We start from the raw sequence: 57671 nt of genomic DNA, 5'->3' as shown, positions 1-57671 counted from the left end.
TGATCTTCTTGCGACGGTTCATTTTCACTCGACCTGTCATTCTGGTTTGGCTGAACACATCATACCTTGCCTGGGCCAGCGTCTCGTTGACGTTATTTTCACACCCGGCAGATTAGCGTCACGCCCTTTCCGGCCACGGGAACATCCGCTGGCCGCCAAGCTACGACGAGGCATACGTGTCACACACTATCCCCCCCTCCTCGCCCAAGCGCGTGGACTGGGCCGGCCTGGGCTGGCTGCTGCTGTTCTTCTGGTACTTCTCGGGCGTGACCCAGGCGTTGCTGCTGTTCAGTGGTACCACCGGGTTCGCCGGTTTTCGCGATGCATTCTTCCTCAGCAGCCTGTGGCTGGCCCCGGTACTGCTGCTGCCACGCTTCACCCGCGCCACGGCGGCGATCATCGGCCTGGTACTGTGGGCCGCTTCGTTGGTGGGCCTGAGCTACTTCGGCATCTATCGCCAGGAGTTCTCGCAAAGCGTCATCTTCGTGATGTTCGAGTCCAACACCGCCGAGGCCGGTGAGTACTTCAGCCAGTACTTCAGCGTCTGGCTGGGCCTGGCGTTGCTGTTGTACACGCTGGTGGCTGTGCTGCTGTGGAAGCGTGTACGCCCGGTCAGCCTGCCGCTGCGCAGCCGCCTGCCGGTGGTCGCACTGCTGTTGTTGGCCAACCTGGTGTACCCGTTCTACAAGCAGATGGTCACCCAGGAACGCAACTTCGCCGATGCGGCCGAAAAGGTGCAGCAACGCATGGAGCCCGCGGTGCCCTGGCAACTGCTGGTCGGCTACCGCCAGTACCGCCAGCAGCTGGACAACATGCAAAAGCTGCTGGCCCAGAACGCCGCGCTGCCACCCCTGCAGAACCTGCATGACAGCAGCGGTGCAGCGCCACGCACACTGGTGTTGGTGCTGGGCGAATCCACCACCCGCGAGCACATGCACCTTTACGGCTACAACCGCGACACCACGCCCAACCTCGACGCGCTGGCCGCCAGCGACAAGCGTCTGACGGTGTTCCGCAACGTGGTGTCGCCACGCCCGTACACCATCGAAGTGATGCAGCAGATCCTCACCTTCGGCGACGAGCAGAACCCGGACCGCTTCCTCACCGACCCGTCGCTGATCAACCTGATGAAACAGGCCGGCTACAAGACCTTCTGGATCACCAACCAGCAGACCATGACCAAGCGCAACACCATGCTGACCACCTTCTCGCAGCAAACGGACGCGCCGGTGTACCTGAACAACCAGCGCAACCAGAATGCCAGTCAGTACGACGACGTGGTGTTGGCGCCGTTCGAGAAGGCCCTGCAGGACCCGGCGCCAAACAAGTTCATCATCGTGCACCTGCTGGGTACGCACATGGACTATCGCTACCGCTACCCGAACGACTACGCACACTTCAACGACCGCCAGGGCGTGCCCGGCAAGCTGACGGCCGACCAGGTGGAAACCTACAACTTCTACGACAACGCGGTGCGCTACAACGACTATGTGGTGTCGAGCCTGATCAAACGTTACTCGGCCAGTACCCCCAATGGTTTCCTGCTGTACCTGTCCGACCACGGCGAAGATGTGTACAGCTCTGGCAACAACGACCGCCTGGGGCGCAACGAAGGCGCGCCAACCCGGCCGATGTACACCATTCCGTTCCTGCTGTGGACTTCGCCCAGCTGGCAGGCCGCGCACCCGCGCGACTTGCAGGCGATGGCCGACCGCCCCTACAGCAGCTCGCACCTGATCCATACACTGTCCGACCTGGCCGGGCTGAGCTATGACCGTTATGAACCGGCCAAGAGCCTGGTGAGCCCGCAGTTCGTGGTGGCACCACGCTGGATTGGCGACCCGTACCGCAAGGGTGGCCTGCGCGAGTTCGACCACCTGCCGCTGGACAAGGCCGAGCGGGTGCGGGAGACGGTCAGTAGTGGCAAGACACAGAACGCTGGGCGCCTGAACTGATTGTTTTGTGTTGAAATTGCCGGGGGCGCTTTGCGCCCCTTTCGCGACACAAGGCCGCTCCCACAAGTGCCCATCAGGCAGGTCGGGCACAGCTGCCCTGCCTTGCACCCTCCCGCACCGCCTCGGCCAGTTTGCGCAGGTTGGCCTGGTGGGCATTGACCAGGCTGGCGATGCTGTTGTCCGCGGGCGTCTGCAGCGAGGTACGGCAGGTGAGTTCGGCCGCATTCGAGCGTGTCAGACGCCATACTGCCTCCAGGGATGCGTAGCGTCCCGGCACGCTATCGAAGCGCTGCACATCCACCCGCAGCAACGCCTTGCCGCCACCCACAGGCCCGCCCAGCTGGTCCTGCAAGGCACTTCGGAATTCATCCACCAGGTTGGCCCCCCACCACTCCGTCTCGAGTATGGCCAGGCCGCTCTGCCCTTGCCGCACCACCAACTGCGGGCGGTCCACCTGGGGCGGCACGACCACCCTCGCCACCTGGATGCGCTGGCCGCCGTCACGTACCGGCTCGCTCGGTACCAGCGTGTGGTAGTTGTTCGGGGTACTGCTGCAGCCCCACAGCACTGCCAGCAGGCCGGCGCTACATACATTGCGCAGTCGATGCATCGGCTGTCTCCTCAGGGTTCAAGGTCTTCGGCACCGGCCGCTTTCGGCCGACCGCGAATCAGCGACTCGGGGTGCCGCCCCAGGTAATCGGCCAGGTCACGCAGCGAACGCGACATGCGCTCCAGCTCATCCAGGGTTTCGCCCATCCGCTCGCGCTGCGGCGAGTCCTCGGAGATGGCCGAATTGGCCGTGCGCAGGGTCTTGTGCACTTCGTCCAGCGCCACTTTCACGTCCGGCAGCGTCTGGCCATTGAACTGTTTGAGGCTGGCGCGCAACTCACGCAGGCTGCCGTCCAGATTGTTGGCGATGCTCTCCAGCGGCAGTTTGCTGATGCGCTCCACCACCCGCTGCAGCTGTTCCTGCAACTGCTCCAGGCTGCCCGGCAATGTGGGGATGGTGATGGGGTCGGCGGTCTTGTCGAAGGTCACCTTGGGGGCATCCGGGTAGAAATCCAAGGAAATGAACATCTGCCCGGTGATCAGGTTGCCGCTACGCGCCTGGGCCCGCAGCCCGTGCTCGACGAAAGTGCCGATCAGCCGCCGTGCGCCGTCCATGTCGCCTTCGGCATGCTTGAACACGGCCAGCATCTTGCGGTGTACCGGCCCCAGCCGCTGCGGATAGATCACCGCATCGACCACTACGGGGAAGGTCTGCCGGGTGGCATCGTAGTCGAGCTGGACCGAGGTGACCCGGCCAAACTCCACCCCCTTGAACTCCACCGGGGCGCCCACCGACAGGCCACGCATGGCCTGCTCGAAACGCAACTGCAGGTACTGTGCCTGGCCGCTGGGCGGTGCCAGGGCGGTATCGCGGTCGGCAAACAGCTGGAAGCGCGCCTGGTCGGCAGCGGGCTCGGTTTGCGGGGCGAAGTCGGGCGAGCCAAAGGCCAGCCCGCCCACCAGGATCGACGACAGTGATTCGGTATCGATCTTCAGGCCGTTGGCGCCGATCTGCATGTCGACGCCACTGGCGTTCCAGAAGCGGGTATCGGCAGTGACGAAGCTGTCGTAGGGGGCCTGCACGAAGACGCCAATCTCCACGCCCTTGCCATCGTCCTGCAGGGCAAAGGACACCACCTCACCTACCGGGATCTTGCGGTAGTAGATCGATGAGCCAATATCCAGCGACCCCAGATTGCTGGCGGTAAGGACAAAGCGCTTGCCCTTTTCGTCGTAGGTGATCGGCGGTGGCAGCTCCAGGCCGACAAAGGACTTCTCCGGCACTTTCGATTCGCCGGAATCCGCGCCGATGAAACTGCCCGACAGCAACGTGTCCACGCCGGACACGCCGCCCACCCCAATGCGTGGCCGCACCACCCAGAAACGCGCGCCCTGGGTGGCGAACGCGCGGGCGTCGTTGGACAGCTGGACCTTGGCAACCACGCTCTTCTTGTCCTCGGCCAGGTCCACCGTAGTGACTTCGCCAATCACCACGCTGCGGTACTTGACCTGGGTCTTGTGCGCCACCAGCCCTTCCCCGGTGTGGAAGGAAATGGCGATGACCGGACCTTGCTGCATCCAGTTGCGCACCACCAGCGAAGCGCCGATCAGGATCGCCAATATCGGCACGATCCATACCAGCGACACACTCCAGCGCCGGGTACGCACTTCAACCTGGCCCGCGCCCTCGGGCTTGTCAGTCTGTTGCACCATCAGTACGGCCTCCCTCGTTGGCACGGCTATCCCAGATCAGGCGTGGGTCGAAGCTCATCGCAGAAAACATGGTCAGTACCACCACCATGCCGAAAAACAGGATGCCCACCCGCGGCTCGATGGTACCCAGCCCGTGCAGTTGCACCAGCGCCGCCACCAGTGCCACCACCATCACATCGAGCATCGACCAGTAACCGATCAGCTCGACGAAGCGGTACAACTGCGAGCGCTGCCGGCAGGCCCAGGCGGAACCGCGCTGGGCGGTGAAGAGCAACAGGCCGAGCGAGAAGAACTTGATGGCCGGCACGCCCACACTGGCGATGAAAATGATCAGCGCAATGTCCCAGGCGCCGGCCTCCCAGAACTCCAGCACACCACCGCCAATGGTGCTTGCGCTGCCGCTGCCGAGCATTTCGGTGTGCATCACCGGTAGCAGGTTGGCGGGGATGTAGAAAATCAGCGCCGCCAGCAGAAACGCCCAGCCGCGGCTGATGGCATTGGCCTTGCGCCGGTGAATGGCAGCACCACAGCGGTCGCAGGTGCGCGCGCCGCTGCCCAGTTCGCAGGCCTGACCGCAACCATGGCACAGGCACAGGCCCAGGTCGTCGGCCTTGGCCGGGGTATTCATACCTGCTCCCACAAGTCGCGGATGTCCTTGCCGGCGATATGGATGATCAGCATGCTCAGCGCGGCCAGGGCCAACAGGCCGATGCCGGGGATCACATCGAGCAACCCCGCCAGCTTGATCACCGCCACCATCGCCCCCAGCAGGCACACCTCCAGCATGCTCCACGGCCGCAGGCTCTCCAGGCTGCGCATGCACAGGGCAAACCCGGGAGCGCGCTGGCCAGCCAGAGCGAAACTCAATAGCCAGCACAACACGGTAATCTGCAGCACTGGCGCAAAGATGATCGCCAAGGCCATGACCAGGGCGATGAAGGTGATACTGCCGTGGCTGAGAATCTGTACCGAGTCCCATAATGTCGCCGAGTGGGTCAGCCCTTGCATGCCGATGGTCATCACCGGGTAGAAGTTGGCGAAAACCAGCAGGATGCCCCCCGTCACACTCAGGGCCAGCCGCTGCTGCACGGTCAACGATGTGTGCCGGTACAGCACGCCGCCACAGCGCGGGCAAAGGGCGCGCTGGTGCTTGAGCAACGGCGCACGGTGGTACACCGTGTCACAGTACTCACAGATGATCAGCTGCTGGGTCTGGCTCATGGGGTTTCCACAGGTAGCCCGGATTCACGCCGTGATACGCAGGCGAACCACGTTTGATATCCGGTTTAGACCATCCCGGCAAAACTGCCATCATCGACAGCAAAGAGAACTATCCTGTGAAACGGGATCCCCACCCGCTGGAGGTTTGCCATGCGTACGTTCACGTGGAGTTACCTGCTGGTGCTGCTGTGCGCGGCATCGGCGGCCCAGGCGCAGTCGGTGGTACCGCTCAAGGGCCAGAGCAGCCAGCAGATGCAAATGGATATCAATGATTGCAATACCGTCGCGACCAATGCCGCGAACAGTGCCGCGACCTCCAGCGACCCACATGTCGGTGGCCGCGTACGCGGTGCCGCCGCTGGCGCGGTTGCCGGTGCGGCAGGCGCGCAGGTGCGCGGCAACCAGCACGACGAGCTGTATGACCGGGTCGGTGACGATGCCAAGGAGCAATACCGGCAGAACCGCGCCGGCGAAGTGGCCGCTGCCGGTGCTGCGGTCGGTGGCATGCGCCAGCGTCAGGATCGCCGTCAGGACCGGCGCGGCCAGGACGAAGCGAAAGCACAGGCCCATGCCAGTGCCTACGCCGGCTGCCTGCAAGGTCGCGGCTACCAGGTCAACCCCTGATCAGCAGGCACGCCATGCCTCGGCAGGAGAATGCATGGCGTGCCCGTTTCAGAACTTGGCCAGTTCTTCCCGGCAAAACTCGACGAACAACTGCGCCGGCTTGGTCAGTTGCACCCGTTTCAACCACGCCGCCGCCAACCCTGACAGCGCCACTGGCTCGGCGATATCCAGCATGGCCAGGCGTTGCCCGTCGTAGGTGTACTCCGAATGCGGCCGCGTCACCAGCAGCGAAAAGCCGAAGCCCTGCCCGACCATGCCGCGCACCATCTCGATCGACGGCGAGCTGAAGACGATGTTGGGCGTCAGGCCCATTTCGTTGAACAGGCTGACGAAGTAGGTACGGCTGGGGGCCACGTCCAGCAGGATCATCGGCTCCGGGCACAGGTCGCGCAGCGATACCTGGGCCTGGCCGGCGAAGCGGTGATTCTCAGGCAGCAGTACATAGGGCTTCTGCGGCGGCATCAACGGCTCGGCCTCGATGGTACCGTCCAGGTCATGGTCGTAGAGAAACGCCAGGTCGAAGGTACCGGCAGTCAGGCCCTGGATCAGGTCCTGCTGCTCGCCGTCGCGCAGGCGGATATCCACCCCCGGGTAACGCTGGCGAAAGCCGGCAATCAGGCGTGGCAGGTACAGCGGTGCCACCGTTTCGAAGCAGCCGATGTCGATTTGCCCGGCCACGGTATCGTTGTCGGCCAGGGCGTTCTGCTCGAATTCGTGGGCCATCTGCAGCAACGACTTGGTCTTGGCATAGAAGCGCTTGCCGCTGGGCGTCAGCGAGACGCCCTGAGCATGGTGGCGGATGAACAGCTGCACGCCGAAGCTCTCCTCCAGGCTCTTGATGGCCGTGGAGATGGAAGGCTGGGCGATGTACAGCTGACGTGAAGCCTCGGCCACGCTGCCGGCCTCCACAGTGGTGACGAAGTACTTGAGTTGTCGCAATGTGTAGGCCGCCACGGGCACCTCTCTGACGCCGGTCTGGGCGCGCTGGGATCATGCCTGACACTTTACCCTTGGCAGCGGGTGGGCGGGGGCTGGGTAATGAAGGATTTACCTATGGCCTGAGCAGGTTTTTACGAGGGGACGCCGTGCGCCCCCCCCCCCCCCCCCCCCCCCTTGCTTCACTCGAAATCGATGTTCGCGATTACACAGTCATCACCGATCAGTTTGTACCCTGGCGCACAGGGCATGCCGACGACTGGCCCTATACCGCGCTTGCGCCTGGACAACGTTACCTGCGGTTCTGCATTTTCAAGGTGTTCGTGGTCGAGGGTGTCGTCCGGTTGGTTCTTGGGTTCTTCTTGCATGGGGTTCACTCCTTGGGTTAGGTGGTATTGCCCGATCAACGCTACAGCCCCCATCGCCACCAACCCATCTGGAACTTTGACCGTGAAGAGAAATGCTGTCGGATCGCGTTGCATTGTTCGCGAGTGAACCCGCTCCCCTGGCCAAATGCCCCTGATTGTCTTTACTGGTACTCAACGGCTCCAGGCATACGGTGTGCGTTCATGAAGATCATAGTCACCAGCATCCTCGTCGACGACCAGGCCAAAGCCTTGGCTTTCTACCACCACGTACTCGGTTTCGAGCCCAAGCACGACATCCCCATGGGCCGACACCGCTGGCTGACCCTCACCTCCCCCAACGACCCCAACGGCGTCGAGCTGCTGCTCGAACCGGATGTGCACCCGGCCGCCAAGCAATACAAGACCGTACTCAAGCAGGACGGTATTCCCGCCACCTCGTTCGGCGTGCGTGACATTCAGGCCGAATACACCCGGCTGTGCGCAGCGGGCGTGCAGTTCACCCAGCCACCGACCGCCATGGGGCCCGTCACCGTAGCAGTGTTCGATGACACCTGCGGTAACCTGATCCAGATCGCCCAGAAACACTAGCAACGTTCAGGGTCCCACGGGCAGGCGCAGGGTCGCGCGCAACCCGTGCGGCTGCTGGTTGCGCAACTGCACGCTGCCACCCAGGTGCGTCATGATGGTGTTGACGATCGACAACCCCAGCCCCGCGCCATTGGTCGAGCCCTTGCTGTAGAAGCGCTCGAACACCCGCTGCTGGTCGGCCACGGCGATGCCCGGCCCTTCGTCGTCGACGCTGACCAGCAGGGCCTGCCCTTCGCGCTGCAGCGTCACGGTGACCCGGCCGCCCGCCGGCGAGTGGTCCACGGCGTTGGTCACCAGGTTCTGCAGGGCAATGCCCAGCGCGCTGGCGTCGGTGTGCACGTGATAGTCACCTGCTACGATGTCCAGCGAAGGCTCCAGCCCGCGCTCCAGAATCCATGGGGTCAACTCGGCCAGGGTCTCGGCCACTACACCCTCCAGGTCCACCCGCGGCCAGTCACGCCGACCTGGTCGCGGCTCCAGGCGGGCCAGGGTCAACAGCTGGTTGACCACCCGGGCAAGGCGATCGACACCGCCCATCAGGAACTGCAGAGACTTGTCCCGCTCGGCCGCGCTGGCTGCATTGAGGGCGTTCTGCGCATGCAGGCGCAGAATGGCCAAGGGCGTGCGCATCTCGTGGGCGGCATCGGCGATGAAGCGGTGCTCGCGACGCAGCAGGTCGTCGATCTGCCCGAGCAGCCGGTTGATCGCCGCCTGCATCGGTTCCAGTTCCTTCGGCAGCGGTACCAGTTGCAACGGCTCGAGCGACTCAGCGTGGCGGGCGCGGATCACCCTGGCCATGTTCTGCAAAGGCCGCAGCCCCCAGCCAATGGCCGCCCAAACCAGCAAGGCCAGGGCCAGGCTGCCGAACAGGAATGGCAACAGCGTGTGCCGCACGATGCGTTCGATCAGGTCGTCACGCACGTCGTTGCGCTCGCCCACCCAGATCACCCACTGTTTTTCCGGCACCGGCAAGACGAAACTGCGCCAACGACGCCCATCCACCACCACGTCGGCAAACCCCGGCGCCCGAGGTGGCTGCCCCAGTTGCGGGGCGCTGGGCGTGTGTACCAGCAACCCTTCGTCATCGGCCCACACCTGGAAGGCCAGCTTGCTCTCGTAGCGGTGCCCCACCCCAACGTGCCCGGCCTTGCTCAAGGCCTCGTCGAAGGCGCGGTACAACTCGTCACGGCTCTGTCCCTGCACCGGCAGGCTCATGATGCCCTGCAGCAGCCGCGCGTTCTGCGCCAGGTGGGCATCGTACACCTCGTTAATTTCGTGGCGACTGTCGTGGTAGTTATACAGCGCCAGTAATCCGCTGCCGCCAAGCAACAGCAGCATCACCCGCCATAAGGTGCGTTGACGCAGCGAACTCATGCCTTGACTTCCACCAGATAGCCGATCCCGCGTACGGTACGAATCAGGCCGTTGAACAGCTTTTTGCGCAGGTGGTAGATGTTCACTTCCAGGGTATTGCTCTCCGGCTCTTCATCCCAGCCATACAGCAACTGGGTCAACCGCTCGCGGGTGAACACCTTGCCCGGCTGGGCCAGCAACTCGTGCAGCAACAGGTATTCCTTGGGCGTGAGCACCACCGGCTGGCCCAGGTACCGCACCTGCTGGCTGACCGGGTCCAGACACACCCCGGCATGCTCTATCAGCACCTGGGCGCGGCCGCTGCTGCGCCGCAGCAGGGCCCGCAAGCGGGCCTTGAGTTCGTTGAGGTCGAAGGGTTTCACCAGGTAGTCGTCGGCGCCTGCGTCCAGCCCGGCGATGCGGTCGTCGGTGGCGTCGCGGGCGGTCAGCACCAGCACCGGCAGGCTCTTCCCGGCTGCGCGCAAGCGCCGCAGCAGCTCGATGCCGTCCAGACGGGGCAAGCCCAGGTCGAGGACGGCCAGGTCGAACTCCTCGTGGCACAGGGCATGCAAGGCGCTGGCGCCATCCTGCAGCCAGTCGAGGGTGTAGCCCTCGCGGCGCAGGCCGTCACAGATACCCTCCCCCAATGCGGCATCGTCTTCTATTAGCAGCAGGCGCATGCTCAGTCCTGTTTGTCCCTGATCGCTTTGAGTAAAGCATCGATTTCACCGCGCCGGCCCTGGTCGGCCAGTTCCCGCCCGGGCCGGGGCGGTGCCTGCAACGCCTTTTGCAAAGCGGCGCGGGCTTCGTCGTAGCGGTTCTGCCGGTACAGATGATCGGCCCAGAAGTAGTTGCTGTCGATACCGTCAGGGTTGATCGCCAACGCCTGGCGCAGCATGGCCTCGGCCTTGGCCTGGTCGCCGAAGCTCAGCGGCCAGCCGGGCACCTGGTCGTACAGCGCACCCAGGCTGGTGTAGGCCGAGCCCTGCAGCGCCTTGGGGTCCACGGCCAGGGCCTTTTCCAGGCTGACGCGGGCGGCCTTGACTTTGCTCAGCGCGCCCAATCCGCCGGTGGCACCGGCCCAGCTGCTGTTGACGATGCCGTCCCAGATCAGCGGCTCGGCCGAACCCGGGTGCTGGCGCACCAGCGCCGCCGACTGTACCGCCAGGGCCTCGAACGCCCCGGCACGCTGGGCTTCGGGCAGATTGTAGCGGATCACCGCCCAGCGCTGCTGGATGGCATTGAGTTGCTGGGTACCGTTCTGGTCGAGGGCCCAGGTGAATGGGGCGATGGCCAGCAGGCTGGCCAGTATCAGACGCTTCATTTGCTCGACTCCTTGCTGTGCCAGGTGCTGTAGCGACGGATCAGCGGCAGTTGCTTGCGCAGGGCACGGTCGACCACACCCGGCAGCATGCCGTTCAGGCGTACGAAAAGTTTTTCCGGCCAACCCAGGTACAGTTCGTTGCGCTCGGCCTGCACCGCGTCGAGCACCGCCCGGGCAACATCCTGCGGGTCATCGACACCTACCTTCAGCGCCTGGTTCAGGGCTTGTGCGGCGCTGCTGTTCATCGACGTACGGGTGGTGCGCGGTGCGGCATACAGGACGTTCACCGAGGTGTCGGCCAGCTCGCGGCGCAGCGCCTCGGAAAACCCGCGCAAGGCAAACTTGCTGGCGCAGTATGTGGCATAGCCCGGGTAGCCGATCGAGCCGTAGATCGAGCCCACGTTCACAACCAGGGCACTGGGCTGCTCGCGCAGCAACGGCAGGCACAAGCGGGTGAGCTGCACGGCAGCCTTGATGTTCAGGTCGAACAACTCGTCCAGGGCCGCCTCGTCCATCTGTTCGAGCAAGGCGAAGCGGTTGACCCCGGCGGCGTTGATCAACAGGTTGCAACAACCCATCGCCCGCGCCGCTTCCAGTACGTCGCGGCGGCCTTCGGCGCTGCGCAAGTCGGCCTGCTGCCAACGCAGTTGCCCGGGGTAGCGCGCCATCAGCTCGGCCAGCTTGCCCTGCTGCCGGCTTACCGCCAGCACCCGGGCGCCGGCGCTGCACAGCTGGTCGGCCAGTTCCAGGCCGATGCCGCCGCTGGCGCCGGTGAGCACCGCCACGCAATCAGGCAAGCGCATGCTGTGCCTCCTGCTGCGCGGTACGCGGCAGCCCTTCGAACATGGCGGTGTACAGGTGATACACCACTTTGGCGGCATGGATCACCGCCTGCTGGTCCTCGGGCTGGTCCAGGCGGTTCATCAGACTGCGGTAGGTAGCCATATGGTCCTGGTCCAGGGCACCGTGGGAACTCAGGTAGCTGAACGCCCGGTCCGGCAGGCCGAGGCTGCTCTGCAGGGTACCGGCAGCCTGGGTGGCCAGGGCAATGCTGGTACCTTCGAGCACGTTGACCATGCCGAACAGCCCGACCGGGTTGCCACGGGCAATCTGATCGTAGAGAAATGCCACCATCAGCTCGATGGGCAATGCCGGGCGACCGCCCGCCACTTGGTGCGGGTCGCCACCGCAGGCGGCGATGTCATCGAGAATCCAGCGCTCATGGCCGTACTCCTCCTCGATGTACTCGCACACTGCGCCGCGCAGCCACTCCAGCCGCTGCGGCAAACGGGCCCCGCAGGCCATCATCAATGGCACGGTGTGCCGCACGTGGTGGTAAGCCTGGGTGAGAAAGGCAACATAGGCCTCGAGGCTGGCCTTGCCGGCCAGCGCGTCACGGATGACCGGGACGCTGAACAATGCCGTACGCTCGTCGGCGGTTTCCTGTTGCAGCATATCGAAGAAAAGCATGGCAACCTCGTGGGTCATTGAAGGTCGGATAACAAGGCGTGGTAACACCGCAGGATCTGCTCGCGGCGTGGCCGGCCGTTGGCGGTCAGGGTTTGCCTGGCAGCACTCAAGGGTTCGGGCAGCCGCCGCCAGGCATGCACCCGGGCATAATCCGGCAGCCCGGCATTGGCCTGGCGGACGGCCTGTTCCAGGGTGTGATCATCGGCCTGCGGGTCCAGCGGCCAGACCAGCGCCAGGTTGTGTGCCAGGCCCTCGCCATGGACGAACGCCTGGGCGATCACCCCGCCCTGGGTCAGTTCGGCCTCGACCCACTCGGGGTTGACGTTGCGCCCGAAGCTGGTGCTGTACTGGTGCTTCTTGCGCCCGGCCAGGTACAGGAAGCCGTCGCTGTCGAAGTGGCCCAGGTCACCGGTCGGCAACCATGGCTCGCTGAAGGGTTGCTCGCCCAGGTAGCCGAGCAACGCCGAACCGGCCACCTGCACTTCGCCATCTTCGGCAATGCGCACCTGCACATGCGGCAGCGGCCGCCCGACACTGCCCGGACGGTGCGCCCCGGGGCGATTGAGGCATACCACCGAAGCGCATTCGGACAAGCCATAGCCCTCGAACACCGGCAGCCCGACGGCCTCGGCTCGGGCCAGCAGGCTCGGCGCCACCCGCGCGCCGCCCACCGCCACGAAGCGCAACGGGCCAACCCGCATCAGGCCGCGCTCGATGGCGGTGACCAGCCCAAGCAGCAGTTGCGGCACCAGGATGAGGCTTTCGGCACCACTCAAGGCGATGGCGCCCAGCAATTGCTTGAAGTCAACCTGGCTGGCACCGCGAAAACCCAGCTGCGCCTGTGGGTACAGGGCAATGCTCGCCCCAGCCAGCAGGGCTGCGTACAGGCCCAGGTTTTCCAGCAGCACCGCCAGGGGCAAAACCGCCAGGTACTTGCCCGGCGCCGTAGGTCGGCTGGCGGCCTCCAGTTCACGCGCTACCCGCAGCATGGCATCGGCGCTCAGGCAAACGCCCTTGGGTGCACCGGTGCTGCCAGAGGTGTAGGTAATCTTCGCGGTGCCCGGTGGCAAGGGCACGTCCGCTGGCAGCTGCCGGCTCCAGAAGTGCTCACCGGCGTTGAAGCCGCTGGCGTGCAAGTCGTCGGCGAAGGCCTCATCGGCCAAGGCCAGCACCGCCCCGCTCTGTGCCAGGCAGTGGCGGCGCTGGGCACTGCTGAAGAACGCCGGCAGGATGACGATGGGGCGTGCCGCGAACAGCGCCGCCAGGTCCCAGAGCAACGCCTCGGGGCCGTTTTCCAGGGCCAGCGCGAAGGTGCCTGGCGGCTGTGCGCTCAACCAGGCCTGACGTTGCTCGACCTCGTCCAGCAACTGGTGATAGGTGAATCGCCCGGCAAGGCCCAGCAACGCCAGTTGCGTCCCTCGCTGGCGAGCATGCTGTTGCAACACTTCCCTGAACAGCTGGCGCTCATGCGGCATGGCCGGCCTCCTGCATGCTCGCGGGCAAACCCAGCCGCTCGAACACTCCGCTGTGGGCAAGGGCAGCATGGCCGTAGCCGATGCTGCCGACGAACACCTGAGGATGCTGCGCGTAGTAGCTGCCCCAACTGCCGGCGTCGCCGTTCAGCCGACCAGGGTCGGCCACGGCCAGCGCCGTGGGCACCAGGCCCAGGCGATGAAAGCTGTTGACCAGGGTCGCGGCCCCGGTGAAGGCCACCCACTGCAAGCCGCGGGCGGCAAGCAACCAGGTCACGGCAATGATCATGATCCGCGCGCTGCCGGCGCTGAGCGCGGCCAGGTTGCCCACTTCGACCAACTGCGCACGGCTCACCGGGCTGGCCGACAGCCGGGTCACGGCCACCTCCAGCGGTTCATCCAGGTAACGCTCGATGAAGGTCGGCCCACTGCTGGCCGGGCGTATGCCGACGGCGGCCATCAACCGCCCATGGCTGTCATGCAGGCCGAGCAGTTCGGGCAGGTAGTGCTGCACATCGGCATGGTGCGCGCAGGCAAAGCGTGCGTGAATGAATTGCTCCAGCTCTTCGCGCCCGGGTTCCCCGGTGTGTTTCAGCGTCAAGTGGGCAAGGCGATTGCCATGGCTGCCGATAGCCAGTGGAAACAGGCTGGAGCTGTCTGCCTGGGTCATGGCAGTCCCCCTTTCAAGTCAGTTGTTGGGGGTAGTATCCGGGGGCAATCTGAAGCCAATCTGAAGTGCTACATTTGCCATTGCCCTCACGCGCACCAACAAGGAAAACAGATGCGCCACGAATTCAGCGAAGTGCTCAACGACCTGGTCGACTACTTTCTGCTCGGCGATATCCAGCTGCTCGAGCGCTTCAAGCAAGAACATGAACTGCCCGACGACCTGGCCCATGCGTTCACCCACGGCGACAGCGGCGACCAGGCCGTGCGCGAAGGTGTCGTGCTGCCGCTGGCCGGGGTCGATAACCTGCCCTACCGCATCCTGTTCACCCTGGACAACCACACCCCGGCCCTGTGCGAACCCGGCAGCCGCCTGAAGCACCGCCGCAATGGCTATGTGCTGCAGGTCGAGCACGGTGCGTTGATGCTGTACACCTGGCGCATCCTGCAGCACTTCACGCCCAAGACACTGGGAGACCTGATGGCACGCTACCAGGTGCCGGGGCGGCCGATCATCGAACTGGACAATGGCTGGTACGACGTGGAGGTGCTGGCGGGTGCGCTGGTGCGTGACGGGCTGTACGAGCCGGCGTTCGAGTTCGTGTTGAAGAAGCGCTGGAGCCGGGGCGAGGCTGCTGGGGTGGATACCGGGTATGTCTTTGGGTTGCGTGGTTATTTCGACTGATAGGTTGACTGTGCCGGCCGCTTCGCGGGTGACCCGCTCTCATAGAACTGCACATAACTCATTGAATTAGCAGGGACCCTGTGGGAGCAGCTTTAGCCGCGAACACCGGCGCAGCCAGTGCCATGCACCGCGTTGGATTCTTCGCGGCTAAAGCCGCTCCCACAGGGTACGCGGATTGCTTGCAATTTCAGTTATCTACGCGCCCCCCGCAATCCCGATCGGGTACCACAAGCCGTAATAGATATCTCCGGTCGCCACCACCATGGCAAACGCCACCGTCGGCAGGAATGCGGTCGGACAGGCTGCCGAAGAAGATGAAGAACGGCGTGCCGATCAGCAGCGAACCGGCTGGAGGGAGCGTTGCGAAGGTTACTCATGACGCCTCCGCTGCTGGTACCGGCCCTTTCAGCTCGACCTGGTTGCCATCCGGGTCGTAGCAGTACAGCGACAGCCCCTCACCTTCAGCGCCATAGCGCTTTTCGGCAGGTTCAACCTTAACCCCTGCGGCTTGCAGGTAGGCCCTCAGTGCTGGCTCGTCGAACGGCTCGATGCGCAGGCAGAAATGGTGCAGGTTGCGCCCCTCGGCCCCCGGCGCCGCCCCACCAGGCTTACCCAACGGGCCGTCCAGGGTCACCAGGTCGATCATAGCCGTACCGGTGGCCAGATGGACCATGCCCAGGTCTTCGCGCACGCGGCTGACCGTGCAGCCGAGCAGTTCGGTGTAAAAGGCGACGCTGCGCTCCAGGTCGCTGACCCGCAGGACGAGGTGGTCGATGTGCTTGATGGCGAATGGTCGCATGCCAAGGCTCCTTGTGGCCGCTGGATTCCTGTGGGAGCGGGCGTGCCCGCATTAGCTCATTGGTTTGCCAGGGGCCTGTAGGAGCAGCCTTGTGCTGCGAAGAGGTCGGTACTGAAAATGCTTGTCTGTTGCCTTTACCGGCCTCTTCGCAGCACAAGGCTGCTCCTACAAAGGACGCGCCAAGCGAGTGAGATCTGTTGTCTGCGCAACAGCGCAGCCCAAAGAGCTGGACAACCACCCACAAGGGATCATGCAAGCTCGATGAGATTCACCACCATAGCCCACGTGCGCATGACATGACCATATCCAGTTACTCGTTTACCAACCGTTGCAGCACGCCCCCTTCATGGCGGGCCAGGATCCGCAGCAGCTGGTCGACCAGCGACCGGTCCGGCGCATCCAGGTGGAAGTGGTGCCCGCCCGGGTGCCAGGAGATCTTCGCCTGGCTGGGCAAGGCCGCCTGGCGCCGGGTAAAGGCCTCACCGGTGAATGCCCCCTGGCGGCCGAACAGCAGGTACAACGGGCAACGGATCTGGCTGAGCAGGTCGCAGGCTTCGCGCTCGGTCAGCGGCATGGGTTCGGGCAGCACCAGGCGCGGGTCGTGACGCCAGCAATAGCCCTCGCCCAGCTGCAGTAGGTCACGCAGCGCCAGCAGCCGCGCCGCCCCTTCCGACAGCCCGGTATCCAGACGCTCGCGGCGTTGCTCCAGGGCTGTGTCCAGGTCCTCGAAACGGCCGACGTCCGGCTCGGCAAAGCCTTGCAGCTGGCTGCGCTGCACCATGCGTTTGAGCCGGTAGGCCCGGGCCAAGTGCTGCACACGGTCATCCTCGGCCACCGTGAACGGTGCACCCATGCCGTCGAGGAAGGTCATGCTGGCGATACTGCTGGTCATGGCCGCCAGCAGCGATGCCACCCCGGTGCCCATGCCATGTGCCAGCACATGAAATTGCGCCAGGCCCAGGCGGTCAGTCACCGCCAGCATATCCTCGGCATGTTCCCACAGGTAGTAGCCACTGTCGTGGCGGCGATGGTCCGAGCGACCGTGGCCGACCAGGTCGGGGGCGACCACGAAGCAGCCGTCGAGCATCGGGGCCAAGCGCTCGAACGAGGCGGCGTTGTCCAGCCAGCCATGCAGGGCCAGCACGGGGATGCCGTCTTCCGCCCCCCAGGTCCGTACCGCTATTTCAATACCGTCGAGGTCCAGCAGGTGATCCTTGGGACTGCACAGCGAATGCATCGTAGTTCTCCCTGATAGAGCGCCGGCCCATGGCCAGGCATCACATGACGCCGGCCCATACCCCACACACCGGCATCATCCACACGACATGCCTACCCCATGCCTTGCTCCACCATCTCCCAACAGTCCTGCCCGCGCTGCTCCCCTACCGACCCTCTCGTGCACAGGACCGACCTGTGCATTCAACTAAATACCACCGCATGCCGAGGCGAAACCTGTCGACTTGGTGCCGAACGATGTACCCCGACCATACCCGCCGCATCGTGCAAAGCATCCGCAAGGACTGCCTGGACGAAAACGGCACGCTACGTCGGGTTCCCCTCAATGAGGAAGCCTATGTCAACGCTACGAACGCCTTGGCCCAGGCACAGCAGGAGGTGGAAGCCGGGCTACTGCTGAGCCTTACCCGGCAAGCGGACATCCTCGATACCTGAACGCTGATCAACGACCACGCAGGTCTTCGAAGAAGGCCTGCCGCCCATCCACCTGGCTAGACGCACGTGGCGCTGCCGCCGCCTCTGCGTTGGCCGCCTCCACATGCCAATAGCAGTGCCTGACCGCGCGGGTTACCGCCACATAGGCCAGGCGCTGCACCTCTTCCTTCTGCGCGGTATCGAACGGCTGGGCATCACCGGCCTTGCCCAACCCGGCCTGGCGATACACCTGGTTCTTGTAGGGTGAACTGGTCAGGTACTGGCAGTCGCCCAGCATGAACACTGCATCGGCCTGTAAGCCCTTGGCACTGTGGTAGGTCAACTGGCGCAGCCGGCGCTGCTCGGCCGGCAACGCCGCCTCGGCGTGCAGCACGCCTTGCAGGTGCTCGCTCATCAGCGCCCTGTCGCTGCCCTTGCGGTACAGCATCATCACCGACTCGCCACGCTGGTAGTGCTCGATCAGCGTTTCACCCAGGGCTGCCTCGTCACGGTCGAACACCTTGACCGGCGAACCTGGCAGCTCGGCCGCCGGGCCGCTGGCCCGAGCTTTCTTTCCGGCAATCGCCGGGGTGCCCTTGACCAAGTGTTCGGCCGCGTCGATCACCTGCTGCTGGCAACGGTAGTTGTCGACCAGCATCACCCGGGTGTTGGCCGGCGACGGGAAGGCCTTGGTGAACTCCATGAAGTACTTGGGCGAACTGCCACGCCAGCCGTAGATCGACTGCCAGTCGTCGCCCACGCACAGCAAGGACGAATGCTGGGCATGGCGCCCGGTATGCATCGCCGGTCCTCGCCGACGGATCTCGGCGAGGCTGGCACGCAGCCAGCTGACGATCTGCGGTGACACATCCTGGAACTCGTCGATCATCAGGTGTGCCAGCGGCCGCAGTAACGGGTCGGGCAGCAATTGCAGGTTTTCCGGGTTGTTTTCGCCGAACAAGGCGAACATGCGGTTGTAGCTCATCACCGGCGGCGACTGGTCCAGCAGGTGCGCCTCCAGGGCCTTCCAGTACAGGGCCAGGGCCTCGAAGAACAGCGCATCGCTGTCACCGGACGGGAAGCTCATCGCCGCCACGGCAGTGTTCACCTCCAGGCCGAGGTTCTCGATGAAATTCGCCGCACCGACAAAGGCATCGAGCAGCGGCGCCGGGGCCAGTTCGCCCTTGACCTTGTATTCGAAGCCGGGGCCGGCCACGGCGTCACCGGCCAGCGAAGCAGCCAGGCGCCGGGCCATGGCGTAGTTGTCGAGCCAGATCAGCGGCTGGTCGCAGAAGGCCTGCAACAGGGTGCGCTTGACCGCCCATTCGGCGCGCACCGCCAGCTTGGCGCCAGGGCGCTGGTACTGCGCGCTTTCCGCCGGGTCGAAGCCCAGCACGAGCAAAGGCCCCTGGCCGGCCAGACGGCCATGCACATGAAAGCGGCTGCCACGGATCTCGACGGTCTCGCGGCAAGGTTCGATACCTTTGATCGGCCAGGCGCCGGCGGCGAACCACAGATCCTCGATGACGTCGCACAGCTCTTCGTCACGCTGGGCAGCCAGCTGGGTTACCTGGGCGCGCTTCTGCACATCGGGGTTATTGGGGTCCAGCGGCTTCAGCTGCAGGGCTTCGCTGCGCAACAGGCCGACCAGCTCGGCAAAACGCGGGCTCTCGCCCAGCAGTGTGCTGTAGCACTGGTTCAGCTGCTGGCGCTGGGCATCGTTCAGACGCAGGTCGAACGGGTTGCTCTCGGCATCGGCTTCACGCCCGGCCGGCATCTCGTTGCCCAGCGTTTCGAACGCGCGCACCTGGCCAAAGCCCGGCAGGCTGCGTACCAGCGGCAGGATGCGCGAATGGAACGTGCGCACCAGCTCGCGGGCCTGCAGCGGTTGCAGGTTGATCTGCCACAGGGCGAACACCTGCAGCAGGCGCTTGATGAAGTCCTTGCGCGACTCGCGGGTGAAGGTGACTACGGTCATCGCATCCAGCTCGTAACCCAGGTAATGGCGCAACAGCAGGATGCGCAGCACCAGCGAGGTGGACTTGCCCGCCCCGGCCCCTGCCACCACGCAGGTGGACGGTGTGTCGCTGAAAATCAGCTTCCATTGCGCGGCACTGGGTTGCGCCTCGGCGGGCAGGCGCTGGGCGACATCGGCCTTGAAGCGCTTTTTCAGCTCGGCAGTCAGGGGCAGGCGCCAGTCATCGAACAGGTTGTCATCCCGGCCCGGCACCGCGGCGATGTCGGGCCGGGTATCGCGGATCACCAGCACCTGCCGCCCGGCCTCGTAACCTTCCACCCGCCCGCGTTCGAACCCTTCACGCACGCCATCGGCATGGCCACTGCGCTGGCCACTGGCGTGGCCGAGGAACCAGGAGTCGCGGTGCTGGGCCTGCAGGCGGGTCAGACCACGCCCCAGCAGGCGGGCCGCCAGGCGGCGAAACCAGGGCAGCTGGGCAGGAGGGGTAAGGTCGGCGGGGGCCTTGGGTTGCTCGTGGGCCACGGTCACTCCGTTGAAAAACAAAATCAGCGGGCATGTTCGCCGCATCGACAAAAAATCGCCAGCGAATGCTTGCATATCAGTGGATTAGGCGATGAAACGGATAAAATACTCCATCCGCATCAATCAAATTTACTGATTATTTTAAGCCGATATTTACGCTTATTTTCGATGCTTTTTTGACGCATCATGGCCTCATTCCACTGATTAAAGGAGCACGACCATGCTGCAACTGCGACCATTCGAAAGCCTCGGCCACGCCAACCACGGCTGGCTCGACGCCCACCACCATTTCTCGTTTGCCGAGTACTACGATCCGGCGCGCATGCACTGGGGCAACCTGCGGGTGTGGAACGACGACCTGATCGCTGCCGGCAGCGGCTTTCCGCCGCACCCACACCGCGACATGGAAATCATCACCTATGTGCGTGAAGGCGCGATCAGCCACCAGGACAGCCTGGGTAACAAAGGCCGTACCGAAGCCGGTGACGTACAGGTGATGAGCGCCGGTACTGGCATCGTGCATAGCGAGTACAACCTGGAAGATGTCGACACACGTATTTTCCAGATCTGGATCGTGCCGGAGCGCACCGGTGAAGCACCGCAGTGGGGTAGCCGGCCGTTCCCTAAAGGTGAGCGTGGCGAAGGCTTCGTGACCCTGGCCAGCGGCCGTGCGGGCGATGAGGACAGCCTGCAGATCCGCACCGATGCGCGGCTGGTGGCTGCCACCCTGCGTGCCGGTGAAACTGCCGAGTACCGTTTCGATGCCGCACGCCGGGGCTACCTGGTGCCGGCCAAGGGGCTGGTGGAGGTCAACGGGCTGCGGGCCAAGGCGCGCGATGGCGTGGCGATCGAGCAGGAGGAGGTGCTGCGGGTGACCGCCATCGAGGACAGCGAGATCGTGCTGGTGGATGTGGCTTGAGGCCATACCTCTGGCGACCTCTGCAGGAGCAGCCTTGCGCTGCGAAAAGGCCGGTGCAGACGACAACACTTGCTGCGCCTGTATCGGCCGCTTCGCAGCACAAGGCTGCTCCTACATGGACCGCGCTGGTCTGGAAGGAAAAGGTCAGCCTCATCCTGGTGACTACATCAACTAGCCTTGCGCGGCCAGTTCGGCCAGCACCTCAACCGAGGTGGTAACCTGGCGGAAGTGGTGCTGCCAAAGCTCGATCCCCAGCTTGCCCGACCGGTCCAGCGAAGCCCCTACCGTCATGTCGGTGACCAAGGTGGGCATCAGCCCCGCATCGAACAGGGCAAAACCGGCGGCCAGCACACAGGTTTCAGTCTGTAGCCCACACACCAGCACCCGTTCCACACCCAGTTGCCGGATGTACTCGATGGCCTCGGCGCTCTGCCCGTAACCATGCTTGACGAATACCTGGTCAGCTTCGACCAGGCTCTCGTCTTCGGCCGCCGGGTGCCAGCCGAGTTGACGCTCGAACGGCGTGACCTGTTCGTCGTGCAACTCGATCGAGGCGATGGTGGGGATGGTGGCCGACAACCGGCGCAGGCCATCGACCAGCCACTCGGGCGGGCTGAAGGTGGACTGGACATCGACGATGAGCAAAACCTGGCGCATGGGCGGATTCCGGGCATGGGCAAAGGGCGCGGAGTATAACGCGCGCCTCCGGGCCATTGTCGATTTGCACATGGGGCCGCTTTGCGGCCCGTCGCGACACAAGGCCGCTCCTACAGAAGATACGTGATCCCCTGTAGGAGCGGCCTTGTGTCGCGACGGGCTGCGCAGCAGCCCCGGCATTTCAAGCAAACAACTTACCCTTCAGTTCCTCAAACCGACAGGTTGAAGTCCGCTGCAGTCACTGTGGTTGCGTCCGCCACTCCCACCAGGCGGATGGAGTCGGTAGCACCGATGCTGACCAACGTATCCGCGCCGTCATCGGCGATGGTAACGTTGGCGGCAAAGGTGGCCGCGGTGATGTTGAAGGCAGTGATATCCAGCAGGTCCTGCCCACCCGTCGCATCGCTATCGAAGTTGATGATCAGGTCATTGCCGAAGCCCGCGGCGAACTGGAAGACATCGTTGCCATCAGTGGCCATCATCGTGTCATCGCCCGCGCCGCCGTTGACCGTATCATCGCCAACCGCACCGTTGAGGAAGTCATTGCCGCTACCACCCGACAGGATGTCGTTGCCATCATCGCCGAACAGCGTGTCGCTACCCGCCCCACCGTTCAGGATATCGTCACCGAGACCACCGTCGAGACTGTCGTTGTCGTCACCTGCGTCCAGGGTATCGTTGCCAATGCCACCCAGCAGTTGGTCGTTACCCGCACTACCGGTGAGGGTGTCATTACCTGAGCCACCGGTGATGACGTTGTCCAAGGCATTACCGGTACCGGTGAAGTTGGCGACGCCAAAGTACCTCAGGTTCTCCAGGTTGCTGCCCAGCGTCCAGCTGGTCAGCGTGGTGCGCACCAGGTCGGTACCACCGCCGGCCTGTTCCACGAGCACATCCCCGGCATTGTCGACCACATAGCTGTCGTTGCCGGCGCCACCCACCAATTGGTCGATACCCGCACCACCATTAAGGAAGTCGTTTCCGGCACCACCGACGATGGTATTGGCCAGGGCATTACCCACACCGATGAAGTTACCGATGCCGGTAAAGCTCAGATTCTCCAGGTTAGCGCCCAACGTGTAGCTTGCCAGGCTGGTCTGCACCTGGTCCGTGCCGCCGCCAGCCGCCTCGGTGACGGTGTCACCCACGTTGTCGACGACATAGGTGTCGTTACCGGCACCACCCGTCATCGTATCTGCACCTGCCCCACCGTTTAGGACATCATTGCCCGAGCCACTGGTAATGACGTTGTTCAGGCCGTTACCGGTACCGGTGAAGTTTGCGGCACCGAAGTAGGTCAGGTTCTCCAGGTTATTGCCCAGCGTCCAGCTGGTCAGCGTCGTGCGCACCAGGTCAGTACCAGCCCCCGCCTGTTCCACGACTATGTCCCCGGCATTATCGACTACATAGCTGTCGTTGCCGGTACCACCCACCAACAGGTCGATACCCGCGCCGCCGTTGAGGAAGTCGTTTCCGGCGGCGCCGACGATGGTGTTGTCCAGGCCATTACCTACACCTGTGAAGTTGCCAGTACCGGTAAAGCTCAGGCTCTCCAGATTAGCCGCGAGTGTGTAGCTCGCCAGGCTGGTGCGCACCAGATCGGAACCTCCGCCCAACACCTCGACGACGACGTCTGCGGCGTTGTCGACGACAAAGGTGTCATCACCAGCTCCGCCGATCATGGTGTCCGTGCCGAGCCCACCGTCGAGTGTGTCGTTACCGGCGTTGCCGGTGAGGATGTCATTACCTGAACCGCCGGTGATGACGTTGTCCAGGGCATTACCGGTACCGGTGAAGTTGGCGACGCCAAAGTACCTCAGGTTCTCCAGGTTGTTGCCCAGCGTCCAGTTGGTCAGCGTCGTCCGCACCAGGTCAGTACCGGCGCCTGCCTGCTCCACAGGCACATCGGCGGCATTGTCGACTACATAACTGTCGTTACCGGCACCACCCACCAGCTGGTCGATACCTGCACCACCGTTGAGGAAGTCGTTTCCGGCACCACCGACGATGGTATTGGCCAGGGGATTACCCACTCCGATGAAGTTGCCGGTGCCAGTAAAGCTCAGGCTCTCCAGGTTAGCGCCCAGGGTGTAGCTTGCCAGGTTGGTCTGCACCTGGTCAGAGCCCCCGCCAGCCGCCTCGCTGATAGTGTCACCCACGTTGTCGACGACAAAGGTGTCGTTGCCGGCACCGCCCGCCATCGCATCTGCACCCAACCCACCATTGAGCACGTCGTTGCCCGCACCGCCGTCGAGGGTATCGTTGCCCTCACCGCCATCGAGCGTGTCGTCGCCATCACCACCGAACAACTGATCGAACCCGGTCAGGCCAATGAGCGTGTCGTTACCGGCCAGACCAAGCAGCACATCGTCACCCACGGTGCCGGTCAGAGTATCTGCTGCGGTTGTACCGACCAGCGTCACGCCTGGCACCGCAGGCACCTCCGCCGTCGGTGCAGAGGTCACCGTTTCCAGGGCGCCGAAGCCATCGGTGTAACGCACCAGCACGCGCAGTTGGAAGTGCCCTTGCGACGGACCTGGGGTGAAGGTAGCGGCAGTTGCACCGGCAATGTCGGTAAACGTCGTACCGCTACCTTGCTGCCACTGGAAGCTGAACGCACCCAGCCCGTCCAGATCGGCAATACCGCCGGTAAGTGCCGTCAGTGTCTGCCCCTGGTCTGGCGTAGTGTCACTGATCAACACGGCACCGGTAGGCGCATCGTTGACGTTGGCCACCGGGTCGAGGATGTCGGAGGCGATGCTTTCCTGCACGCCGAAGTCATCCACATAGCTGACCAGTACCCGCATGTTCTGCCCCACTTGCTCCTGGGTCAGGACAAAGGTGCTGCTGATGGCACCGGCAATATTGACCCAGCCGAGCCCCCGGTTGGACTGCCACTGGAAGGTGAACTGCGGGTTGCTCAGGCCGTCGGCATCGACGATGGTTGCCGTGTTGGCGGTGAGGGTCTGGTTCTGCACCAGCAGCCCGGTCACGGTCGGCCCGGCGCTCGGCGCGCTGTTTGGCGACGAATCGACGATTTCCAGCGTACCCTTGGCATCCTGGTACACCGCCCGTACGCGGATGTTCAGCCCCGCCACATCATCCGTGACCCGGTAGGTGGTGCCGGTCGCCCGCGAAACCTCACCGGCGGCGACGAAGGTGATGTCTTCGTACACCCCCGAGCCTGGCAGGGTCTCTACTTGCCAGTAGTAAGCCACAGGGCCGTTGATGGCGCCGCTTGCGTTGGTGGCGCTGACGTTGTCGGCATCGTGCACCGCCAGGTTGCTCACCCGCAGCAGTTGGCCACTGACCGATGTGTCGTTACGCAGACCGGTGGCAGCATCGAGGATCGCCAGGTGGCCCGTTGGGCCGGCGTTGACGGCAGTGCCCACGCCGGAGGCCTGCGAGCTGTCGGAGAACTGCAGGCGCTCGATACCGGTCAGACGGTCGACACCATCGCGCCCGTCGACCAGGTCGGTGACGATCACCGAGTTGCCGTCGACCACCACGCTGTAGTCGGTGGACACCCCCGAGAACACCGCCGTGTCGTAGCTGTCGGTGCCGTTGAGGATTTCACGGACGATCACCAGCTGGCCCGGGTTGTAGGTGCCATTGAGCATCAGCGGCACCATTGGCTCCATGCTGTCGTAGCTGGCGATTTCCGGGCCGGTGCCGTCGCTGTTGGCGCGCACGCTGATGCGCACGTTCAGCCACTTGTCACCGTCGAGGATGTCGTCGCCGCCCCGGCCTTCAATCAGGTCGCTACCACTGCCGCCGAGGATGATATTGCCACCATCGTAGAACGTCGCCCCGGCAGCCAGCAGGCCGGCCAGGCCGTCGATCAGGCTGATGTTGGTCAACACGCTGCCGTTGGCGCCGTTGGTCGGCAAGGTCGCAGCGGTTTCGCTGTCACCGCGCAGGAAGTCACCATGGGCAGAACCGGACAGGCCTTCCATGATGTCGAAACGCACCAGCGCGGACGCGCCCGACCCCGGTACCGGCGGCACATCGAAGAAGCGGTCACTGAAGTCGATGGTGACGCCCTGGGCCAGGCCCTTGAAGGTCGCCCAGTCGTAGCCGGAGCCACCAATGTAGCGGTCACCGAAACCAAGGCTGCCGACCATGATGTCGTCGCCGCCTTCACCGTTGAACTTGTCGTTCTCGTTACCGCCGATGAACACGTCGTTGCCGATGACCGGGTCGTTGCCGAGCGGGTCGAAGTTGTCGCCAGGCGCACCGTCCGAGGTGCCCTTCTCGATCCAGTCGTCGCCTTCGTTACCCATGTCCTGCTCGTTGGCCTTGCTGCCCAGGATGAAGTCGTTGCCCTGGCCGCCGATGGCTTCGGAAGCGTCCTCACCGGTAACGATGAAGTCGTTGCCGAAACCGCCGATGATCAGGTTGACGCCATTACCGCCGTGCAGCACATCGTTGCCGTCGCCGCCCTGGATGTTGTCGTCACCACCCATGTCGCTGATGATGTCGTCGCCGGCACCACCACGCAGCTGGTCGTTGCCATCGCCACCTTCGATGCGGTCGTTGCCACCATCGCCCCAGACCGTGTCGTCACCCTCGCTGGAGACCAGGATGTCGTCACCGTCGGTGCCACCCAGCACGATGTGCTGGTCACCGGAATAGCGGATGTAGTTGGTGTCCGGGCCTGCTGTCAGCGGGCTGTCGCGGAACACCACCTGCTCGCCGTTTTCGCCCAGGGGGTCGGCACTGCCAAGGCCTTCGTTGAACTGCTTGCTCTGGTCCACTTCCAGGTAGAAGCCTACGTCAGAGAACACCAGGCCAGGGAGGTGGGTGGCCGAGGTGTTGGCCATGATCAGCTTGGCGAACGAGTTGCTTTCCAGCTCGGCGTTCATCGACAGGCCGGCGGTGCGCTCCAGGTAGTAGAAGCGGTCGCCGTCCTGCAATTTCTCCATCTGGTTCTCGAACACGAAGTTGAAGGTGCTGCCGAGCATCCCGCCGAACGGGGTTTTCGCTTCGGCCAGGCCGCCGATCCACAGGTCGATGGCATCGACCCCGGTCACGGTTACCGCCCTCAGGTCATCGGCGGTGCCAAGCACGCCATCCTTGCCAGGCAGGGTGACGTTGGCGTAGGCGCCGGTGCTGTTGAGGAAGTCCAGGCGATCGGCTGGCGCACCGTCACCGCCGAACACCAAGGCCATGGCCGCTGCGCGTTTTTCCAGTAACGTGACGGCTCCGGTGATGGTGCTGTGGGTGCCGTAGGCGGCGATGAAGTTGATCAGCGACTCCGGATGCTTCAGGTGCTGCACCAGGTCGACCCAGCTGGTGTACGGCTTGAGCTGGGTGTCGCCGGTTTGCGCGTAGATGTCGCGGCGCACGGCGTTCAGCGAGGGGATACCGACATCGCGGCCACGGGCGATGTTGATCGCCGGCAGGTCCAGCGGCAGGCCGAGCAGGTTGTTGCGCAGCGCCTCGGTGACGAACTCGTCGATTTCGTTACCGGCCTGGCGGGTGACCCCGCGCACGATGGCGCTGGTGGCATCCTCGGGGGTAACGCCACTGGCGGCATACGCCAGCGGGTTGAGGAACGCCGCGATCAGGCCCAGTTGCTGGTCGGGGTTGGCACTGTTCGGGTCGCCGATGACGGTGAAGTCGACGTTGAAGCGGTCGACGGTCTCGGTCAGCATCGAGTGGCCGAAGCGGTACACGGTGTGGGCGAACTCGGCCACGATCGACGCATCGAGGTCGACGTCATACACCTGGGTCGGGGCGAAGAACAGGTCGACCCGCGGTTGCACGGTGCGGGCGAACTCCTCGAACACCAAATGCTGGTACTGCATCTCGGTACCGAACTTGGCCGCCTGGAACAAACGCTCGCCATTCCACACCAGCGCGTCGATCTCGGCCTGGCTGGCCGGCAGCGCGGTCAGCGGGTTGAGCAGCCACTCGTTGATGAAGGCCAGGTCGCCCGAATCGAGTACGGTGTCCTTGGTCTGGGCCACCAACCGATTGTGCTCGGAGTGGAAGATCGCATGCACGGCGGTCAGGCCGATGTTCTCGTTGACCCGGCCGTCGCCGGCGATGTAGTGCGCATCGAGCAGTTCGTTGTCGTAGGCCAGGTTGGCACCGGTCTGCGGGTTCACTGGCACGGCATTGCCCGCATCGGTATCGGCATCAGGTACCAGCACGCCATTACTGAACACCGGCACGGCATTGTGGGCAATGTCGGCAAGGAACTGGTGACCGGTGCGTACGGCGTTGGTCAGGTCGATCGGCGCCAGCGGGTTGCCCTCGATCTGCTCGTCATCGGCAGTGCCGGCAATGCCGTCAGCCCCTTTCATCACCACCATAGGGAAGCCGTTCGGCCCCTTGATGAAGTTGCCGTAGGCGTCAGTAGCCAGCAGCGGCACGTTGTCGACATCGGCATCGGTCAGGTTGATGCCAAGCAGGTCACGGGCCTGGGCCTTGACCACTTTCCAGGTCGCCATGCCACCGATTTCCGTATCGTCCGCGGTACCGTACTTGCCATCTGCACCCAGGTCACGGTTGGTGATCAACCGGCCAGTGGCAACCGGGCCAGCGTCGGTCATCAGATAGGAGCGCAGGAACACCTGGTGCGAAGGGTGCGAGCTGTAGGTCTGGTTCTGGTCCACGAATGGCGTGGTGGTGTTGGTGTGCTCGTGAATATCGTCGGCGTTACCGAGGATGCCATCTGGCCCAGGCAGGTTGGTGGCACGGGTCACCACCATGAAGTTGGTGAAACCGCCCTCCACGTACAGCGGGTCATCCGGTTGCAGCGGGATGTAGATGGTGCCCGAGCCCCCTTTGGTGACCAGGTCCAGGCCATGGTCGAAGAACTGCCCGAAGAAGGTCATCCAGGCGTTGAACGGCGCGGACAGGCCAGCATCGGCGGCGGTGTTCTCGAACAGGTACACGTCGTGGTCGTCGGCGGTGCCGAACTGGCCGTCCAGGCCCGGGCTGGCGACGATGCGCACGCCGTCCTTGAGCACGTCGTCGTTGCCCACGGCGCCGAAGTTGAGCACGCCGTCCACACCCGGGTCGTATGCGGTGGCATAGGCCGCCGGGTTGTTGGAGGTCTGGTCGACGATCAGGTTGCTGATGGTGCGCGGCTGCGAGTCGAACACCGGACCGCTGGTCTGCTCGTACGACGAGCCCGGAATGGCCGGCGAACCAGGACCGAAGAAGCCGGCCGGTGCACCTTCAGCCGGGTTGAACACCGGGTCGGTCACTCGTGGGAAGACATTGTCGGCGGCACCAAACTCGGTGTTGTTGATGCCGTTGAGGTTCATCAGGTTGTTGTTCGAGCCATCCACCGTGCGCAGGCCCAGCGCCGAACGAATGTTGGGCAGCAGCGAGAGGATGTCAGCCCCGTTGGCGTCGGCCTCGGCGATCCTGATCTGGTCGAGGATGAAGTTGAGGTCGGAGCGCACCATGTTCAGGCCCGGACCGCCTGCAGTGGCATCCACCACCGGCGTGGCCGGCGTCGGTACCACAGGCGCGCCCGGCTGCACCACGGCGGTGGGCTGGGAGAACAGCACTTCGGTAGTGCCGTGGGCGTCCTGGTAGATCGCCTTGACCCGCAGGGCCAGCCCGGCCAGGTCTGGCGACACCTTGAACGTGGTGCCGTCGGCGCTCTGGAACGCCAGGTCGCCTGCCGGCAGCAGGATGATGTCTTCGAACACGCCACTGCCCGGAGTAGCCTCGAACTGCCAGTAGTACGACACCGAACGGTCGGCGAGCGTGCCCAGTGGGTTACCGGCGCTGATGTTGTCGGCATCCAGCACGCCAGCCACGTTTACCGTAAGGACATCGCCCACGGTGATCGCACCGCCGTTGCCGTCGGTAATGGCCGGGCTGCCGGTAGGCTGCGCATTCAGCCCTTCCACCAGTACGCGCTGGCCGTCGGAGAACTGCAGACGTTCGATGTGCAACAGCGTATCGACACCATCGCGACCGTCCACGGTATCGGTCACGGTCCACACATCGTCGCTGGTATCAGCGGTGCCACGGGTGTTCTGGGTGACCACGTACTCATTCTGCAAGCCGGAGAACACGGCCGTGTCGAAGGCCGCGCCACCGGTCGAGGTGCCGGGCAGGATTTCCCGCACGGCCTTCAGCTGGCCGGGGCTGTAGGTACGGTCGAGCATGAACGGAATCATGTCGACCATGCTGTCGAAGCTGGCGATCTCAGGGCCGGTGTGGTTGACGTCTTCCGGCGCGTACACGGCGATGCGCACATTGAGCCACTTGTCGCCGTCGATCAGGTCATCACCGCCACGGCCTTCGATCAGGTCGCTGCCGTTGCCACCGAGCATGATGTTGCCAGTGGCAAAGCCGGTGGTTGGCAACCCGGCGTCTGCCAGGAACTGTTGCAGACCCCGGATCAGCGCAACGTTGGTCAAGGCACTGCCGGTGGCTCCGCCATGGTTGAGGATGGTCACGGCATCGACGTTGTCGCCCTTGAGCACGTCGGCGAAGTTCGAACCGGACACACCCTCGACCTCGGCGAAGCGGTCGAGGATTGAGGCTGGCGAAGCGCCTACCGGCTGGAACACACCAGTGTTCTGGGGCGGTGCGTTGCCATGGGGTTGGGCCAGCGCGGCCAGGGTCAGGTCGACGGTGACGCCAACCTGGTCATTCTTGTTGATGATCCAGTCGAAACCGGACATGCCATCCATCTTGTCCTGGGCGTCACTGCCGACGAAGATGTCGTCGCCGCCCTCGCCGATCATCTCGTCGAAGCCACCGCCACCGACGAAGATGTCGTTGCCGATCACTTCGTCACCCAGCAGCGGTGCAAAGTTGTCGCCGGGCGCGCCGTCCTGGGTGCCCCTCTCGATCCAGTCGTCACCCTCGTTGCCGGTAGGCGGCAGGTTGGTCTTGGCTCCGAGGATGAAGTCATCCCCTTGGCCGCCGAAGGTGGTGCTGATGTCTTCGGTGGTGATGATGAAGTCCTGGCCGTTGCCACCCAGGATCAGGTTGCCGCCCACCAGCATGCTGCCAACGACGATCACGTCGTTGCCGTCGTTGCCTTCCAGGCGGTTGTCGCCGAACGAGTCGGTGATGATGTCGTCACCGGCACCGCCCAGTACCGCATCGTTGCCGGCGCCGCCTTCCAGGGTGTCGTTGCCGCCGTCGCCATACACCGTGTCGTCGCCCTCGCCAGCAACAATGATGTCGTCGGCCGCGGTACCACCCAGAACCACGTGATCCTCACCGGTGTAGTGCAGGTAGTTGCTGTCTGGCCCCACGGTATCGGGGTTGTCACGGATCACCAGCGGCACCACTTCGACGCCGTTGATCATGATGCCGCCCGTCGGGTCGGCCCGGCCATCTGCGCCCAGCCCGGTGAACTGGTTAGCCTGGTCCACCTCAAGGGTGAAGGTCGGTGTGAGGAACACGGTATTGGACAGGTGCGTGACATCGGAGTTGCGCATGATCAGCTTGGCAAAGGAGTTGTTCTCCAGTTCAGTGCCAAAGTTCATGCCCGCGGTGCGCGCCAGGTAGTAGAACCGGTCGCCGTTCTGCAGGGCTTCCAGCTGGGTTTCGAAGACGAAGTTGAAGGTGGAACCGAGCATGCCGCCGAATGGCATTTTCTGCTCGGCCAGGCCGCCGACCCAGAAATCGATGTCATCGACACCGGTCACGGTCACGCCAGTGATGTCGTCGGCAGTGCCGGCGATGCCGTCCGCGCCGACCAGTGTCACATTGGCATAGGCGCCGGTACCGTTGAGGAAGTCCAGGCGGTCCGCAGGCGCGCCGTCACCGCCGAGCACCAGTGCTACGGCAGCGGCGCGCTTGGCCGCTTCGGTGTCCGCCCCGGTGATGGTGGCGTGGGTGCCGTAGGCGGCAATGAAGTTGATCAGCGACGCCGGGTGCTTGAGGTGATCGGCAAGGTCGGCCCAGCTGATGTAAGGCTTGAGCTGGCTGTCGCCGGTCATGGCGTAGAAATCGCGGCGCGCCTCGTTCAGGGTGGGAATGCCGGTGTCACGCCCTCGGGCGATGTTCAGCGCGGGCAGGTCCAGCGGCAGGCCAAGCAGGTTGTTGCGCAACGCCTCGGTGACGAACTCGTCGATTTCGTTGCCCAGCTGGCGGGTGACGCCGCGGATGATCGCGCCGGCAGCCTCGTCGGCAGTCGCACCACTGCCAGCGAATGCCAGCGGGTTGAGGAAGGCGGCTATCAGGCCAAGCTGCTGGTCGGGGTTGGTCGGGTCGCCGGATACCGGGTTGAACGCCGGGTCGAAACGGTCGACGGTTTCGGTCAGCATCGAGTGGCCGAAGCGGTAAACCACGTGGGCGAACTCGGCGAGGATGGCCGGGTCGATCGAGGTGTCGTAGCCGTTGGGGGCGAGGAATTCGTCGATCTGCGGCTGGATGGTGCGGGCGAACTCTTCGAACACCAAGTGCTGATACTGCATTTCGGTGCCGAACTTGGCGGCCTGGAACAGCCGCTCGCCGTCCCATACCAGCGCGGCGATTTCGGCGGGCGTGGTGGGGATGGCAGCAACATCATCGATCAGCCATTGGTTGAGGAACGCCAGGTCACCGGCGGCCAGCAAGGTGTCCTTGGTCTGCTGTACCAGGCGGTTGTGCTCGGAGTGGAACACGTGGTGCACGGCGGTCAGGCCGATGTTTTCGTTCACCCGACCGTCACCAGCGATGTAGTGAGCGTCGAGCAGTTCGTTGTCGTAGGTCAGGTTGTTGCCGCCCGGCCCCACCGGTTGCGCGTTGCCCACGGCGGTGTCGGCGTCGGCCTGCAGCACACCGTTCACGATCACCGGTGCAGCGTTGTGCGCGATGTCGTCAAGGAAGCCATGCCCGGTGCTCACGGCATTGGCCAGGCTGATCGGCGCGTCGCGGTTGCCTTCGACCAGCGTGGTGACGTCGTCGGCGGTACCGGCGATGCCGTCGGCGCCATTGTTCACGCGCATCACCACCTGCGGCATGCCGTTGGGCCCGCGCAGGAAGTTGCCGTAGGGGTCGGTGGCCAGCAGCGGCACGCTGTGCACGTCGGCGTCGGTCAGGTTGATGCCGAGCAGGTCGCGGGCCTGAGCCTTGACCACTGCCCAGGTGGCCATGCCACCGCTTTCGCCATTGCCATCGTCGGCGGTGCCGAAGCGGCCATCGGCGCCCAGGTCACGGTTGGTGATCAGCCGCCCGGTGGTTACCGGGTCGCCTGCGGCGTTGAGCGTGTACTCACGCAGGAATACCTGGTGCGAGGGGTGCGAACTGTAGGTCTGGCTCTGGTCGACAAACGGCGAGGTGGTGTTGGTCTGGCCATCGTCGGCGGTACCCACCACACCATCGGCGCCTGCGGTACGCACGGCCCGCGACAGCACCATGAAGTTGGTCGGGCTGCCCTCAACGAACAGCGGGTCGTCCGGTTGCAGCGGAATGAACACGAAGTCGGTGCTGCTCTTGGTCACCAGGTCCAGACCGTGGTCGAAGAACTGCCCGAAGAAGGTCATCCAGGCGTTGAAGCCGGCGGTCAGGCCGACGTCGGGCGACACGTTGGGGATGAAGAACACTTCCTTGTCGTCAGCGGTACCGAATACTCCGTCGATGCCGGGGCTTATCACCGGGGCGGCGCCACCATTGGCTTCGACCGCGGCCGGGTTGTTCGCCGTCTGGTCGACGATCAGGTTGCTGATGGTGCGTGGTTGCGAGTCGATGACCGTGCCGCTGCTGGCATAGTCGCCGCTGAAGGAGGGACTGAGCAGACGCAGGAACGAGTTGTCGGCGGCGCCGAACTCGCTCTGCCCGGTCACCAGGTTGTTGTAGCTGCCGTCCACGGTACGCAGGCCGAAGGGCACCTGGCTGTTGGGCAGCAGGTCGATCAGGCTGGCGCCATCGGCGTGGGCTTCGGCGATGAAAATCTGCTGGAGGATGAACTCCAGGTCCGACTTGCTGAAATCTGCCATTTCTATTGCCCTCGATCTGTCCGGAGATGACACAGGGCAACAGGGTCCTTCCCACGCCCAGTCAGTGTTGACGTGCGCAGATACTGGTTCGGTGTTCCAGGCGTAGCGGGCACAACACGCTTGTGCAGGCCCCACTGGCCTCATCATCGCAAGCCGGCACCCGCTGTCCGGGGGCCTTGTTAAGCATGCGATACAGCTGTAACGCACATGCATCGACCCCAGCTCGCACAGGGCCCGAATACTTCAGAACTAAAGTCGCAGGCGAAAAGCTTGTCAATATTTCGTCGAAAATATCATCGCCCGATGATAATGCGATGCAAATGGCTGTTTTATTGGCACTTATGAAAACTTAAAAGACTTTATAGAGCGAAACGATATTACCGTGTATGTCGCTGCAACCTACGCTCCAGCATGTGGGAGCAGCGCAGCGTTTTGGAGCATCCGCCATAAGAGCGATCCGCCTGCGAGCCAACCAGAAGCCACGATTACCGCTGCACGGGGCGCCGCAAGGGCTTCCCGAATGGTGATAAAGGGAGGGCCCCGATGCACAAGCCACCACGCACTCGTTCCGAGCTGGCCGACGTGCTGTTCCGCCTGCGCCGCAGCTTTTTTGCCTTGGCCGCCTTCAGCGGCGTCATAAACGTCATGATGTTGACGCCAGCTATTTATATGTTGCAGGTGTACGATCGCGCCCTGGTCAGCCGCAACGTCACCACCCTGACGATGCTCACCCTGCTGGTGATCGGCTTGTTCATGCTGATGTCGGCCCTGGAGATGGTCCGCACCCGCGTACTGATCCGAGTGGGCAACTTCCTCGACATGGACCTCAACCGACGCATCTTCAGCGCCGCCTTCGAGCGCAACCTGAGCCGCGCCGGTGGCAACCCGGCCCAGGCCCTGCAGGACCTGGCGCAGGTGCGGCAGTTTCTGACCGGCAACGGCCTGTTCGCCTTCTTCGATGCCCCCTGGACGCCGATCTACCTGCTGGTCAGCTACCTGATCCACCCACTGCTGGGGCTGATCACGCTGATCGGCTCGCTGATTCTGGTGGGCCTGGCCTACCTCACCGAGAAAGCCACGCAAAAACCCTTGGCCGAGGCCAACCAGGCCGCCCTGTCGTCAGCCAGCTACGCCAACAACAACCTGCGCAACGCCGAAGTGATCGAAGCCATGGGCATGCTGCCGGCGATCGGCAAGCGCTGGTACCAGGGCCACTTGCGCATCCTGCAGATGCAGACCCTGGCCTCCGACCGCGCCGCGCTGATCAGCAGCACCGGACGCTTCGTGCGCATTACCTTGCAGTCGGTGATTCTCGGCGCCGGCGCACTGCTGGCGATCGAGGGCAAGATCACCCCTGGCATGATGATCGCCTGCTCGATCCTCACTGGCCGTGCCCTGGCCCCGGTAGAACAGGTGATCGCCGCGTGGAAGCAACTGCTGGGCTGCCGTTCCGCCTGGGGCCGGCTCAACGACCTGCTGGGCGACTTCCCACAGCGGCCACCGAGCATGTCACTGCAAAGGCCGATGGGCATGCTGGCCGTGGAAAACGTGATCGCCGGTGCCCCCGGCACCAGCAACAATATCGTGCGCGGGGTCAGCTTCAGCCTGGTCCCGGGTGAAAGCCTGGGCATCATCGGCCCTTCGGCCTCGGGCAAGTCCACCCTCGCCCGCCTGCTGGTAGGCGTTTGGCCGACCCAGGCCGGCAAAGTACGCCTGGACGGCGCCGACATCTTCACCTGGAACAAGGCCGAACTTGGCCCCTGGCTTGGCTACCTGCCGCAGGATGTGGAGTTGTTCGAGGGCACCATCGCCGAGAACATCGCACGCTTCGCCGAAGTGGACAGCGAGGCAGTGATCCGCGCTGCCCGCAGCAGCGGCGTGCACGACATGATCCTGCGCTTCCCGCAGGGCTACGATACCCGCCTGGCAGCCGACGGCAGCCCGCTGTCCGGTGGCCAGAAGCAACGCATTGCCCTGGCCCGTGCGCTGTATGGCGAGCCGAACCTGGTAGTGCTGGACGAGCCCAACGCCAACCTCGATGACGTTGGCGAAAAGGCCCTGGTCGATGCACTGGCAGAACTCAAGGCCCGCGGGGCCACGGTAATCCTGATTTCCCACCGGCCCAATGTGCTGTGCGCGGTCGACAAGGTGCTGATGCTGCGTGATGGCGCTGTACACATGCTCGGTAGCCGCGACGAAGTGTTCGCGGCACTGCGCAAGGCGAGCGTGATCCCGACAGCGACCGCTGCGCCGCTGGCGTCGGTAAAATTACGGGAGTGACCGATCATGCAGATGACCCAACACACCGAATTGATTCCCGCCGAGGCCCGCAACGAGATCGACCTGGACATGGGCCGGCCGGCACGCTGGGGCGTATGGATGGTCATCGCCGGCTTTGGCGGCTTCCTGCTGTGGTCGTGCCTGGCGCCCCTGGATGCCGGGGTAGTCGCCACCGGCACGGTCAAGGTAACCAGCAACCGCAAGGCGGTGCAGCACCTGACCGGCGGTACAGTCGAGGCGATCCTGGTGCGCGAAGGCGATGTGGTGAAGAAAGGCCAGGAGGTGGTACGCCTCGATGCCCTGCGCGCGGTGGCCGAACAGGGCGCAGTCAGTGCCCAGTACATTGTCAGCAAGACCGTGGAAAACCGCCTGGAAGCCGAGCGCGATGGCCGCGACAAGGTCACCTTCGACCCAGCCCTGCTCAAGCACTATGGCAACGACCCGCGCCTGCTGGCAGCCATGAACCTGCAACAGCGCCTGCTGGACACCCGCCGCGCCGCCCTGGCCGGTGAGCTGAGCATCCTCGAAGAAAACCTGGCCGCCACTTCGGTGCAGCTCAAGGGCCTGCAGCAGGTGTACGGCGCCCGCGCCTCGCAGATCGGCTTCCTCAACCAGGAGCTGCAAGGTACTCGCGTGCTGGCCGCAGAAGGCTATGTACCACGCAACCGCCTGCTGGAGCTGGAGCGCAACAATGCCGACCTGTCTGCCGGCCAGGCCGAAAACCTCAACAACATCGCCCGGACACGCAGCCAGGCCACCGAAATCAAGTTGCGCATGCTGCAACGCCAGCACGACTACCTCAAGGAAGTGGAGTCGCAGCTGACCGATACCGCCAAGGAGAACACCACCCTGGCCGATCGCCTGCGCGCGCTGGACTACGAAGTGACCCATACGGTGATCCGCTCGCCGATCGACGGCATGGTCCAGGCCCTGAGCATCGCCACGGTCGGCGGCATCATCCAGCCTGGGGCCAAGATCATGGAGGTGGTGCCGCTCGACCAACCGTTGCAGGTCGACGCGATGATCCCGGTACAGGCCATCGACAAGATGGTCCCGGGCCTGGACGTGGACATCGCCTTCCCGGCCTTCAACCATGCGCAAACGCCAAACATCCCGGGTCGGGTCAAGACCGTCTCCGCCGACCGACTGATGGACGAAGAAAGCAAACAGCCGTTCTACCTGGCCCAGGTGGAGGTAACGCAGGACGGCATGGGCCTGCTGGGTAGCAATCACATCCGCCCCGGCATGCCGGCCACCGTCACCATCAAGACCGGCGAGCGCAACCTGCTAAGCTACCTGCTAAAACCGATGCTCGAACGCGTGGACGCCTCGTTCAAGGAGCAGTGAATGAATCACCGGTGCCTGATGCTTTGCCTGTTGGGGTTGTCCGCACAGACCAGTGCCATGGACCTGAAACAAGCCTGGGACCTGCTGCAGTACCAGGGCCCGATCTACCGCGCCGCGGTGCACGAGAAAGAAGCCGGCAGCGAGAACCGCGCCATCGGCCAGGCCGGCTTGCTGCCACAGATCAACGCTGCGGGCTACTTCAACAAGGTCAATGGCAGCCAGCGTCAGAATGGCCGGGACAGTGACCTGGACTATGACTCCAAGGGCGCCAACGTGCGTTTGCGCCAACCGCTGTTCAACAAGCAGAAGATGGCCGAATACCGTCAGGGCCAGCAACGTGCCGACTACAGCGTGGCGGTGTTCGACGCCAAGAGCCAGGACGCCGCGGTGCGCCTGGCCGACGCCTACTTCGACGTGCTGCTGGCCAGCGAAACCATCACCCTGGCCAAGGCCAAGCTGAATGCCTTCGAAGAGCAGCTGGCGTCGGCGAAGCGGCGCATGGAGCTGGGTGCCGGCACCATCACCGACATCGACGAGTCGGTGGCCCGCCGCGACCTGGCCGAGGCCGACCTGATCGAGGCCCAGGACAACCTGGTCAACGCCCGCCGCAAGCTGGAGGAATACATCGGTGAAACCCCGCAGTCTCTGACCACCTTGCAGCCAGGCTTCAACACACCGCCGCTGATACCTGGCAACCTGCAGGACTGGCTGGTCAAGGCCCAGGCCGACAGCCCGTTGATTCATGCGCGCCGCCATAACTACGAGCTGGCCGAAGAAGAAGTGAAGCGCGCCCGCGCCGGGCACTGGCCGACCCTGGATTTCGTGGCGGGCTACACCGCCGGCAGCAGCCAGTCGATTTCCGAACTGAACCAGCGCAACCACTACAGCTCGATCGGGCTGGAACTGAACATTCCGCTGTACAGCGGAGGCGGTACCAGTGCCCTCACCCGCCAGGCCAGTGCCAACAGTTCCAAGGCCTTGGATGAACTGGACGCCACGCGCCAGGAAGTGATTTCCGGCACCACCCGCGAGTACCGCGGCGTGCAGAGTGGCGCCTTGCGCATCCAGGCGCTGGAAAAGGCCGTGGCGTCCAACGAACGCTCGCTGCTTTCGGCCCGCAAGGGCTTCAAGGAAGGCGGCACCAGCACCAACTCGGATGTGCTCAATGCCGAGGAGCTGCTGTATGACGCCCGGCATGACCTGTTCGAAGCGAAGCTGAACTACCTGATGTCGCGGTTGCGCCTGGCATCGTCGGTGGGCAGCCTGGGGGATGATGATATCGACCAGATCAACGACTACCTCGGGCCGGAGCTGGTGGTGAGCAACTGACTGCAAATCGGTATCCCTGTGAAGCATCGCCCGCCCAACGGAAATGACCATGCGCAGCCCTGAAGACGCCTTGCTCGACAGCTGGCAGCACAACGCCCAGTCCTGGATCGATGCGGTGCGCAGTGGCGCCATCGACAGCCGTCGCCAGGTCACCGACCAGGCCATCCTGCTGACCATCCTTGGCCGCCAGCCCGAACGGGTGCTCGACCTGGGCTGTGGTGAAGGCTGGCTGCTGCGGGCGCTGGGCGACCGTGGTGTCGAGGCAGTAGGCGTGGATGGTGACAGGACGCTGGTGGATGCCGCGCGCGCTGCGGGTTCCGCCGAGGTGCACCTGGCCAGCTATGCACAGCTGGCCGCGGCCCAGGCCTATGTTGGCAAGGACTATGACCTTATCTGTGCCAACTTCGCCCTGTTGCAGCAGGACATCATCCCGCTGCTGGCAGCGATGAATGCGTTGCTGGCGCCCGGCGGTGCGCTGGTGATCCAGACCCTGCACCCATGGAGTGTGGCGGATGGGAATTACCAGGATGGCTGGCGGGAAGAATCGTTTGCCGGGCTCGCCGGGGATTGGCAAGTGATGCCTTGGTACTTCCGCACCCTGGCCAGCTGGCTGAACGCGCTGGACATGGCGGGGTTGCGGCTGGTCGGTTTGCAGGAGCCACAGCACCCGCAGAGTGCGCTGCCGCAGTCGTTGCTGCTGGTGGCTGAGGGGCGCTGAACCACTGTGGCTTTACCGGCCTGATCGCCGGCAAGCCTTTCATAGAACTGCACATAACTCATTGAATTAGCAGGGACCCTGTGGGAGCTGCCGGCGACGAGGCCGGTACAGGCAAGCCACTACAGGACCGGCTTGCGCACCGCCCCGCTGCGGGCCTTGGCCATGGCCGCCAGGCGCACCGCGACGTTGGCCGCACCGTAACCGGCATAACCACCCTTGCGCTGGATGATCTCGAAGAAGAAACGCTCCTCGAACGGCTCGGTGTACACGTGGAACAGCTCGCCACCCTGGGCATCGCGGTCGTACAGCACGTTGTAGTAGGCCAGTTCGCTGAGGAACTCGTCGTCAAAATCGAAGCGTGCCGCCAGGTCGTCGTAGTAGTTCAGCGGGATCTCCAGCAGCGGCACCCCGGCCAGTTTGGCACGCGCCACTTCACGGAAGATGTCGTCGCAATCGAAGGCGATGTGGTGCACCCCCGACCCGCGGTAGCTGGACAATGCATGGGCGATGGCGGTGTTGCGGTTTTCCGAGATGTTCAGCGGCAGGCGCAAGGTGCCGCACTGGCTGCGCAGGGCGCGGCTCTTGACCAGCCCGTAAGGGTCCGGCAGCACCACTTCGTCGTCGGCCGCGAAGTCGAACAGGCTCTTGTAGAACAGCACCCAGCTGTCCAGCGACTCGGCCGGCAGGGCCAGGGCCATGTGGTCAATGCGGCGCAGGCCGCCGGTGGCCGTGGCGCTCTTGTCCAGGCTGAAGTCGGTGTCGTACAGGGTCTGGCCAGCCGTGCCCTGCTCCACCAGGTACAGCAGGCTGCCATCCGGCGCACGTACCGCCGGCACTTCGCACTCGTTAGGCCCGACCAGGCCGCGGAACGGCTGGCCACGGAAGGCCGTGGCGCGCTTCAGGGCGGCTTGCTGGTCCTTGACCCGCAGCGCGGTGGCGCACAGCGACGGCCCGTGGGCCTCGAAGAAGTTGTGGCCGAAGGAATAGGGTTCGGCGTTCAGCACAATGTTGATATCGCCCTGGCGCAGCAGCTGCACCTCTTTACTGCGGTGCTTGCCAGCTTCGGCAAAACCCAGGCGCTTCAGCCAGCTGCCCAGCCGCGCGCCAACGGCCTCGTCGACTGCGAATTCGAGGAACTCCACACCGTCATAGGCACTGGCCGCCGGTGGGGTGAACAGCACACCCGGCTCGATCGGCGTGCCTTCCTGCTCCAGGCGCAGGCGGGTCTGCTCTTCGAGGTACAGCAGCGAACGCAAGCCGTCGGCGGCATTCTGCCGGGGCGGCGCGGCGCGGAAACCGTCGTTGAAGATTTCAAGGGACAGCGGCCCGCGGTAGCCAGTGGCGAGGATTGGCGCCAGAAAACCGGCCATGTCCATCTCGCCCTGCCCCGGGAAGCAGCGGAAGTGGCGGCTCCACTCCAGCACATCCATGGCCAGGATCGGTGCGTCGGCCATCTGCACGAAGAAGATCTTGTCACCGGGGATGTCGCGGATCGCGCTCGGGTCGCCCTTGAGCGACAGGGTATGGAAACTGTCGAGGATCACCCCGAGGGCCGGGTGGTCGGCCTGACGCACCAGGTTCCAGACTTGCTGGTAGGTGTTGATGTGGCGGCCCCAGGCCAGGGCTTCATAGCCAATGCGCAGGCCGCGTTTGCCGGCGTGCTCGGCCAGCAGGCGCAGGTCGTCGACCAGCACCTGTTCTTCATCCAGGGCGTCGGCCTGGACGTTGCTGCACACCAGCACCAGGTCGGTGCCCAGTTCCTGCATCAGGTCGAACTTGCGCTCGGCGCGGTCGAGGTTTTTCTGCAGGCGGTCGCGGCGGCAGCCTTCAAAGTCGCGGAACGGCTGGAACAGCGTGATGGCAATACCCAGGTCGGCGCACATCTGCCGTACCTGGCGCGGGCTGCCGGCGTAATAGAGCAGGTCGTTTTCGAAGATCTCGACGCCGTCAAAACCGGCGGCGGCGATGGCTTCGAGCTTTTCCGGCAGGGTGCCGCTCAAGGACACGGTAGCGATCGAACGCTGCATGGCGGGAGTTCCTTGTTGTTAGAGGGAGACGGTGCCAGACAGGTAAAAAACCACTGTCACAGTTTATGGCACGATCGATTATTCGCAGGTAAAGTCGACGCTTCAATCTCTTTGTACGGAATGGTTAGTTTTTCGTTCGATTATCGCACAGTACCCGATTTAGCGAATTGCCAGTCCGCTGGCCCGTGGTCAACATGATCCACAGACGCAGGCACACCGACCCATTGCCTCCTGCCTTGGCTAACCTCCGGCGGAACCTGCGCTAACAACAATAACAACGGAGACAACGATGGCTCACTCCAGCTCTCAAGCCAAGAAAGCGACCGCCAGTGGATGGATAGGCTCGGCACTCGAGTACTACGACTTCTTCATCTACGCCCAGGCCGCTGCGCTGATTTTCCCGCAGATCTTCTTCCCTAACACCGACCCGAAAATGGCCATCATTGCCTCGCTGGCCACCTACGGCGTGGGTTACCTGGCGCGCCCGTTCGGCGCCTTCGTGCTGGGCCACTGGGGTGACACCCGCGGCCGCAAGAACGTACTGCTGCTGTGCATGTTCCTGATGGGCCTGTCGACCATGGCCGTAGGCCTGCTGCCTACCTACCACGATATCGGCCTGCTCGCCCCGGCCTTGCTGGTGGTGCTGCGGCTGGTCCAGGGCTTTGCCGTGGCCGGGGAAATCTCCGGTGCCAGTTCGATGATCATGGAACATGCGCCATTCGGTCGACGGGGCTACTACGCCAGCTTCACCCTGCAAGGCGTACAGGCTGGCCAGGTACTGGCGGCGGCCGTGTTCCTGCCACTGGCCTACTTCATGCCCAGCGAAGCCTTCAACGACTGGGGCTGGCGCATTCCATTCCTGATGAGCGCCATTGTGCTGATTGCCGGTTTCATCATCCGTAAGGAAGTGCACGAAACCCCGGCATTCGTGAAGGAAGAGAAGCAGGACAAAGTTGCCAAATCGCCGATCAGCGAGGCCTTCCGCCACAGCTGGAAGCACATGGTGCTGGTGATGTTCATGGCCTTGATGAACGTGATCCCGGTGGTGGCCACCATCTTCGGTGCGGCCTACGCGGTACAGCCGGCCTATGGCATCGGCTTCGACAAGAGCGTGTACCTGTGGATTCCGGTAGTCGGCAACATCGTTGCGGTGCTGGTGATTCCGTTTGTCGGCAACCTGTCCGACAAGATCGGCCGTCGCCCGACCATGATCGCCGGTTGCCTGGGCTCGGGCCTGCTGGCCTTCCTCTACCTGTATGCGATCAGCATCCAGAACGTACCGCTGGCGTTCGCCTCGTCGATCGTCATGTGGGGCATGGTCTACCAGGGTTATAACGCGGTATTCCCCAGCTTCTACCCAGAGCTGTTCCACACCCGCTATCGCGTTTCGGCCATGGCCATCGCCCAGAACATCGGCACCATGCTGACCGCCATGCTGCCAGCGCTGTTCGCCCTGGTTGCCCCGCCCGGCTCGGACAACATCCCGCTGGTGGTCGGTGGCCTGGCGTTCTTCATCACCTGCATGTGTGCCCTGGCGGCCTACATTGCCCCGGAAACCCATCGCCTGACGATGGAAGACCTGGGTAACCCGCAGGCCAAGCCAATGGAGAAAGAGGCTTACGAGGCTAGCCGCAAAGGTAGCTTGCAGGCAGTGAGCCACTGACAGGTTGTCGGGGGCCGCAACGCGGCCCTCGGCAATTTCAGCCCTTGACCACTTCCTGCAGGCGCTGCCAAAGCCTCTCGACATCCCCCCGCTCGGTCGGCAACGCCCCGATCGACACCCGCACCATCCACCGCCCCTCCAGCGTCGCCGGCGTCACATAAGCCTCCCCGGACGCATTCAGCCGCTCGGCCCACCCCTTGGTATGCGCATCCAGCGCCTCCCCTTCAAGCCCAGCCGGCCGATGGCGAATACACAACGTCTGCAACTGCACCGGTGCCAGCACCTCCCACTGCCCAGCCGCCACAACCTGCCCGGCCAGCCATTGGGCATTGTCCAGGTCACGCCGCAGCCGTGCCTGCAACGCTTCAACGCCCTCGCTGCGCAGCATGAACCACAGCTTCAACGCGCGGAACCGGCGGCCCAGCGGGATACCCCAGTCACGCAGGTTCTTCACCTCGCTGTCCACCGCCGACTGCAGGTAGCTGGGGTTGGTGCTCATCACCCGGATCAGGTGCTGTGGGTCACGCACGTAGTAGATCGAGCAATCGAAAGCCACGCCCAGCCACTTGTGCGCATTGACCACCAGCGAATCGGCGAGCTCGATACCGTCCCACATCCAACGGCATTCAGGCAGGATCATCGCCGAGCCGGCCATGGCCGAGTCCACATGCAGCCACAAGCCATGGGCCTGGGCGATTTCGCCGATCGGACGCAGCGGGTCCAGGGCCGTTGTGGCGGTGGTGCCGGTGGTCGCGACCACGGCGCAGGGCTGGTTGCCGGCGGCCAGGTCCTGCTCGATCGCCGCCTGCAGTGCTTCCGGGCGCAGAGCGTAGCGTTCGTCGGTCGGGATCAGGCGGATGTTGTCGCGGCCAAAACCGGCCAACAGTGCGGCTTTGTCCACCGAGCTGTGGGCATGGGCGCTGACATAGACGATCAGCGGCCTGGCCTGGGCTTGCAGGCCGCCGCGCACCAATGCGTAGTCGCTGGCGCGCTCCCGGGCACAGATCAGGGCCACCAAGGTGCTGGTGGAGGCGGTGTCCTGGATCACCCCGCTCCATTGATCAGACAGGCCAAGCAGCTGGCGCAGCCAGTCGAGGGTGGTTTCCTCCAGTTCACTCAGGGCCGGGCTGGACTGCCACGACAGGCCCAGCACGCCCAGGCCGGTGCTGAGGAAGTCACCCAGTACCGAGGACAGGGTGCCGTTGGAGGGGAAGTAGCCGTAGAAGTCCGGGTGCTGCCAATGGGACAGGCCGGGCATGACCAACTGGCTGACGTCGTCGAGGATCGTTGCGAAAGGCTCGCCTTGCTGAGGGGCCTGTGCGGGCAAGGCGGCCTTGAGGTAGCCGGGCTCGACCTGGGCCATGACCGGACGCTCGCCGACGGTTTGGCGGTAGTCGGCGATCAGGTCGATCAGTTGGTGGCCGTACTGGCGGAATTGTTCGGGGGTCACCTGAGGTCTCCTGTGGGTTGTTCGCTACCTGCACTGGCCTCTTCGCGGGTAAACCCGCTCCCACAGGTATGGCATCGCTTGTGGGAGCGGGTTTACCCGCGAAGAGGTCGGTACAGGCAACACATTGCCCCCAGTCTAGGCAGCTATCCCAAAGTGAATAACCCCGCTTCGCGCATAGCTGCTATGGCAAACCCGCATGCCCGCCCTGCACGCCGAACTGCGACCGGCGCCACAACTCGAACACCCGGTTGCGCAACCAGCGGTGCTCGGCCGAGGCCTGCAGGCGCTGGTGCCATACCACCCAGTAGCGCTGGCTGTGGTCGATGAAGCCCAGCGGCCGCCAGGCCAGGTCATTCAAGCGGCACAGCTGCCGGGCAATATGCTCGGGGACAGTAGCCAGCGCCTGGCTGTTGGCGATCACCTGCACGGTGGCGGAGAAGAATGGCACTTCCAGGCTGACCCGCCGTTGCAGGCCCTGGGCGCGCAGGTGGCGGTCGATGAAGCTGTCCTTGTCGCCACCGCCGGAAATACGCACATGCTTGTGCGCCAGGTAGTCAGCCTGGCTGAGCGCGCCGTGGGCGGCCAGCGGGTGGTCATGGCGCATCAGGCACACCGCGCGGTCCTCGCCCAACAGGCGCCCGTGCAGGTTAGGTGGCGACTCGTCGAACAAGGTGGTGGCCAGGTCGATCTCGCCGCTGGCCAGCAAGGCGTACTGGCCGGCCTGCCAGGTGCGGTACTCCAGCGATACGCCCGGCGCTTCGCGCTCCAGCGCGGCCACCAGCAACGGCAGCATGTGCTCGGCCACATAGTCTGACGCGGCCAGGCAGAAGCGCCGCTCGCAACGCGCCGGGTCGAATACTGCAGGCTGGCGCAGGGCATGCAGCTCTTCGAGGACCTGGCGCAAGGGTTCGACCAGGGCTTCGGCGTGTTCGCTGAGCACGTAACCGCGGCCCTGGCGCACCAGCAACGGGTCGTCGAAGGCTTCGCGCAGGTTGGCCAGCTGGCGGCTAAGGGCAGACTGGCTGACGCCCAGGCGCTCGGCGGCGTGGCTGAGGTTCTTCAGCTGCAGCAGGTGGTCGAGGGTGCGCAGGTGGGCGAGGCTGAGGGAGGCGAAAGCGGGGTTCATCGAGGTTCGGCTCCAGACCGCTGGCGAGGGCTTTGCCCTCGTTTCGCGACACAAGGCCGCTCCCACATGGGTCATGCGTTCCCCTGTGGGTGCGGCCTGATGTCGCTATGGGCCGCAAAGCGGCCCCAGACACGCAGATCAGTCAGTCAGACCAACGTAAACGTTCTGCACGTCATCGTTCTCGTCGATCGCCTCGAGGAACGCTTCTACCTCGGCCAGCGCTTCAGCACTCAGGCTGGCCGCGCTCACCGGGTTTTTCGGGGTGTAGCCGATCTTCGCCGAAGTCACGGTAAAGCCATGCTCCGGCAGGGCCTTCTGCACCGCGTCCAGGTCGGTGGTGTCGGTGATGAACAGGGTCGACCCCTCTTCGTCACCTTCCTCGAAGTCCTGGGCACCGGCTTCGATGGCCGCCATTTCCGGGTCGGCGTCGCCGTTCGGGGTGGCTTCGATCAGGCCGACATGGTTGAAGTCCCAGGCCACCGAACCGCTGGCGCCCAGCTGGCCCTTGCGGAACAGCACGCGGATTTGTGCGACGGTGCGGTTGACGTTGTCAGTCAGGCACTCGACGATCAGCGGTACCTGGTGCGGGGCGAAACCTTCGTAGCTTACCGCCGAGTACTGCACGGCATCGCCGTCCAGGCCCGCGCCCTTGCGGATTGCGCGCTCCAGGGTCTCGCGGGTCATCGAGGCCTTCTTGGCCTGCTCGATGGCCAGGCGCAGGCGTGGGTTCATGTCCGGGTCGGCGCCGGACTTGGCGGCGATCTGGATCTCTTTGGACAGCTTGCCCATGATCTTGCCTTTGGCGTTGGCCGCGGCTTCTTTATGTTTGGCTTTCCACTGTGCGCCCATGTCGACTCTCTTGTTTCAGCGGCCGGTTCAGGAAGCGACCGGCCAAAAGTGGGTGCAGTTTATACGCCCTCTGGCCGGTGTTCGACAAGAAATCTCATCAGCCTTTATCGGCTTTGCCCGCCGCCGCGGCAAACCGCGCCAGGCGCACATCCAGCCTCCGCGGCCGCAGCCCACGGTCCTCGGCCCGCTCCTTGCGGCGGATGGCATTGCGCACCATCAGCGAGCCCAGGTAGCGGATCGGCTCGGGCGGAAACAGCCCCAGCGGCCCCTTGACCAGCGGCGAACGGGTCCATGGGTTGTCCAGCCCCAATGCCAGCGACGACAGAATCTGCCCGCCCATGTGGCACGGCCCAACGCCGCTGCCGGAGTAACCAAAGCCGTAGAACACGTTGCCCTGCCCGTCCAGCCGGCCAAAGAACGGCAAACCGGTGACCGAGCGATCGGACGGCCCGTTCCAGCTGGCCGCCAATGGCACCTCGGCCAGCGCCGGGAAAAAACCGCCCAGGCTTTCGCGCAGTAGTGGCTGGTACGGCGACGGTTGGTCGAACACCGGCAACATGCGCCCGCCATAGGCGAAGGTATTGCCGCCCTTGCCGAGCATCAGCCGACCATCGGAGGTGTTGTGGTAGTAATGCACGAAAATCCGCGAATCGAGCACGCTGATGCCACTGTCGAGGCCGACCTGGTGCAGCAGTTCGGGGCAAGGTTCGGTGATCACCATGTCGCTGGAAACAATCGCCACGCTGCGCTCGAACTGCGGGAAAGCCCGCGCCATCCAGGCATTCAGGCCCAAGACCACGCGGTCGGCGCGTACCGTGCCATGGGCCGTGCGCACCTGCACCTGGGCGCCGTGCTCCAGGCCGGTCATGGCGGAGCCCTCATGGATGCGCACGCCGCGCTGCAAGGCCACCCGGCGCAGGCCGCGCACCAGCTTGCCGGGTTGCACAGTGGCCGCGGCCGGCGAGAACCAGCCTTCCAGATGCCGCGCCGAACCTGCCAGGCGCTGCACCTGCTGTAGCGGCAGGCGGCGAAACGAATTGATTCCCTTGTGCTCCAGCGCAGCGATCACCGCGTCGGTGGCGCCGACCTGGGCGGCGTTGGTGGCGGTGTACAGCGTGCCGTCCAGGCGGTAGTCGCAGTCGATGCCATTGGCCGCGCAGAACGCACCGATTTCACCGATGCTGCGCTCCGATTCACGCACCAGGCGCACCGCCTCGGCCACCCCGAACAGCCGCTCGAGGGTGAAGTACTTGGCCGACCAGGACAACGCGCAGCCACCATTGCGACCACTGGCACCGGCACCGCAGATATCGGCCTCGATCAGTACGATATCCAGGGCCGGCACCGCCTCCTTGAGCATCAGTGCGGTCCACAGGCCGGTGTAGCCGCCGCCGACGATGCACACATCGCAACGGGCATCGCCTTGTAGCGGCGGGCACACCGCCTCTTGCGCCGAATCCAGGGCCTGTTGCAGCCAGAAGGGTCTCATTCGCTTGCTTTCCTTTCAGGTACGCAGTGGCTTGATTGCCATGCTGGTATTCGGTGCCACGTCGGTGCTTTGCGCAGCGCTGGCCGGGCGGCTGTTCCAGTGCGGCAGCAGCACCAGCGCCGAGAACAGCGCGCAGCCGGCGAACACGATGAACACCGTGACCCCATCGAAGTACCCCGGCAGCAGCCCGCCCAGCACCGCCCCCACCGAGCCACAGCCGTTGACGAAGCCAGCCGCGGTGGCACCGGCCTTGGCGGTGCCGAAGTCGATGGCCGCAGCGCCGCTGATCATCGAGTCCGGCCCATACAAGGTCAGGCCCATGACGAACAGCAGGCCCACTACCAGGATCACGCTGCCGGTGTGCATGGCCGCCATGAACACTGCCAGGGCCACGGTAAGCAGCAGCAGGCTGATGACACAGGCCGGCATGCGCCGGGCGCCAAACAGCTTGTCAGAGGCCAGGCCGATGATGATTGGGCCGAGCAGCCCGGCCAGTTCGAAGGCTGTCGGGATAATCGCTGCACCTACCTTACCCACCGAGGGCATCTGCTCGAAGACGATCACCGGCCCCCACAGCAGGATGGCGTAGCGCGCAGGCTTCAACAGGAAGTACGCCAGCCCCAGGGTCAGCACCGTGCGGTTGCGCAGGATCTCTTTCAGCGGCGCCCACACGCTGCACAGGTTGCTGGCCGGGGCCATGCTTTGCGGCTCGGGCTCCACCGCCGGCAGGCCGACGTCTTCAGGCTTGTTGCGTTGCAGGAAGAAGAACAGCACGGCCACCAGCGCCACCACTGCGGCACTGGAGAAGAACGCCGCGTGCCAGCTACCGACCAGGGTATAGGCCCACCAGCCGGCGAACGGCGAGGCCACCAGACCGCCGAAGGCATAGCAGGAGCTCCAGAGGCCCAGCACCCGCCCACGCTGCGAAGCGGGGAAGAAACTGCCGATGTTCTTGCACAACCCGGCCCAACCGGTGGACTGCGCCAGGCCCTGCACGAGCATGCAGGTGGCGAAGATCGGGAACGTGGCGTAGCTGCCCATCACCACCGCAGCAGCAGCAGAAATCAGCAGGCCGCCGAGCACCACCACGCGCGGGCCGAAGCGGTCGGCAAGCATACCCCAGGTGAACTGGCCCACGGCGTAGGCGGCCAGGTAGATGGCGTCGAGGTTGGCCATGGCGGCCTTGTCGAGCATGAAGTCGGGGTCTTCACCGATGCCCAGCTTGGCCACCGAGAAGGCTTTGCGGGTGAAGTAGAAGGCGGCGTAAGCCAGCCAGGTAATGGCGAAAATCTGGATGCGCCAGCGTTTGAACGCGGCTAGGGAGTGATTCATGTAAGTCTGACCTCTTGCTCAAGTGTGCCGGCAGAATGTGAAGAAACGCCTGTCTTGTTCTTGTGTTACGCACAGCGATGACGAGGCTGTCATCCGGTCAGATGGCGCCGTGTGGGTGCCATGGCCCTGGCGGTACTTGTGGTGCCAGCGTCGGGCTGACATGCATGGAAACAGTTGCGCTAAGATAAATAAAATCGATTTATCGTATTTCACACATAAGCTCAGCTTGTTACTGAGGTGGCCATGTCGGTTTCCCACGCACAACTCAAGGCCTTCCATGCCGTGGCGGTGCACGGCAGCTTTACCCGCGCTGCCGAAAAGCTGTTTCTTACCCAGCCCGCGGTGTCGGACCAGGTGCGCAAACTGGAGGAACGCTTCGGCGTGTTGCTGTTCCACCGCAACAAGCGCTCAGTGCAGCTCACCGACCTCGGCGAGCGCCTGCTGGGCATCAGCCAGCGTCTGTTCGCCTGCGAGGCCGAAGCCCATGAACTGCTGCAGGATTCGCGTGCGCTGCACACCGGCAGCCTGGTACTGGCGGTGGATGCGCCGGTGCATGTACTGCCGCAGATCGCCCGCTTCTGCCAGCGCTACCCGGGCATCCAGGTGAAGATCGAGACCGGCAACACCGACGAGTCGCTGGCCCGGCTGTTCAGCTACCAGGCCGACCTGGCCCTGCTGGGGCGGGACGTTGACGATGAGCGGCTGCACTGCCTGCCGCTACGCCGCGACCCGATGGTGGCGTTCGTTTCCCACCAGCACCCATGGGCCAGCCGCGGCTCGATCAGCCTGGCGGACCTGGACGACATGCCGCTGGTACTGCGCGAGCCCGGTTCGGTGACGCGGCAGACGCTGGAAGAAGAGATGCAACGGGCCGGGCTGCGGGTTCGCCCGGCGATCCAGGTGGAAGGCCGGGAAGCGGCGCGGGAAGCGGTGGTGGTGGGGATTGGTGTAGGGGTGGTGTCGGCGGCGGAGTTTGGTGCGGATGCGCGGGTGTGTGCGTTGCCGATCGTCGATTGCCAGCGACACCTGACCGAGACACTGGTGTGCCTGAGTGAACAGCGCACGCGGCGAGTGGTGGCGACCTTCCTGCAGATGGTGGAGGAAGGGCTGTAAGCCTGTGCCGGCCTCTTCGCGGGTAAACCCGCTCCCACAGATCCCCCACAGTTCTCAGGTTCCGTGGAGTACCTGTGGGAGCGGGTTTACCCGCGAAGAGGCCAGTACAGGCAACCCATCTATGCTGGGAAGAACTCAATTCACAAAACAACTCCCCATGCTCTACCGCCTTGCCGCCGACGCCTTGGTCTTGCTGCACCTGGCCTTCATCCTGCTGGTGCTGTTCGGCGGCCTGCTGGTGCTGCGCTGGCGCCCTGCCCTGCTGCTGCACCTGCCGGTCCTGGCCTGGGGCTTGGCGGTGGAATGCCTGCACCTGGGCTGCCCGCTGACCACCTGGGAAAACCGCATGCGCAGCGCTGCCGGTGACGCAGGCTACCAGGGGGGCTTCGTCGAGCACTACATCTGGCCGTTGATCTACCCCGCCGGGCTGACCCCGCACATCCAGCTGCTGCTTGGCACTTTGGTGCTGCTGCTCAACCTCGGCATCTACAGTTACGTGGCCTGGCGCTGGCGCCGCCCTAGCGGGTAGCGATTACGAACAGCCGCGGGAACGGCAACAGCACCTTGCCATCGGTGGCCGGCGGGTAGTCGCGCTGCATCGCCTGCAGGTACATCTGCAGGAAATCCACCTGCTCCTGCGCCTCCAACCGCCCCAGATACGGACGCAAGGCAGAACCCTTGAACCATTCCACCACGGCTTCGGCGCCGCCGGCCAACGGGTGATGGTAGGTGGTACGCCACACATCCACCCGCGCACACAGCGGGCTGAGCAGGTCGTAGTAAAACGCCGCGCTGTGCCGTGGCGGCAGCTGGAAATCGGCAAACTTCGCCGCCCAGGGACCTTGGCTGGCGATTTCGCGCAGTTGCCGATGGGCCGGCTCGTCGAGGTTGTCCGGCGTTTGCACAGCCAGGCTCGCGCCTTCGCTCAGCTGGCGCACCAGGTGCGGATACAGCGAGGCATGGTCGGGTACCCATTGCAGCGAGGCATTGGCCAGGATCAGGTCCTGCGGCTCGGGGGCGGACCAGCCCGTAATGTCTGCATTGATCATGCGCACGCGGGGGATGCACAGCCGTTTGCGCTCGCGCGCCTTGTCGATCATGTCCGGGTCGCTGTCCAGGGCCGTCACCTGGGCATCCGGGCACCGTTGCAGCAGCACCTCGGTAGAATTACCGGGGCCACAGCCCAGGTCGGTGGCGTGGCGTACCGGGCGTGCCGGCACAGCGGCGAGCAAATCGCGCACGGCGCGGGTACGCTCGTCTTCAAACTGCGAATACTGGGTGGCGGACCAGGCCATGTGAAGCTCCTTTGGGCGGGCAATGTGTTCAGCATATGCCATGTAACGGGCTGCCATATACCCTAGGCCCAACAACGCAAAACGGCCGGATACCCAAGGGAACCGGCCGTTTCGAAAGCGAGTGACGCTTAGTGCTGCTTGCCAGTACGGATCTGGTGCACCACACCCATCGCTACCACGATTGCTGCAGCGATACCGGTGGAGATCACCAGGATCTGGTAGTCAGGCATGAAGGCCATGGTCACCAGGGCGGCCACGATGAACGCGATCACCAGGTAGGTCAGCCACGGGAACAGCCACATCTTCAGACGTACTTCCTTGCCTTCGGCAATCAGCTTGCGGCGCATGCGCAACTGCGAGAAGGCAATCACCAGGTACACCAGCAGGGCGATCATGCCGGTGGTGTTCATCAGGGTTTCCAGCACGTCTTTCGGGCGCAGGGTCTCGCTGAAGTTGATCAACGCGCACACCACGGCCACGGCGCACGAGCCCATGATCGCGTACACCGGTACACCGGTGCCGGCGCGGGTGATCTTGAAGAACGACGGCGCGTCGCCACGCTGGGCCAGGGAGAACAGCATGCGCGAAGCGGTGTAGTGGCCCGAGATCAGGCAGCTGCTCACCGAGGTCAGCACCACGAAGTTCATCAGCAGCTCGGCATATGGCACGCCCAGCAGTTCAAGGGTGCGGCGGTAGGCGCCATAGCCGGAAGCGCCCAGGTGCGGGTCGTTCCACGGTACCAGGCAAACGATCAGGAAGATCGACCCCACGTAGAACAGGCACACACGCCAGACCACCGAGTTGGTCGCCTTGACGATCTGCGCGGCCGGGTCCTTGGCTTCAGCTGCAGCGATGGTGACGATTTCTGCACCGAGGAAGGCGAACATCACCCCGAGCAAGGCACCGACCACGGTGGTGATGCCGTTGGGCATGAAACCTTCGGCGGTGAGGTGGCTGATGCCACGCACTTCACCGAACTGCCAGATGTTCAGCACCGCAGCGGTACACACGATCAGGAAGCAGACGATCGCGATCACCTTGATCAAGGCGAACCAGAACTCGAACTCACCGTAGTGCTTGACGTTGAAGAAGTTGACGGTAATCAGCAACAGGGTCGTGGCCAGCACGAACACGTTGACGCTGACGTCGGGGAAGAAACCATGCAGGATCTTGCCCGCCACATAAGCTTCCCAGGCCATGAGGATGACCCAGTACCACCAGTACAGCCACCCGATGGTGAAACCGGCCCAACGGCCAATGGCGCGATCGGCGTAGGTGGAGAACGAACCGGTGTCTGGCGAGGAAGTCGCCATTTCACCCAGCATGCGCATGATCAGCACCACCAGGATGCCGCCTGCCAGGTAGGCCAGGACAGCGGCTGGGCCGGCGCTGTGAATCACGCTGCCGGAACCGACGAACAAGGCGCCGCCGATAACCCCGGCGATCGACATCATCGTCAGGTGGCGCGACTTCAGCGAGGCACTGAGCTTGCTCTCGTGCCCGCTTTTCGCGGTGGTGGTTGTGGATGTTGCGTCCATCAGTTGTGTACCCCGTGCTTCTTTTTATCCAAGGAAAACTGTGAAACCCGATGGCTGGCGGTTTCACCTGTACATCAGTGCTAATGCGCGCAGGATGGTGTGAGCGAACACACGCAGGCCTTCCATGGCGGCCTGCTGACGCGCCCCAGAGCTGGCGCCTGGGGCGAACTGAACATGCTTTAGGTGGCGATATCTGACACCTAATGTAAAAATGTCCGACGCAGAGAGCCATGCACAGTGGCATGAAACTCGCACTGCACTGTACAGGTCGCCCATGCAATACACCTTGCAAACGCCGGGCGATACGCACCCTGAAGGCCCCGAATGTTCGAATTACATCCAGACTCCTCGACCCCGCTGGTGAACCAGATCATCGACGGGCTGCGCGAGCTGATCGACAACCAGACCCTCAAGCCAGGCGCCAAAGTCCCCTCGATTCGCGCCTTTGCCGCGAGCTATTCGGTGAGCACCTTCACCGTGGTCGAGGCCTACGACCGTCTGGTCGCCCAGGGCCTGCTGGTAAGCCGGGGCAATGCGGGGTTCTTCGTCAACCGCGCGGCGGGCGAACTGCTGGACCAGCACAATGCCGAGGCTGATACCAGTCGACCAACGTTCAACTCCGAGTGGTACCTGCAACAGATCTTCGAAATCCGCCAGTTGCCGTTCAAGCCGGGGTGCGGCTGGCTGCCTAACGACTGGATGTACGAAGACGGCCTGCGCCGCGGCCTGCGCCAGGTGGCTGGCAGCCCGCTGGAGCTGTCGGGTTACGGCGACCCCATGGGCCTGCCGGAGCTTCGCGCATTGACCGCGCAGAACCTGCAGCAGGAACTGTCGATCGTCGCCAACCCGGCGCAGCTGATGCTTACCCACGGCGCCAGCCAGGCCCTGGACCTGGCCGCGCGTACGCTGGTGCGCCCGGGCGACGTGGTGCTGGTGGACGACCCCGGCTACCCCAACCTGATGAGCATCCTGCGTACCCAGGGCGCGACCCTGGTCGGCGTGCCGCGCACACCGGCCGGCTACGACCTGAACCAGCTGGAGCAGTTGCTCACCCATCACCGCCCCACTGCGTTCTTCACACAGCCGCACCTGCACAGCCCGACCTGCTCGCGTACCCCGCTGCCGCAGCTGCACCGCCTGCTGCAACTGGCCAGCCAGCACGGCTTCCGCCTGGTGGAGAACAACCTGTACGCCGACATGGTCGCCGAACCGCAGCCATGCCTGGCCAGCCTCGACCACCTACAGCAGGTGGTATACGTGGGGAGCTACTCCAAGAGCATCTCGCCCAATGTGCGCGTTGGCTACATGCTGGCCAACCCCGAACTGATGCAGAAGCTGCTGCACCTGAAGATGCGCTCGGGCCTGACCACTTCACAGGTGATGGAGCGCGTGGTGTATGCCGCGATCATCGACGGGCGCTGGCGCAAGCACCTCAAGCGCCTGCGCCAGCGCTTGGCCGAAGCGCACCAGGAAGTTGGCCGGCATCTGCATCGATTGGGCTTCGAGCTGTTCATCGAGTCGGATGAAGGGATGTATATCTGGACCCGCCACCCGGCGATTCCGGACAGCGCGGCGTTGCTGGATGATGCGCTGGAGAAAGGCATCATGCTCGGGCCCGGGCAGTTGTTCATGGTCGATGCCAAGGCGACCGGGTGGATGCGGTTCAACGTGGCGTTCAGTACCGAGCCGGCGATGTGGGAGTTGTTGGAGAAGGTATTGGTGAAGCATGTGCGGCGGGGTGGGGTGTAACGGATTGCGGGGTGTTCGCCACAACACTTTCAGCGCCTGAGAGATCGAGCGCCGCCCGCGCGGCGCTTCGCGGGACAAGCCCGCTCCCACATCTGTTTCGGGCCAATCCCTCCTGCGAGCTCACCGTGGCTCGCCTTGTTTGTTCCATTCGATATCGAGAGGAAGCGCAACGGCTTTTCATCTATTTACAGCCATGCACCAAGGCTGCAACCCATTTGGCACAGGAATAACTGGCCCGAAACAGATGTGGGAGCGGGCTTGTCCCGCGAAGCGCCGCGCGGGCGGCGCTCGATCTCACAGGCGCTGAAACTATCATGGCAAGCACCTCAAGCACCTGCGCCAGCGCTTGGCCGAAGCACACCAGGAAGTTGGCCGGCATTTGCATCGATTAGGCTTTGAACTGTTCATCGAGTCGGATGAGGGAATGTATATCTGGACCCGTCACCCGGCGATTCCGGATAGCGCGGCGTTGCTGGATGATGCGCTGGAGAAAGGCATCATGCTCGGACCCGGGCAGTTGTTCATGGTCGATGCCAAGGCGACCGGGTGGATGCGGTTCAACGTGGCGTTCAGTACGGAGCCGGCGATGTGGGAGTTGCTGGAGAAGGTATTGGTGAAGCATGTGCGGCGGGGTGGGATGTAGGGGGAGATGTGTGTGGCGGGGTATTCGCCACAACATCTTCGGTGCTTGTGAGACCGAGCGCCGTTCGCGCGGCGCTTCGCGGGCCAAGCCCGCACATTTGTTTCGGGCTAGTCCTTCCTGTGAGGGCACCGCTGTCCGCCTTGTCCCTTTGGTATTCAAGATTGCGCCGCTGCACCTCATCAATTACCAACAATACCACCTGGCTTTTTACCAGTAGCGCATAACGATTGATTCAGATAAATGACTCCATTACCTGGCTAGATAACAAATTAATGGAGCCCTAAGAATGCTATATCTATATAACAATGATGAGATTGCCACCACCCTGCACGATAACGGTACATCTTCGATTCTGCGAACTAACGTTCATGCACTACTCTTCGTACATAAACAATCAGGCAGTGAACGTACAGAACTGCTCGCGCGTGACGTGAAAGGCTCAACCTTGACGCTGTTGACCATCAACAGCACGGCACCGGTAGCTTTCAATCCATGGGGATATTTTCAGGCGGCTGGGGGCATGCTGGCGGGATTCAAGGGAGAGTACTGCGATCCTGTTACCTCTGATTACTTGCTAGGCAACGGCTATCGCGGTTACAACCCGATGCTGATGAGATTCACAAGCCCGGACTCAGTGAGCCCATTCGCAGCTGGCGGTATCAACTGCTACGCCTACCTGTCGGGGGACCCTGTAAATGCCTCTGATCCGACGGGGCATATGCGGGCCAAGGTTCTGCTGAGGGAGCCCAATCTGGGGGTATTTACGTCCAGAAAACGATTCTGGAAGAAGAAAGAGCTCAACATCTATGCTCACGGAAAAAATTCCAAGGTCGCCGGAATGGATGCAGATGCACTTTACGAACACCTGTCCCGCCAGAAAATCAGCTTTGATGGCTACGAAAAAATACACGTTATCGCTTGTCACTCTGGGGAACCTGGACCAAACGGGCAACTGTCGTTCGGCCAGCATTTTTCAAATAAAACCCGGAAAATCGTAAAAGCATATAGCGGAACCGTCAGCACGATATCCAATCCACAACAAGATAACCAATACACAAGAATCAAAATCCTGCGACAAAACATTTATAAAACCAAAGACTTCAACTACACCCCAGTCACGTTTCAACCTATGGTTGAACAGGCCTCAATCATTCGGAGTCGCACGTAATACACCTGCAAGACGGCCCTTTCGATCAGGGTGCCCCAAGGGGACATCAAAGAGGTGAAGAACTGGACACGATGATGGCCAATTAGTAGCATCCGCTCCAACTGAACGTTACGGACAATCTCAGTCATGGATCGAGCTACCGGGGTCATTCGACGCCCAATTCATCACCCCATCCGCCCCTTGATCACTTGGGAAGAAGCATGGAAAGGGCCCGACGAGGGCTTGATCCGGTGCTGGGAGATTGGCCGTGAGCGGGCCCTGACCCAGCCAGAACTTGCCCGGCACTGCATCGATGGTGCACTTCCGGTGCTAGGTTGGAAAGGTGGCCATGATCGCGCATTGAAGAAACCGATGAAATACGGCTCGTTCAAGTATCTGGCGCAATGGCAGGGCCTTCGCGGCGAGGACCTGTTCATCGATACGCGAACAGAGCTCACCCTGACCTGTAAACACACCGGCATGCTAACCACCTTCACACCGGACCAGGAAAAGTACGCCAATGCTGTGATCCTGACGGAATAGAAACGAGGAACAGGGAATGGTCGCGAACATTGCGATCGTGAGCGAGGCACATTGGCAGCGTGCGGTGTTTGGTTGATGGCCATGATGGCGCTCAGTGAGTTGTTTCTTGATCTGTTCGCCACGGAGTGGCCTAGATAGAGCGCCCTATTTGGGTCTGGATACAGGACACCCACAAGTCATCACCACTCAGGCTCAGAGGTGGACATGACAGCCGAAATGCGGTCTTTGTGGGAGATCGCCCAGCCCTTTGGACTGCGCTGCCGCGCAGAGAACTGAGTTCGCAGGCGGTCCGCGTACCGTGTGGGAGCGGGCGTGCCCGCGAAGAATCCCACACGGTGCCTGGCACCGGCTGCGCCGGTGTTCGCGGCTAAAGCCGCTCCCACAGGGTCCCTGCCAACTCGATGAGTCATGTGCAGTTCGATGAGGAGCGGCCGGGGTCAGGCTGTTGCCATGACCGGGTAGTCAGTCAGGCCACGGGCATCACCACCGAACAGCGTGGCCCGCTCGTGCTCGGCCAGGGGCGCATTCAGCTTCAGCCGTGCCGGCAGATCCGGGTTGGCCACGAAAGGCCGGCCGAACCCGACCAGGTCAGCCCAGCCCTCCTCCAGTGCACGCCGCGCACGTTCGCCGGTGTACTTGCCGGCATACACCATTACCCCTGGGAACACCGTC

The 57671-nt window shown here is 63.7% G+C and carries 44 protein-coding genes and 1 pseudogene (2 of these 45 running past the window's edge); 17 read left to right on the top strand and 28 right to left on the bottom strand.

Going from position 1 to position 57671, the window contains the following annotated elements; translation table 11 throughout:
* On the bottom strand, positions 1–22 hold the 5' portion of the coding sequence (locus tag CAY82_RS04975; RefSeq protein ID WP_087500179.1) for a DUF2986 domain-containing protein. The gene continues 137 nt to the left of window position 1, outside the view; 22 of the gene's 159 nt are visible here — the first part of the coding sequence; the start codon lies at positions 20–22; the stop codon falls past the left edge of the window.
* 154 nt (positions 23–176) lie between these two features.
* Here CAY82_RS04975 and CAY82_RS04970 point away from each other — a divergent pair, with 154 nt between their 5' ends.
* Complete coding sequence (locus CAY82_RS04970; RefSeq protein WP_218190825.1) at positions 177–1955, top strand: phosphoethanolamine transferase CptA; 1779 nt, start codon at positions 177–179, stop codon at positions 1953–1955.
* Between the two features lie 73 nt (positions 1956–2028).
* Here CAY82_RS04970 and CAY82_RS04965 read toward each other — a convergent pair whose 3' ends face one another.
* Genes CAY82_RS04965 through CAY82_RS04950 form a run of 4 tightly spaced genes read right to left on the bottom strand, consistent with a single transcriptional unit; the run spans position 2029 to position 5438 of the window.
* Complete coding sequence (locus CAY82_RS04965; protein WP_087500177.1) at positions 2029–2565, bottom strand: membrane integrity-associated transporter subunit PqiC; 537 nt, start codon at positions 2563–2565, stop codon at positions 2029–2031.
* 11 nt (positions 2566–2576) lie between these two features.
* Positions 2577–4217, bottom strand: coding sequence for an intermembrane transport protein PqiB (locus tag CAY82_RS04960; RefSeq protein ID WP_087500176.1), 1641 nt, complete (start codon positions 4215–4217; stop codon positions 2577–2579).
* On the bottom strand, positions 4201–4845 hold the full coding sequence (locus CAY82_RS04955; protein WP_087500175.1) for a paraquat-inducible protein A: 645 nt from the start codon (positions 4843–4845) through the stop codon (positions 4201–4203). Before CAY82_RS04955 ends, CAY82_RS04960 begins: the two co-directional genes overlap by 17 nt.
* Positions 4842–5438 (bottom strand): paraquat-inducible protein A, encoded by a 597-nt coding sequence (locus CAY82_RS04950; RefSeq protein WP_087500174.1) that lies wholly within the window; start codon positions 5436–5438, stop codon positions 4842–4844. Before CAY82_RS04950 ends, CAY82_RS04955 begins: the two co-directional genes overlap by 4 nt.
* A 150-nt stretch (positions 5439–5588) precedes the next feature.
* Between CAY82_RS04950 and CAY82_RS04945 the strand changes: the two genes are divergently transcribed.
* Complete coding sequence (locus CAY82_RS04945) at positions 5589–6062, top strand: YMGG-like glycine zipper-containing protein (RefSeq protein WP_087500173.1); 474 nt, start codon at positions 5589–5591, stop codon at positions 6060–6062.
* Positions 6063–6110: 48 nt separating this feature from the next.
* Here the strand turns inward: CAY82_RS04945 and CAY82_RS04940 are convergent, their stop codons facing one another.
* The gene (locus tag CAY82_RS04940; protein ID WP_013972086.1) at positions 6111–7016 is read right to left on the bottom strand and encodes a LysR family transcriptional regulator; all 906 of its coding nucleotides are present in this window, start codon (positions 7014–7016) and stop codon (positions 6111–6113) included.
* A 164-nt stretch (positions 7017–7180) separates the two neighbouring features.
* Positions 7181–7366: a hypothetical protein gene (locus CAY82_RS04935; protein WP_087500172.1), complete on the bottom strand. Its 186-nt coding sequence runs from the start codon at positions 7364–7366 to the stop codon at positions 7181–7183.
* 201 nt (positions 7367–7567) lie between these two features.
* On the opposite strand from CAY82_RS04935, the gene CAY82_RS04930 reads away from it, so the two are divergent.
* The gene (locus CAY82_RS04930) at positions 7568–7954 is read left to right on the top strand and encodes a VOC family protein (RefSeq protein WP_087500171.1); all 387 of its coding nucleotides are present in this window, start codon (positions 7568–7570) and stop codon (positions 7952–7954) included.
* A gap of 6 nt (positions 7955–7960) precedes the next feature.
* On the opposite strand, the gene CAY82_RS04925 is transcribed toward CAY82_RS04930, so the two are convergent.
* From CAY82_RS04925 to CAY82_RS04895, 7 genes are read right to left on the bottom strand one after another with little or no spacing between them, the layout of a single operon-like run.
* Positions 7961–9328, bottom strand: a complete 1368-nt coding sequence (locus tag CAY82_RS04925) for a sensor histidine kinase (protein ID WP_087500170.1) — start codon at positions 9326–9328, stop codon at positions 7961–7963.
* The gene (locus CAY82_RS04920; protein ID WP_087500169.1) at positions 9325–9987 is read right to left on the bottom strand and encodes a response regulator; all 663 of its coding nucleotides are present in this window, start codon (positions 9985–9987) and stop codon (positions 9325–9327) included. Before CAY82_RS04920 ends, CAY82_RS04925 begins: the two co-directional genes overlap by 4 nt.
* A gap of 2 nt (positions 9988–9989) precedes the next feature.
* A complete protein-coding gene (locus CAY82_RS04915; RefSeq protein ID WP_087500168.1) occupies positions 9990–10631 on the bottom strand; it encodes a tetratricopeptide repeat protein in 642 nt (213 codons plus the stop codon).
* Positions 10628–11434 carry an SDR family oxidoreductase gene (locus tag CAY82_RS04910; protein WP_087500167.1) on the bottom strand — a complete coding sequence of 269 codons (807 nt, stop codon included), beginning with the start codon at positions 11432–11434 and terminating at the stop codon, positions 10628–10630. The genes CAY82_RS04915 and CAY82_RS04910 overlap by 4 nt, the downstream gene beginning before the upstream one ends.
* The gene (locus CAY82_RS04905) at positions 11421–12101 is read right to left on the bottom strand and encodes a TenA family transcriptional regulator (RefSeq protein WP_087500166.1); all 681 of its coding nucleotides are present in this window, start codon (positions 12099–12101) and stop codon (positions 11421–11423) included. The genes CAY82_RS04910 and CAY82_RS04905 overlap by 14 nt, the downstream gene beginning before the upstream one ends.
* 14 nt (positions 12102–12115) lie before the next feature.
* Positions 12116–13576: an AMP-binding protein gene (locus CAY82_RS04900; RefSeq protein WP_087500165.1), complete on the bottom strand. Its 1461-nt coding sequence runs from the start codon at positions 13574–13576 to the stop codon at positions 12116–12118.
* Positions 13566–14243: a thermostable hemolysin gene (locus CAY82_RS04895; RefSeq protein ID WP_087500164.1), complete on the bottom strand. Its 678-nt coding sequence runs from the start codon at positions 14241–14243 to the stop codon at positions 13566–13568. The genes CAY82_RS04900 and CAY82_RS04895 overlap by 11 nt, the downstream gene beginning before the upstream one ends.
* A gap of 111 nt (positions 14244–14354) precedes the next feature.
* Between CAY82_RS04895 and CAY82_RS04890 the strand changes: the two genes are divergently transcribed.
* Positions 14355–14924: a hypothetical protein gene (locus CAY82_RS04890; RefSeq protein ID WP_087500163.1), complete on the top strand. Its 570-nt coding sequence runs from the start codon at positions 14355–14357 to the stop codon at positions 14922–14924.
* A gap of 373 nt (positions 14925–15297) precedes the next feature.
* Here CAY82_RS04890 and CAY82_RS04885 read toward each other — a convergent pair whose 3' ends face one another.
* Together CAY82_RS04885 and CAY82_RS04880 are read right to left on the bottom strand one after the other, a co-directional pair.
* Positions 15298–15723: a VOC family protein gene (locus tag CAY82_RS04885; RefSeq protein WP_087500162.1), complete on the bottom strand. Its 426-nt coding sequence runs from the start codon at positions 15721–15723 to the stop codon at positions 15298–15300.
* Positions 15724–16033: 310 nt separating this feature from the next.
* Positions 16034–16960, bottom strand: coding sequence for an alpha/beta fold hydrolase (locus CAY82_RS04880; protein WP_087500161.1), 927 nt, complete (start codon positions 16958–16960; stop codon positions 16034–16036).
* A gap of 236 nt (positions 16961–17196) precedes the next feature.
* Here CAY82_RS04880 and CAY82_RS04875 point away from each other — a divergent pair, with 236 nt between their 5' ends.
* Positions 17197–17394 (top strand): hypothetical protein, encoded by a 198-nt coding sequence (locus tag CAY82_RS04875; RefSeq protein WP_087500160.1) that lies wholly within the window; start codon positions 17197–17199, stop codon positions 17392–17394.
* 7 nt (positions 17395–17401) lie between these two features.
* Here CAY82_RS04875 and CAY82_RS04870 read toward each other — a convergent pair whose 3' ends face one another.
* Positions 17402–19918, bottom strand: coding sequence for a UvrD-helicase domain-containing protein (locus CAY82_RS04870; protein WP_087500209.1), 2517 nt, complete (start codon positions 19916–19918; stop codon positions 17402–17404).
* A gap of 175 nt (positions 19919–20093) precedes the next feature.
* Between CAY82_RS04870 and CAY82_RS04865 the strand changes: the two genes are divergently transcribed.
* The gene (locus CAY82_RS04865) at positions 20094–20792 is read left to right on the top strand and encodes a pirin family protein (protein ID WP_047934682.1); all 699 of its coding nucleotides are present in this window, start codon (positions 20094–20096) and stop codon (positions 20790–20792) included.
* 171 nt (positions 20793–20963) lie between these two features.
* On the opposite strand, the gene CAY82_RS04860 is transcribed toward CAY82_RS04865, so the two are convergent.
* Together CAY82_RS04860 and CAY82_RS04855 are read right to left on the bottom strand one after the other, a co-directional pair.
* Positions 20964–21449 (bottom strand): isochorismatase family protein, encoded by a 486-nt coding sequence (locus CAY82_RS04860; protein WP_087500159.1) that lies wholly within the window; start codon positions 21447–21449, stop codon positions 20964–20966.
* Positions 21450–21658: 209 nt separating this feature from the next.
* Positions 21659–33361, bottom strand: coding sequence for a peroxidase family protein (locus CAY82_RS04855; protein WP_087500158.1), 11703 nt, complete (start codon positions 33359–33361; stop codon positions 21659–21661).
* Between the two features lie 543 nt (positions 33362–33904).
* On the opposite strand from CAY82_RS04855, the gene CAY82_RS04850 reads away from it, so the two are divergent.
* From CAY82_RS04850 to CAY82_RS04835, 4 genes are read left to right on the top strand one after another with little or no spacing between them, the layout of a single operon-like run.
* The gene (locus CAY82_RS04850) at positions 33905–35641 is read left to right on the top strand and encodes a type I secretion system permease/ATPase (RefSeq protein WP_087500157.1); all 1737 of its coding nucleotides are present in this window, start codon (positions 33905–33907) and stop codon (positions 35639–35641) included.
* A 6-nt stretch (positions 35642–35647) separates the two neighbouring features.
* Entirely contained in the window at positions 35648–36988 is a 1341-nt protein-coding gene (locus tag CAY82_RS04845; protein WP_087500156.1) for an HlyD family type I secretion periplasmic adaptor subunit, read from the top strand.
* Positions 36989–38317, top strand: coding sequence for a TolC family outer membrane protein (locus CAY82_RS04840; RefSeq protein WP_087500155.1), 1329 nt, complete (start codon positions 36989–36991; stop codon positions 38315–38317).
* Positions 38318–38366: 49 nt separating this feature from the next.
* Positions 38367–39035, top strand: coding sequence for a bifunctional 2-polyprenyl-6-hydroxyphenol methylase/3-demethylubiquinol 3-O-methyltransferase UbiG (locus tag CAY82_RS04835; RefSeq protein WP_087500154.1), 669 nt, complete (start codon positions 38367–38369; stop codon positions 39033–39035).
* A 119-nt stretch (positions 39036–39154) separates the two neighbouring features.
* Here the strand turns inward: CAY82_RS04835 and quiC are convergent, their stop codons facing one another.
* Positions 39155–41062, bottom strand: a complete 1908-nt coding sequence (gene quiC, locus CAY82_RS04830) for a 3-dehydroshikimate dehydratase QuiC (RefSeq protein ID WP_087500153.1) — start codon at positions 41060–41062, stop codon at positions 39155–39157.
* A gap of 289 nt (positions 41063–41351) precedes the next feature.
* On the opposite strand from quiC, the gene CAY82_RS04820 reads away from it, so the two are divergent.
* On the top strand, positions 41352–42725 hold the full coding sequence (locus tag CAY82_RS04820) for an MFS transporter (RefSeq protein ID WP_087500151.1): 1374 nt from the start codon (positions 41352–41354) through the stop codon (positions 42723–42725).
* Between the two features lie 37 nt (positions 42726–42762).
* Here the strand turns inward: CAY82_RS04820 and CAY82_RS04815 are convergent, their stop codons facing one another.
* The 5 genes from CAY82_RS04815 to CAY82_RS04795 form a co-directional block, all read right to left on the bottom strand.
* Positions 42763–44175, bottom strand: coding sequence for a DOPA decarboxylase (locus CAY82_RS04815; protein WP_087500150.1), 1413 nt, complete (start codon positions 44173–44175; stop codon positions 42763–42765).
* A 181-nt stretch (positions 44176–44356) separates the two neighbouring features.
* The gene (locus tag CAY82_RS04810; RefSeq protein ID WP_087500149.1) at positions 44357–45301 is read right to left on the bottom strand and encodes a LysR family transcriptional regulator; all 945 of its coding nucleotides are present in this window, start codon (positions 45299–45301) and stop codon (positions 44357–44359) included.
* 138 nt (positions 45302–45439) lie between these two features.
* A complete protein-coding gene (locus tag CAY82_RS04805; protein ID WP_013972055.1) occupies positions 45440–46150 on the bottom strand; it encodes a YebC/PmpR family DNA-binding transcriptional regulator in 711 nt (236 codons plus the stop codon).
* Between the two features lie 97 nt (positions 46151–46247).
* Positions 46248–47639 (bottom strand): FAD-dependent oxidoreductase, encoded by a 1392-nt coding sequence (locus tag CAY82_RS04800; RefSeq protein WP_087500148.1) that lies wholly within the window; start codon positions 47637–47639, stop codon positions 46248–46250.
* 15 nt (positions 47640–47654) lie between these two features.
* Positions 47655–48971, bottom strand: coding sequence for an MFS transporter (locus CAY82_RS04795; protein WP_087500147.1), 1317 nt, complete (start codon positions 48969–48971; stop codon positions 47655–47657).
* Between the two features lie 243 nt (positions 48972–49214).
* Here CAY82_RS04795 and CAY82_RS04790 point away from each other — a divergent pair, with 243 nt between their 5' ends.
* Both CAY82_RS04790 and CAY82_RS04785 read left to right on the top strand, forming a co-directional pair.
* The gene (locus CAY82_RS04790) at positions 49215–50084 is read left to right on the top strand and encodes a LysR substrate-binding domain-containing protein (protein WP_087500146.1); all 870 of its coding nucleotides are present in this window, start codon (positions 49215–49217) and stop codon (positions 50082–50084) included.
* A 157-nt stretch (positions 50085–50241) separates the two neighbouring features.
* The gene (locus CAY82_RS04785) at positions 50242–50613 is read left to right on the top strand and encodes a DUF2784 domain-containing protein (RefSeq protein ID WP_087500145.1); all 372 of its coding nucleotides are present in this window, start codon (positions 50242–50244) and stop codon (positions 50611–50613) included.
* Here the strand turns inward: CAY82_RS04785 and tam are convergent.
* Both tam and CAY82_RS04775 read right to left on the bottom strand, forming a co-directional pair.
* Positions 50603–51379, bottom strand: coding sequence for a trans-aconitate 2-methyltransferase (gene tam / locus CAY82_RS04780; protein WP_087500144.1), 777 nt, complete (start codon positions 51377–51379; stop codon positions 50603–50605). The genes CAY82_RS04785 and tam overlap by 11 nt on opposite strands.
* A 128-nt stretch (positions 51380–51507) precedes the next feature.
* Complete coding sequence (locus tag CAY82_RS04775; RefSeq protein ID WP_087500143.1) at positions 51508–52917, bottom strand: amino acid permease; 1410 nt, start codon at positions 52915–52917, stop codon at positions 51508–51510.
* A 324-nt stretch (positions 52918–53241) separates the two neighbouring features.
* Here CAY82_RS04775 and CAY82_RS04770 point away from each other — a divergent pair, with 324 nt between their 5' ends.
* The 4 genes and pseudogenes from CAY82_RS04770 to CAY82_RS04755 all read left to right on the top strand — a co-directional run bounded on the left by CAY82_RS04770 (position 53242) and on the right by CAY82_RS04755 (position 56999).
* Complete coding sequence (locus CAY82_RS04770) at positions 53242–54666, top strand: PLP-dependent aminotransferase family protein (RefSeq protein ID WP_087500142.1); 1425 nt, start codon at positions 53242–53244, stop codon at positions 54664–54666.
* A 319-nt stretch (positions 54667–54985) separates the two neighbouring features.
* A pseudogene (locus CAY82_RS04765) lies at positions 54986–55309 on the top strand (aminotransferase class I/II-fold pyridoxal phosphate-dependent enzyme); the annotation flags it as partial.
* 286 nt (positions 55310–55595) lie between these two features.
* Complete coding sequence (locus CAY82_RS04760) at positions 55596–56477, top strand: RHS repeat-associated core domain-containing protein (RefSeq protein ID WP_087500140.1); 882 nt, start codon at positions 55596–55598, stop codon at positions 56475–56477.
* A gap of 126 nt (positions 56478–56603) precedes the next feature.
* Positions 56604–56999, top strand: coding sequence for a hypothetical protein (locus CAY82_RS04755; protein ID WP_087500139.1), 396 nt, complete (start codon positions 56604–56606; stop codon positions 56997–56999).
* Between the two features lie 437 nt (positions 57000–57436).
* Here the strand turns inward: CAY82_RS04755 and CAY82_RS04750 are convergent, their stop codons facing one another.
* Positions 57437–57671: the 3' end of an alkene reductase gene (locus tag CAY82_RS04750; protein WP_087500138.1), read on the bottom strand. Its footprint extends 872 nt past the window's final position; the window shows 235 of its 1107 coding nt (coding positions 873–1107); its start codon lies off the right edge, out of view — the gene reads right to left on this strand; the stop codon is at positions 57437–57439.

This window comes from Pseudomonas sp. SID14000 (assembly GCF_002165135.1).
Taxonomy (GTDB): Bacteria; Pseudomonadota; Gammaproteobacteria; order Pseudomonadales; family Pseudomonadaceae; genus Aquipseudomonas.
The sequence above is the reverse complement of the archived record's forward strand: the minus strand, read 5'-3'. Positions and strand labels throughout refer to the sequence as shown.

Bases quoted from the DNA above. Each gene is read 5' to 3' on its own strand.
- CAY82_RS04965 (WP_087500177.1), bottom strand. From the start codon at position 2,565: ATGCATCGACTGCGCAATGTATGTAGCGCCGGCCTGCTGGCAGTGCTG.
- CAY82_RS04960 (WP_087500176.1), bottom strand. From the start codon at position 4,217: ATGGTGCAACAGACTGACAAGCCCGAGGGCGCGGGCCAGGTTGAAGTG.
- CAY82_RS04955 (WP_087500175.1), bottom strand. From the start codon at position 4,845: ATGAATACCCCGGCCAAGGCCGACGACCTGGGCCTGTGCCTGTGCCAT.
- CAY82_RS04950 (WP_087500174.1), bottom strand. From the start codon at position 5,438: ATGAGCCAGACCCAGCAGCTGATCATCTGTGAGTACTGTGACACGGTG.
- CAY82_RS04945 (WP_087500173.1), top strand. From the start codon at position 5,589: ATGCGTACGTTCACGTGGAGTTACCTGCTGGTGCTGCTGTGCGCGGCA.
- CAY82_RS04935 (WP_087500172.1), bottom strand. From the start codon at position 7,366: ATGCAAGAAGAACCCAAGAACCAACCGGACGACACCCTCGACCACGAA.
- CAY82_RS04930 (WP_087500171.1), top strand. From the start codon at position 7,568: ATGAAGATCATAGTCACCAGCATCCTCGTCGACGACCAGGCCAAAGCC.
- CAY82_RS04925 (WP_087500170.1), bottom strand. From the start codon at position 9,328: ATGAGTTCGCTGCGTCAACGCACCTTATGGCGGGTGATGCTGCTGTTG.
- CAY82_RS04920 (WP_087500169.1), bottom strand. From the start codon at position 9,987: ATGCGCCTGCTGCTAATAGAAGACGATGCCGCATTGGGGGAGGGTATC.
- CAY82_RS04915 (WP_087500168.1), bottom strand. From the start codon at position 10,631: ATGAAGCGTCTGATACTGGCCAGCCTGCTGGCCATCGCCCCATTCACC.
- CAY82_RS04910 (WP_087500167.1), bottom strand. From the start codon at position 11,434: ATGCGCTTGCCTGATTGCGTGGCGGTGCTCACCGGCGCCAGCGGCGGC.
- CAY82_RS04905 (WP_087500166.1), bottom strand. From the start codon at position 12,101: ATGCTTTTCTTCGATATGCTGCAACAGGAAACCGCCGACGAGCGTACG.
- CAY82_RS04900 (WP_087500165.1), bottom strand. From the start codon at position 13,576: ATGCCGCATGAGCGCCAGCTGTTCAGGGAAGTGTTGCAACAGCATGCT.
- CAY82_RS04895 (WP_087500164.1), bottom strand. From the start codon at position 14,243: ATGACCCAGGCAGACAGCTCCAGCCTGTTTCCACTGGCTATCGGCAGC.
- CAY82_RS04890 (WP_087500163.1), top strand. From the start codon at position 14,355: ATGCGCCACGAATTCAGCGAAGTGCTCAACGACCTGGTCGACTACTTT.
- CAY82_RS04885 (WP_087500162.1), bottom strand. From the start codon at position 15,723: ATGCGACCATTCGCCATCAAGCACATCGACCACCTCGTCCTGCGGGTC.
- CAY82_RS04880 (WP_087500161.1), bottom strand. From the start codon at position 16,960: ATGCATTCGCTGTGCAGTCCCAAGGATCACCTGCTGGACCTCGACGGT.
- CAY82_RS04875 (WP_087500160.1), top strand. From the start codon at position 17,197: ATGTACCCCGACCATACCCGCCGCATCGTGCAAAGCATCCGCAAGGAC.
- CAY82_RS04870 (WP_087500209.1), bottom strand. From the start codon at position 19,918: ATGCGGCGAACATGCCCGCTGATTTTGTTTTTCAACGGAGTGACCGTG.
- CAY82_RS04865 (WP_047934682.1), top strand. From the start codon at position 20,094: ATGCTGCAACTGCGACCATTCGAAAGCCTCGGCCACGCCAACCACGGC.
- CAY82_RS04860 (WP_087500159.1), bottom strand. From the start codon at position 21,449: ATGCGCCAGGTTTTGCTCATCGTCGATGTCCAGTCCACCTTCAGCCCG.
- CAY82_RS04855 (WP_087500158.1), bottom strand. From the start codon at position 33,361: ATGGCAGATTTCAGCAAGTCGGACCTGGAGTTCATCCTCCAGCAGATT.
- CAY82_RS04850 (WP_087500157.1), top strand. From the start codon at position 33,905: ATGCACAAGCCACCACGCACTCGTTCCGAGCTGGCCGACGTGCTGTTC.
- CAY82_RS04845 (WP_087500156.1), top strand. From the start codon at position 35,648: ATGCAGATGACCCAACACACCGAATTGATTCCCGCCGAGGCCCGCAAC.
- CAY82_RS04840 (WP_087500155.1), top strand. From the start codon at position 36,989: ATGAATCACCGGTGCCTGATGCTTTGCCTGTTGGGGTTGTCCGCACAG.
- CAY82_RS04835 (WP_087500154.1), top strand. From the start codon at position 38,367: ATGCGCAGCCCTGAAGACGCCTTGCTCGACAGCTGGCAGCACAACGCC.
- quiC (WP_087500153.1), bottom strand. From the start codon at position 41,062: ATGCAGCGTTCGATCGCTACCGTGTCCTTGAGCGGCACCCTGCCGGAA.
- CAY82_RS04820 (WP_087500151.1), top strand. From the start codon at position 41,352: ATGGCTCACTCCAGCTCTCAAGCCAAGAAAGCGACCGCCAGTGGATGG.
- CAY82_RS04810 (WP_087500149.1), bottom strand. From the start codon at position 45,301: ATGAACCCCGCTTTCGCCTCCCTCAGCCTCGCCCACCTGCGCACCCTC.
- CAY82_RS04805 (WP_013972055.1), bottom strand. From the start codon at position 46,150: ATGGGCGCACAGTGGAAAGCCAAACATAAAGAAGCCGCGGCCAACGCC.
- CAY82_RS04800 (WP_087500148.1), bottom strand. From the start codon at position 47,639: ATGAGACCCTTCTGGCTGCAACAGGCCCTGGATTCGGCGCAAGAGGCG.
- CAY82_RS04795 (WP_087500147.1), bottom strand. From the start codon at position 48,971: ATGAATCACTCCCTAGCCGCGTTCAAACGCTGGCGCATCCAGATTTTC.
- CAY82_RS04790 (WP_087500146.1), top strand. From the start codon at position 49,215: ATGTCGGTTTCCCACGCACAACTCAAGGCCTTCCATGCCGTGGCGGTG.
- CAY82_RS04785 (WP_087500145.1), top strand. From the start codon at position 50,242: ATGCTCTACCGCCTTGCCGCCGACGCCTTGGTCTTGCTGCACCTGGCC.
- tam (WP_087500144.1), bottom strand. From the start codon at position 51,379: ATGGCCTGGTCCGCCACCCAGTATTCGCAGTTTGAAGACGAGCGTACC.
- CAY82_RS04775 (WP_087500143.1), bottom strand. From the start codon at position 52,917: ATGGACGCAACATCCACAACCACCACCGCGAAAAGCGGGCACGAGAGC.
- CAY82_RS04770 (WP_087500142.1), top strand. From the start codon at position 53,242: ATGTTCGAATTACATCCAGACTCCTCGACCCCGCTGGTGAACCAGATC.
- CAY82_RS04760 (WP_087500140.1), top strand. From the start codon at position 55,596: ATGCTATATCTATATAACAATGATGAGATTGCCACCACCCTGCACGAT.
- CAY82_RS04755 (WP_087500139.1), top strand. From the start codon at position 56,604: ATGGATCGAGCTACCGGGGTCATTCGACGCCCAATTCATCACCCCATC.